This is a genomic window from Streptomyces sp. NC-S4, from assembly GCF_054353315.1.
On sequence record NZ_CM135937.1, the window covers coordinates 3049559 to 3105696 of the forward strand.

Genomic DNA, 56138 nt, shown 5'->3' on the forward strand with positions numbered 1-56138 from the left:
CCTGCTGCTGGTCAGCGCGATGCTGGTGATCCCGGTCGCGGCCGCCCAGCGCCTCACCCGCAGTTTCGCCGCCACGCTGGGCCTGGCCATGGCCATCAGCGTGACCGTCTCGCTGACCGGCACGGCGGCCACCTACTACATCAACGTGCCCTCGGGTGCGACGATCGTGCTGCTCGCGATCGGTGTCTTCATGGTGATGACCGCCCTCTCCGCCCCTCTGGCCAGGCGCCGGGCCCGCGCCGCGCTCGCGGCCGAAGAGGTCTGCACGCGCGACGATGTGAAGGTCTAGCGGGCTGGCACAATGGCCGCAGGCCTATACGAGGAGGAACCGGTGGCGACTGCGCCTGGCGAGATGAATACCGCGCCAGTACGAGGACGATCCACCCGGCAGCGGGCCGCGGTCGCGGCGGCGCTGGACGAGGTGGACGAGTTCCGCAGCGCCCAGGAGCTCCACGACATGCTCAAGCACCGTGGCGACTCCGTGGGCCTGACCACCGTCTACCGCACCCTCCAGTCCCTGGCGGACGCAGGTGAGGTCGACGTCCTGCGCACCAGCGACGGCGAGTCCGTCTACCGCCGCTGCTCCACCGGCGATCACCACCACCACCTGGTGTGCCGCAAGTGCGGCAAGGCGGTCGAGGTGGAGGGCCCGGCCGTGGAGAAGTGGGCGGAGTCCATCGCGGCCGAGCACGGCTACGTGAACGTCGCCCACACGGTGGAGATCTTCGGCACCTGCGCCGACTGCGCCGCCGCCGGCTAGACGGCCTAGACCCGCTTCAGGTTCCGGTCCAGGATCGCGCGCATGCGGTCGAGGTCGTCGGGGTGCTGGGCGCCCCGCTTCGGCAGCGTCGCCACGGCAGCCGCACGCGTGCCCCCGAACAGGACGAACAGCTCCGGCGTCTCCGTGTACTGCGGGAAGAGCGTCCAGTCCATCGTGTACGACATGGTCTCGCCCGTGGTCGCGGTGCCCTGCTCGTCGACCACGGTGCGGCACTCCCCGTAGGGCTCCGTCACGGAGTACACCCGGCGGGCCATGCCGCGCCGGATCCGGAAGACACCGACGATCGCGACGGACAGGGCCGCGACCGTCGAGAACAGGATCACGGGCGGCCGGGAGCCGCCGAGCAGGCCCAGCCCCGCGGTGGCGACGGCCGTCAGCAGCGGCAGGAGCAGCGTTTCCGCCCGGCCCGCCGGCGTCCGGCGGGCCCGGGCCCGAACCGCCCCCCTGATGTCGTCGAGCGTCAGCCGGTAGGTGAAGACGACCTGCTCCTGCTCACCCGTCGCCGCGGCCTGCCCGGCCTGCTGCATGTGCTCCCCGCCCGTGTTCATGCGGCGAGGATAACGGCAGCTCGGCCGGAGGCTCAGCCCGCCGAACCCTCCGGCTGGTTCGGGACGGCACCGCCGAAGCGGCGGTCGCGCTGGGCGTACTCCAGGCAGGCCGCCCAGAGGTTGCGGCGGTCGAAGTCCGGCCACAGCACGTCCTGGAAGACCATCTCGGCGTACGCGCTCTGCCAGAGCAGGTAGTTGGAGGTGCGCTGCTCGCCGCTGGGACGCAGGAAGAGGTCCACGTCCGGCATGTCCGGGTAGTACATGTACTTCGCGAAGGTCTTCTCGTTCACCTTCGACGGGTCCAGCCGGCCGGCGGCCACGTCGCGGGCGATGGCCTGCGCCGCGTCCGCGATCTCCGCGCGGCCGCCGTAGTTGACGCAGAAGTACAGGGTCATGGCGTCGTTGTCGACGGTCTGCTCCTGGGCGACCTGGAGCTCCTGGACGACCGACTTCCACATCTTCGGCATGCGGCCGACCCAGCGGATGCGGATGCCCAGCTCGTTCATCTCGTCGCGGCGGCGCCGGATGACATCGCGGTTGAAGTTCATCAGGAAGCGGACCTCGTCGGGCGAACGCTTCCAGTTCTCCGTCGAGAAGGCGTACAGGGAGAGGTTCTTGACGCCCATCTCCAGGCAGCCCTTGAGCACGTCGAGCACGACGCCCTCGCCGACCTTGTGCCCCTCGGTGCGCGGCAGACCGCGCTCCTTCGCCCAGCGGCCGTTGCCGTCCATGACGACGGCGACATGGTTCGGAACCAGCTCGCCGGGGATCTTCGGCGGGACCGCACCGGACGGGTGCGGCTCGGGAACCTTGTACTCCCGGCGAGAGCGTCCCAGAATCCCGCGTCGTACCATCTGCCCAGCTCCTATTTCTCGACGTAACGCAAGGAGCGTAGCCCGCGCTCCAGATGCCAGTGCAAATAGGCGGAGACCAGCCCGCTGCCCTCCCGCACGTGACGCGCCTCGCACGCGTCGGCATGCCCCCAGTCGCCCGTCAGCAGGGCGCTGAGCAGGGCGATGGCCTCCGACGAGGGTACGACGCTGCCGGGCACCCGGCAGTCCCCGCATATGACCCCGCCCGCGGCGACGGAGAAGTGCCGGTTGGGTCCGTGGATGCCGCACTTCGCGCAGTCGTCAAAGCTGGGTGCGTAGCCGTTGACGGCGAGGGAGCGCAGCAGGAAGGCGTCGAGGATCAGGTGGGGCTCGTGCTCGCCGCGCGAGAGGGTGCGCAGGGCTCCGACGAGCAGCAGGTACTGCTGCACGGCGGGCTCGCCCTCGTTCTCGGTGAACCGCTCGGCGGTCTCCAGCATCGCGGTGCCCGCGGTGTAGCGGGCGTAGTCGGTGACGATGCCGTTGCCGTACGGGGCGATGATCTCGGTCTGGGTGCAGAGCGGCAGGCTGCGGCCGATCAGTTCGCTGCCCCGGGCGAAGAACTGCACGTCGGCGTGGGAGAAAGGTTCCAGCCCGGCGCCGAATTTGGACTTCGTGCGCCGGACCCCGCGGGCGACGGCCCGCACCCGGCCGTGGCCGCGGGTCAGCAGCGTGATGATGCGGTCCGCCTCACCCAGTTTCTGGGTGCGCAGCACGATGCCGTCGTCGCGGAACAGACTCATGCGCCCATTGTCCCGTACGGCGGCACGAGCACGGGCAGCGTGTCCCCGCGGTGCACGGCAGCGGCCCCGGCCGGGCGCGGGGCCCGGCCGGGGTCACCCCTTGGGAGGGTCAGGAGGCCGGCGTCCGGGCTGCTCCGCCCTCGCCCGGCTGGGCCGGTACGGCGGCCGCGGGCTCCTCGCCCGCCGTCGGCCGGGCGGGCAGTTCGACCTCGGGGGCGTCGTGGGCGCCGTCCTTGCCCAGGCCGTTGAAGACCAGGTTGAGGACGATGGCGGCCGTGGCACCGAGCGTCACACCGCTGTTGAGGAGCGAGGACAGGTCCGGGTCCATGTGCTTGGTGAAGAAGACCGGGACGGTCGCGGGGAGCAGGGCGAAGGCGAGGGAGACGCCGACGATCAGCGCGTTCTTCTCCTCCTTCAGGTCGACCTTGGCCAGGGTCTGGATGCCGGCCAGGGCGACCATGGCGAACATGACGGTCGCGGCGCCGCCGAGGACTCCGTGCGGGACGGCGGCGACGATCGCGGCGGCCTTGGGCAGCAGGCCCAGGACGATCATGAAGACACCGGCGGCGACCACCACGAACCGGCTCTTCACCTTCGTCATCCGCACCAGGCCCACGTTCTCGGCGAAGGCCACGTACGGGAAGGAGTTGAGGACACCGCCGAGTGCGGTCGCGGCGCCGTCGGCGCGCAGGGCGCGGGCCACGGTCTCGCTGTCGACCTCCTTGCCGACGATGTCACCGACGGCGTAGGTGTCGCCGGTCGTCTCGACCATGGTGATCAGCATGACGATGAGCATCAGGACGATCGGGAACCACTCGAACTTCGGGGCTCCGAAGTGGAAGGGGGTGGTGACGCCGATCCACTCGGACTTGCTCACGTCGCCGAACTTCGCGTCGCCGAGCAGGAAGGCGACGGTGGTGCCGACGACCAGGCCGAGGAGGATCGAGATGCTGGAGAGGAACGGCTTGCCGATCTTCATCAGGATCAGGATGAAGAGCATCGTGCCGCCGGCGTAGGCGAAGTTCTTCGGGTCTCCGAAGTCGGGGCTGCCGAGGCCGCCGGCCGCGTCGTTGAGACCGACCGGGATCAGGACGATGCCCAGCACGGTGATCACGGTGCCGGTGACGACCGGCGGGAACAGCCGCATCACCGTCCGGAACGCCTTGGCCGGGAGCCAGGCGAAGGCGAAGGTGGCGATACCGGCGGTGATCACCGCGCCGTAGATGACCAGCAGGGCGGCGGTTCCGCCGCCGGCGCCGAGACCGATGGCGATCATCGGGGAGACGGCGGTGAAGGTCACGCCCTGGATCAGCGGCAGGCGCGCACCGATCCGGCCGATGCCCCAGGCCTGGATGATCGAGGCGATACCGCAGGTGAAGAGGTCCGCGTTGATCAGGTAGACCAGCTGTTCAGGGCTCAGCTTCAGCGCGTTGCCGACGATGATCGGGACGATCACCGCGCCGGCGTAGAAGGCGAGTACGTGCTGGAAGCCGTACAGCGCGAGCTTGGGGAGGGGGAGCACCTCGTCGACCGGGTGCGTGCTCTGCTCTCCGTCGGTGGAAAGCCGGGCGGCGACACGTGCCATCTCAGCCTTGCCCTTCAAGGTAGGTAAGTGAGAGGAGATCTGGTTGCCCCTGGGCGTAGTGGGTCGCTAACCCGTTGGTACGCCAGGGTTGTCGGTGCGTTCACGGTGAAGTGAATCGAAGCCGCGCTGTGTTAACGGCGCCGTCTTGTCGTGTGACCGGAATTGAACGCCTGTGGGGGGCCTCACACATATCGTCGACTTCGACAAACTGTTGACGCTCAGGCCTGCCCGATCTGTAGGTTTCTCCAGTGGTGCGGAGCCTTCGGCAGGCGTATGCGCACAGCGGTGCGAAGCCCGCCCTTCCCGCCGCGCACCCGTGAAGCACCCGCCCCGCGACGTGCGGATATGAGGTTTGCAGCCCTTCGGGCAGGCAAACTCGAAGGCATTGTTCCGGCCGTCCGACTGGTGGACAGATCGGGGACGGAGTACGCGCCCGCGCCCTTCACGCGGCGTTCACGTGTCCCGGAACGGGCCCTGCGAGGCCGGATCGTTACGTCGCGGAAGGCGCGTTTAGGACGGAACGGCCCCCTCCGGAGTCCACGGACCGGACACCAGCGGCCCTGCGCGATGAATTCGCGCAGGGCCGCCCGGGTGGGATCCGTGGAACACCCCCTCAGGGGGCGCGTACCGCCGACAGCAGTCGGGCCACCTCGTCCGTGTCGATCCGCAGCGCCGCCCCGACCGTCGCGAGCACCTCGCGCTCGGCCGGGGTGTACGGGCCGTCCGCGAGCGCGATCCGGGCCCCCTGCAGCAGGATCGATTCGCGGCCCGGGCCGGCCAGGTGCGGGGCCAGTGGCTCCAGGGCCTCGTGGAGCTCTATCGACAGCGCGGCCCCGCAGCACTCCGGGACGTCGTACAGCCCGAGCCGGCCCTCGTCCGTCGACAGCGCCGCCACGAGGGACTCCAGCTGCTCCTCGGTGCAGTCCTGGAAGCCCGCGGCCCGTACGGCGCCCGCCGCGGCCTCCAGCGCGCCGCGCGAGGCCGTCCCGCCCGCGGTGAGCACGGCCAGCGCCACGGTGTGCACGGCATCGCGCAGGAGGGCCGTGAAACGGGTCGTGGTGAGGTGGTCCAGGACGTCGGTGGCGAAGCGCGCGCGGCAGCCCTGGCACTCGATGACGGGCCCGGCCTGCCCGCGGGGCAGCAGCGGCACCCCGAGGACGGTGAACCGGCGCCGCCCGGTCCGCCTGCGGTAATTGCGGTCGCCACCGCAGGCGGGGCAGAAGAACTCCCCGTCCCCCACGGTGCTCCAGGTGGTACGGGTGCCCCAGACCGTCAGCTTCCGGCCGTCCCCACCCCGAACTGGCAGCACGTCGCACCTCCGTAACCTTCCGGCAACATCGCCGGGTGGGCGTGATGTTAGCCACATCGATGAGGATGCGTCAGTCGTGTGACAAGACAACATGTGCCGGGCCCAGGACTTGGCCGGTCTGCGTCGCCGGGGTCCCACCACCCCCTCCCCGCCGCCTCTAGGGTTCGCCGCATGAACGAGAAGTCCTGTCTGGTCACGGGCGCCGCGAGCGGGATCGGCCGGGCCACCGCCCTGCTGCTGGCCCGCTCCGGGGCCCGGGTGACCGCGGCCGACATCAACGGCCCCGGGGTCGAGGCCCTGCGTACGGAACTGGCCGACGAGGGGTGCACGATCACCGCGGTCGCCGGTGACGTCGCCGATCCGGAGGCCAACCGCGCGATGGTCGCGGCCGCCGTCGCGGCGTACGGGCGCCTGGACGTCGCCGTGGCGAACGCCGGGGTGCTCCCCCTCTCCGACGTACGGGAGACCAGTCCCGAGGACTGGGACCACGTCATGGCGGTCGACGGCCGTGGAATGTTCCTGACCTGCAAGTACGCCATCGAGGCGATGACCGCGCAGCCGCGCCCCGGCGGAGCCCTGGTCTGCGTGTCCTCGATCTCGGGCGTGGCCGGGCAGGCCCGCCAGGCCGCCTACGGACCCGCGAAGTTCGTGGCGTCGGGGCTGACGAAGCACCTCGCGGTGGAGTGGGCCGCGCACGGGATCCGGGTCAACGCGGTGGCACCGGGAACCATCCGTACGGAGCGGGTGATCGCGCTGAAGGACGAGCCGGGCGGGCCGGAGTACCTGTCGCAGATCACGGGGGCGCACCCGATGGGCCGGCTCGGGGAGCCCGAGGAGGTGGCCCGCGTCATCGCCTTCCTGGCCTCGGACGCGGCCTCCTTCGTGACGGGCGTGGTCCTGCCGGTGGACGGCGGCTACCTGGCCCGCTGAGCCCGAACCCCGCCCCTCCGGACGGGAGGGGCGGGGTTCGGACGGGGTTCACGTACGAGGGGTCAGCGGCCCGCGCGGTTGACGGCGGAGATGACCGCCTTCAGGGAGGCGCGGGTGGTGTTGGCGTCGATGCCGATGCCCCACAGGACCCGGCCGTCGATCGCGCACTCGATGTACGAGGCGGCCACGGCGGAAGCGCCCTCGCTCATGGTGTGCTCGGTGTAGTCCAGCAGGCGGGCGTCGACGCCGATGCCGGCCAGCGCGTCGAAGAAGGCCGAGATGGGACCGTTGCCGGTGCCGTCCAGGATCGTCTCCACGCCGTCCACTACCGCCTCGACGGTCAGCGTGTCCGTGCCGTCCTTGTCGGTGGCCGTCGAACCGGAGCGCAGCTGGATGCGCCCCCACGGGTTCTCGGGGTTGGGCAGGTACTCGTCGGAGAAGACGTCCCAGATCGCCTTCGGCGTGACCTCGCCGCCCTCGGCGTCGGTCTTGGCCTGGATGATCCGCGAGAACTCGATCTGCATGCGGCGCGGCAGGTCCAGCTTGTGGTCGTTCTTCAGGACGTACGCGATGCCGCCCTTGCCGGACTGCGAGTTGACCCGGATGACCGCCTCGTAGGAGCGGCCGACGTCCTTCGGGTCGATCGGCAGGTACGGAACCGCCCACTCGATGTCGTCGACGGTCTTGCCGGCGGCGGCCGCGTCGGCCTCCATCGCGTCGAAGCCCTTCTTGATGGCGTCCTGGTGGGAGCCGGAGAAGGCGGTGTAGACCAGGTCGCCCGCGTAGGGGTGGCGCGGGTGGACCTCCATCTGGTTGCAGTACTCGCTCGTGCGACGGATCTCGTCGATCTGCGAGAAGTCGATCTGCGGGTCGATGCCCTGGGAGAACAGGTTCATGCCCAGGGTGATCAGGTCGACGTTGCCGGTGCGCTCGCCCTGCCCGAACAGGCAGCCCTCGATGCGGTCGGCGCCGGCCATCAGGGCCAGCTCGGCGGCGGCGACGGCGGTGCCGCGGTCGTTGTGCGGGTGCACGGAGATGCAGATGTGCTCGCGGCGGGTCAGGTTGCGGGCCATCCACTCGAAGCGGTCCGCGTGCGTGGACGGCGTCGAACGCTCCACGGTGGCGGGCAGGTTCAGGATGATCTCGCGGCCCTCGGACGGCTGCCAGACGTCGCAGACGGCCTCGCAGACCTCCAGGGCGAAGTCCAGCTCGGTGTCGGTGAAGATCTCCGGGCTGTACTGGTAGCCGAAGGTGGTCTCGGGGCCCAGCAGCTTCTCGGCGTACTCCATGACCAGGCGGGTGCCGTCGACGGCGATCTGCTTGATCTGCTCCTTGGAGCCGCGGAAGACGACCCGGCGGAAGGTCGGGGCGGTCGCGTTGTACAGGTGCACGGTGGCGCGCTTGGCGCCGACCAGGGACTCCACGGTCCGCTCGATCAGATCCTCGCGGGCCTGGGTCAGTACGGAGATGGTGACGTCGTCCGGGATCGCGCCCTCTTCGATGATGGAGCGCACGAAGGCGAAGTCGGTCTCGCCGGAGGAGGGGAAGCCGACCTCGATCTCCTTGTAGCCCATGCGCACCAGCAGGTCGAACATCTCGCGCTTGCGGGCGGGGGTCATCGGGTCGATCAGCGACTGGTTGCCGTCGCGCAGGTCAGTGGAGAGCCAGCGGGGAGCCTTGGTGACGCGGGCGTCCGGCCAGGTGCGGTCGGGGATGTCCACCTGCTCGTACGAGCCGTACTTGTGGATCGGCATCCCGGAGGACTTCTGGGTGTGGGTCGCGTTGGTGATGGGCGTGGGGCGACCGACAAAAGGCTGCTGGCTCATGGCGTTGGGCTCCTCGCGTGTCCGCGTGTAGTTCGCTGGGACGGCCGACGGCGGTAGTGAAAACCGCAACACCAAACTCCGCGGGGAGGGGGTCGGCCTACGACTACAGACCCTCGCCGCGGCAGCTAAGGAGAAGCAGCCCGAAACGCATGATGGGCCGAGCCTAGCCGAGCCGCGCCGTGACGCGAGGACCTGTTTCAGTATGCAAGACCCGGGCGTCCGATTTGCACCAAATGTGAGCCAAGCCTCGTTCGCTCCGTCCGGGTCCGGTTGTTCCGTCAATCCAGCGTTACCGCTTTCAGACAAGCGAATGAATCATGGTCGCAGGTAGTGACACAGTCATGACCCACTGCCACATTGCCGGGCATGGATGCCTCCCACACCCACCGCCATCACCCCGTCTTCTGCACGGTCGTACCGCCGCACCTCCTCGACAAGGCCGCCCTGTCCGAGGACTCCCGCCGCGCCGACCTCGCCCAGCGCACCCTGGAGCGCGACTCCCTGCTGCGCACCCGGCGCCGGGTCACCGCCGTCCGCGGAATCGTCCCCACCCTCACCGCGCCGACCTCCGACGATCCGGACCGGACCGTCTACGACGCCCAGCACCGCACCCGGCTGCCCGGGACGAAGGTCCGCGGGGAGGGCGACCCGCTGAGCAAGGACGCCACCGTCAACCGCGCCTACGCCGGGCTCGGGGCGACGTACGACCTGTTCCTGAAGGGCTTCGGCCGGCGCTCCATCGACGACTCCGGTCTCCCCCTGGACGCGACCGTCCACTACGGCGAGGACTACAACAACGCCTTCTGGGACGGCCAGCAGATGGTCTTCGGCGACGGCGACGGCGACCTCTTCCTCGACTTCACCGTGTCGGTGGACGTCATCGGCCACGAGCTGACCCACGGGGTCACCCAGTACACGGCGAACCTGACCTACCGCGGGCAGTCGGGCGCCCTGAACGAGTCGATGTCGGACGTCTTCGGCTCGCTGATCAAGCAGTACTCGCTGGAGCAGACGGCCGAGGAGGCCGACTGGCTGATCGGGGCCGGGCTGCTCGGCCCCGACGTCACCGGGGTCGCGCTGCGCTCGATGAAGGCCCCGGGCACCGCGTACGACGACGACGAGCTCGGCAAGGACCCGCAGCCCGCCACCATGGACGACTACGTGAACACCCACAGCGACAACGGCGGCGTCCACATCAACTCGGGCATCCCCAACCACGCCTTCTACATCGTGGCGACCGAGCTGGGCGGCAAGGCCTGGGAACGGGCCGGACAGATCTGGTACGACACCCTGACCGGCGGCGACCTCACCCCCCGGGCGAACTTCGCGGACTTCGCCCGGCTCTCGACCGCGGCGGCCGTGACCCGGTACGGGGCCGGCGGCGCCGAGCACCAGGCGCTCCAGAAGGCGTGGTCGGCGGTGGGTGTCCCGCTCGCGGGGTAGAGGGCACCCATGCGCATTCAGGTGGTACGGACGGGCGGCTTCGCGGGCATCGAGCGCCGGGCCGAGGTGGACACCTCGGGCCGGCCGGACGAGAACGAGTGGCAGGCCCTGGCCCAGCTCGCGCTGCGGCCCGGGCCCCCGGGCGACCCGGCGGACCGGGTGCGCGACGGGTTCTCCTACCGCATCACGGTGGACGGGCGGACGGTGGCCTGCGCGGAGCCGAACCTTTCGGACGCCCAGCGGGCGCTGATCTCGCGCGTGCTGAAGGAGGGCGCCTGAGCGGGTGCGGAAAGGAGGTGCCCGCGCGGCGCCGCTTTGTTTGGATGGCCGGATGACCGACCACATGATCGATTCGACGCTGTCCGAGCTGGAGCGCTACTACGACACGGTGCCCCGGGTGGGCGGGGCCCGCGCGGAGGACTTCGGCCCGCTGACCCTGTTCGTCCAGGAGGGCGCGGGCTGGCCGTACTACGCGCGGCCCGCGCTCGGCGGCCCCGAGGCGACCCGGGCCGACGTGGAACGGGTCTGGCAGCGCCAGCGGGAGCTGAAGGTTCCCGAGTCCTTCGAGTGGGTGGCCGAAACCAGCCCCTCGCTCCGGGCCGCCGTGGAGGCAGCGGGACTCCATGTCCACGCGCACCCGCTGATGGTCCTGGACCCCTCGGCCGAGGCCCTTCCCCCGCACCCGGAAGTCCGGCTGCTCGAGGCCGGCGACCCGCTGCTCACCGCCGCCGTGACGGTCCCGGCCCTGGCCTTCGCGGACCCGGGAACGGCGGTCGGCGAAGCGGGCCCCGCGGAACTGGCGGCGGCGACGGCGGAACCGGCGGCCGAGGCGGGCAGGGCCCGGGTGGCCGGGAAGCTGGCGGCGGGCAGCACCGTCCTGGCCGCGGCGGTACGGGACGGCGTGGTGCTCTGCGCGGGCCAGTACAACCCGGTCGGGGACGTCGTGGAGGTGGTCGGCGTCGGCACCCTCCCGTCGGCGCGCCGCCAGGGCCTGGCCCTCGGGGTCACGGCCGCCCTGGTCGCACGGGCCCGGGAGAGCGGGGCCCGTACGGTCTTCCTGTCGGCGGGCGACGAGGACGTGGCCCGCGTCTACGCCCGCATCGGCTTCCGCCGGGTGGCCACGGCCCTGATCGCCGAGCCCGAGGTGTGACGCCCCCGCTCGGGCGGGACGGCCTGGGCGGGCCCGCGGATTCCTGACCCCTTCGGATCCCTCTTTGCCGGGTCGGCAACAAAGTTTGCCGTACGTCGCCGGGCGGGCGGAGCATCGCCCGTACCGGCACCCGTACTGGAAGAGGAAACCATGACCGAGCACGCGCACACCCACACGCACACCCACCACCACCCCGAGCCCGGGGCCGCGGCGGGCGAGGAGTTCTGGGACGGCCGGTACGGGGAGAGCCACCGCATCTGGAGCGGCGAGGCGAACGCCATGCTGGTGCACGAGGTGTCCGCCCTCGCCCCGGGCCGGGCCCTGGACCTGGGATGCGGGGAGGGCGCCGACGCGGTCTGGCTGGCCCGCCGCGGGTGGACGGTCACCGGGACCGACATCTCCGGGGTCGCCCTCGGCCGGGCGGCCGAGCACGCGGCGGAGGCCGGAGTCGGCGACCGCGTCGCCTTCGCCCGGCACGACCTGACGGAATCCTTCCCGCAGGGGGAGTTCGACCTCGTCTCCGCGTGCTTCCTGCACAACTACGGGGACTTCCCCCGCGACGCGGTCCTGCGCACGGCCGCCGCGGCCGTGGCCCCCGGCGGCACCCTGCTGGTGGTCGGCCACGCGGGCTGGGCGCCGTGGCAGGAGGACCGGGAGGAAGCGCACTTCCCCACGCCCGAGGAGGTCCTCGCCCAGCTGGAGCCGGTCACTGCGGGGTGGGAGGTGCTGCGCGCCGAGGAGACCGAGCGGGTCCAGAACCAGCCCGACGGAACGCCCGGGACCCGTACGGACAACGTGGTCCGGGTGCGCCGGCCCGCATAGCGTGACGGAACGGCGAACGGACGCGGCCCCCGTGCGGGGCGGCGTCCGTTCGTCGTCGTCGGGTGTGCGGTCCCTGCCTCAGAAACCGAGCTTGCGCAGCTGCTTGGGGTCCCGCTGCCAGTCCTTGGCGACCTTCACGTGCAGGTCGAGGAAGACCGGGGTGCCGAGCAGCGCCTCGATGTGCTTGCGCGACTTCATCCCGACCTCCTTCAGCCGGGAGCCCTTCGGGCCGATGATGATGCCCTTCTGGCTCGGCCGCTCGATGTAGACGTTGGCGTGGATGTCGAGCAGCGGACGGTCGGCCGGACGGTTCTCGCGCGGGATCATCTCCTCGACGACCACGGCGATGGAGTGCGGGAGCTCGTCCCGTACGCCCTCCAGCGCGGCCTCGCGGATCAGCTCCGCGACCATGACCATCTCGGGCTCGTCGGTGAGGTCGCCCTCCGGGTACAGCGGCGGGCTCTCCGGCAGCAGCGGCGCGATCAGGTCGGCCAGCAGCTGGACCTGGGTGTCGCCGACGGCCGAGACGGGAACGATCTCGGCCCACTCGAAGCCGAGCTCCGCGCCGAGCTGCTGCACGGCGAGGAGCTGCTCGGCCAGCTGCTTGGACTCGACCAGGTCGGTCTTGGTGATGATGGCGATCTTCGGGGTCTTCTTGATCCCCGCCAGCTCCTTGGCGATGAACTTGTCGCCGGGGCCGAGCTTCTGGTCGGCCGGCAGGCAGAAGCCGATGACGTCGACCTCGGCCCAGGTGGTCCGGACGACGTCGTTGAGGCGCTCGCCGAGCAGCGTGCGCGGCTTGTGCAGGCCGGGCGTGTCCACGAGGACGAGCTGCGCGTCGGGGCGGTGCACGATGCCGCGAACGGTGTGGCGGGTGGTCTGCGGCCGGTTGGAGGTGATCGCGACCTTGGTGCCCACGAGTGCGTTGGTGAGGGTCGACTTCCCCGCGTTGGGGCGGCCGACGAAACAGGCGAACCCCGCACGGTGCGGGGCGGTGGACTCGGGGGAACGATCGCTCATACGGGCCATTCTCCCCGATGCGGCTCCCAGCGCCGACCAGATCACCGCCACAAGGGCCGGCACGGCCGTCGGCGAGGGGTACTCGGCATGTCCGGCACGGCCCTGAGCTGTGGTTCCGTCGGCCCGGGCGCGCACCGTGACCTCGGCCCATTCCGCTCTGGGCGCGCCCTCCCAACGGGCGCCGAGCCGTACTTCCTGACCCGGCAGCAGTTCGGCGGGCAGCCCGCCGAGCTCGCGGGCGAGGAGCGAGCGGCCGAAGGCGCCGGTGGCGGTGAGGGTGGCCCGGGGGCGGAGGGTGACATTGCCGGTGTTGTGGAGCGTGTACGAGACGTCCGCGCCGGCGCCGCGACGGTGCACGGTGACCCCCCGGACGGTGAGGGCGGGGGCCGTCGGGCCGGTCACCCGCAGGTACAGCCGTGCGGCGACGGCCTGCCGTACGCCGATCCCCCGGGCGGTGTCGGCCGCGGCGGCCTGCCGCTCCTCCAGGGCCACGACGGCGCCGGGGTGGTCCCCCGGTTCCGCCCGGTCGGGGACGGTGAGGGTGAAGCGGACGGACACCGACGAGCGGGCCGCCACGGTGACCCGTTCCCGGTCGAGCCTCGCCCACGCGGCGGCGGCCAGCCGCGGCTCGTCGGGGCCGCGCAGGGCGAAGCCGCCGTCGCGGGCGGTGTTGTAGGCGTCGGCGGCGTACAGCCGGAAGGTGCGGGGCCGGTCGGTGCGGTTGGTGAGGGTGACCGCGTCGGCGACGGACTGGCCGGGCGCGGCGGCGAGGTAGAAGCAGGGCCGCTGCCCGACGGTGTTCGCGACGGGCAGCACGGACCACTGCCCGTCGTCCGCGGACTCGGCCGGCGCGGCGAGCAGGAGGACGAGCCCGGCGGCGCCGAGCAGGGCTGCCGCCGGCCCGAGCCCGGTCCGTGCACTCCCCCGGCCACCGCCGGTGGGTGCCCGCTTGCCGAGGGGAGGAATCCGGCCTCGCCGACGCTTGGGGCGCGGCGTCACGACAGGGTCAGCGTCAGGACCGCCGTGTACGCCCCCGGCGGCGTGTACGGCGGCACCTTCAGGGTGACCGCGGCGTCGATGGTGAAGGTGCCGCCGGCCGGCGCCGCGTCGGGGGTCGAGGCCAGGAGGGCCCCCTCGGGCCCGACCACGCCCGCACTGCCCGGCGTACAGACGCTCCGGCTCCCCTCGGCCGCCACGCATCTCGGGGTCCAGGACAGGGAGGCGCCCGGGATGCGGATCCCGCCCGGGCCGGTGAAGTCGGTGACCTTGCCGATCAGGGACCAGCCGGCCGGGCCGCCGCGGGCATCGGTGACGGTCACCGTCCCGATCCGGCCGGGAGCGGCGCCGCCGTCGCCGTACGGAACCGCGCCCAGGGTGATGTCCTCGCCGGTCTGGGTCATGCCCAGGACGCCCGGCTCGACGGTGGCCGTGACCTTCTGCGCGGTGGCGGTGGCGGCTGGCGGCGGAGCGGCGTCGACGACCGTGTACGCGGCCGGGCCCGAGCCCCGGCGCGCCGACCAGGCGCCGCCCTCGTAGGCGATCACCGCGGTGGTGGCCCGGTCCGTGACCGGCAGCTCGACCCGGGCCGTGCCCAGCTCGTCGGCCGTGGCGCTCACCCGGTCGGCGGTCTGCGCGGCGCCCGCCCGGCCGGCCACCGTGACGGCCGCGCCCGGCGGGAAGCCGGCGGCGGTGACCTCGACCCCGGCGCCCGGCCTGCCCTGGGCCGAGCCGAGGAAGACGGTGCGCAGGTTGGCCGTCGGCAGCGCGGTCGCGGTCAGACGGGCGGAGACGGGGGCGGTGGACGCGGCATCAGCGGTGCAGGTGGTGTCGAGGTCCAGCAGGTGGCTGGTGTGCAGGGTGTAGTCGCCCGGGGCGAGCGTGGTCTCGCCGGGCGCGGTGACGGTGAAGGTGCCCGTCATCGTGACGGCGGGGAGGACCGCGCCCGCCGGGACGGGATCGTTGCGCTTGGCCCCGACCACGGTGACCTCGCCGCTCTGGGCGCCCGCCAGCAGGACCCGGCCGGTCGGGGTCAGTGCGTCGGCGGGGAGCTCGCCGCCGACCGGGTTGACGGCGGGGGTCCGGACCACCTGGTAGGTCACGGTGACGGTGTCGCCGACCTGCGGGGCCGGGTTGTCGACGGTGATCCGCGCGGTGGTCGGCCCGTCCGCGGGCGGGAGTCCGGCCTCCTGGGGCGCCGGGCAGTGGGCCGGGAAGTCCACCTGGCCCGGGGGCGTCTCCCCCTCGGCCGCGGCGGGTGCGCCGAGCGCGCCCCCGGTCGTGGCCGCCAGTACGGCCAGGCCCACGGCCGCCGGCCATCTCCGCTTCCGCGCCCCGATTCGCACTGCCCGCCCCTTAAGGTCCCGCGCGCCCGAGCCCGGCGCAGGGGGCCATTCACGAGCGGGGGGCGGGAGAAGTCAATGCGCGGGTCCGGCAGTAACTGATGGCCCATCAGGAGATGTCAGGCTGCCCGCCCGTCCGCCGGCCTCACGGAAGGTACGGCGGTAGGCCGTCGGGCTCACCCCCAGCGCCGCCTGTACGTGCTTGCGCAGCGACTGGGCCGTACCGAAGCCGCTGTCCCGCGCCACCTGCTCCATCGGCAGCTCCGTCTGCTCCAGCAGCTGCCGGGCCCGCTCCACCCGCCGGCCGACGATCCACTGGCCGGGACTGACGCCCGACTCCTCGCGGAACCTGCGCGTGAAGGTCCGTACCGACATGGCTTCCTGCCGGGCCAGGTCGGTCAGCCGGAGCGGTTCGTGCAACCGGTCCAGCACCCAGGCACGGGCCGCCGTGGTGGTGGCGAGCTGCGGCTCGGGCATCGGGCGCGCGACGAACTGCGCCTGCCCGCCCTCCCTATGGGGCGGTACGACGGTCCGCCGGGCCACCTCGTTGGCGACGGCCGCGCCGTGGTCGCGGCGCACGATATGCAGGCACAGGTCGACCCCGGCGGCGACTCCGGCCGAGGTCAGCACGTCCCCGTCGTCGGTGTAGAGCACGTCCGGGTCGACCCGGACGGCCGGGAAGAGCTGCTGGAAGTGCTCGGCGCAGGCCCAGTGGGTGGTGGCGGGCCGCCCGTCCAGATACCCGGCGGCGGCGAGCACGTAGCCGCCCGTGCAGATGGAGACGAGCCGGGTGCCTGGCCGGATGTGGGCCAGGGCCGCCGCGAGCTCGTCGGTCAGCCGGCCCTCCTCGTACACCGGGCCCAGCTCGTACGAGGCCGGCACCACCACCGTGTCGGCGGTGGCCAGCAGTTCCGGACCGTGCTCGACGTGGATCGCGAAATCGGCGTCCGTGCGCACCGGCCCCGGGGCGAGCCCGCACGTGAGGATCTCGTACAGCGGCCGTCCGTCCGGGCCCTTGGCCCGCCCGAAGATCCGGTGCGGGATACCTAGCTCGAAGGGCAGCAGTCCGGTGAGGGCGAGGACGACGACCCGGTGCACCCTCTTCTCCGACTCCATGGCCCGATCATAGCGAAGCATGACAGTCAAGCCACTTTCACGCGGTCCCCCGGTGGCCGGAAGCTGTCGGCGTGCCCCAGACAGCCCCCGCCTCCGCCCCCGTGGACCGCCGCTCCCCCCGGCGGCCCGCCCGCGTCCACCGCGCCTGGTCCGTCGCCGCCGTCACCTTCGTGACGATCATCGGCGCGGCCGGCTTCGCCTCCCTCCCCGGACTGCTCATCGAGCCGCTGCACGCGGAGTTCGACTGGTCGCGCGGGACCATCGGCCTCGCCGTCTCCGTCAACCTCGCGCTGTACGGGCTCACCGCCCCCTTCGCAGCGGCGCTGATGGACCGCTTCGGCATCCGCCGGGTCGTGGCCCTGGCCCTGCTCGTCATCGCCTCCGGCTCGCTGGCCACGGTGTGGATGACCGCGCCCTGGCAGCTCGTGCTGTTCTGGGGCGTCCTCGTGGGCCTGGGCAGCGGCTCCATGGCCCTGGCCTTCGCGGCGACGGTGACCGGCCGCTGGTTCACCGCCCGGCGCGGCCTGGTGACCGGCATCCTGACCGCGGCCGGCGCCTCCGGCCAGCTGGTGTTCCTGCCGCTGCTGGCCTGGCTGGTCGAGCACCACGGCTGGCGCCCGGCGACGGTGACGGTCTCCCTCGCGGCCCTGGCCGTCACCCCCTTCGTATGGCTGCTGATGCGCGACCACCCGGCGGACGTGGGGCTCGCGCCGTACGGCGGCACGTACGCGCCGAAGCCGGCCCCGGTCCCGGGCGCGGCCCGGCGCGCGCTGCGGGTGCTCCTCGACGCCGCCCGGACCGGCCCCTTCTGGCTGCTGGCGGGCACCTTCGCGATCTGCGGGGCCTCGACCAACGGCCTGGTCAAGACCCACTTCGTACCCGCCGCCCACGATCACGGCATGCCGGTGACGGCGGCCGCGGGGCTGCTGGCGGTGGTCGGCGTCTTCGACGTGATCGGCACGGTGGCCTCGGGCTGGTTCACGGACCGCTTCGACTCACGGCGGCTGCTGGCCGTCTACTACGCCCTGCGCGGCATCTCGCTGGTCTTCCTGCCGATGCTGCTGGCGCCGTCGGTGCGGCCGCCGCTGCTCTTCTTCATCGTCTTCTACGGCCTGGACTGGGTCGCGACCGTCCCGCCGACGATCGCGCTGTGCCGCGAGCACTACGGGGACGACGGGGCGATCGTCTTCGGCTGGGTGCTGGCCTCGCACCAGATCGGTGCGGCTGTGGTGGCCTTCCTGGGCGGCCTGACCCGTGACCTCACCGGCTCGTACGACACGGTCTGGTACGCCTCGGGCGCGCTGTGCGCGATGGCCGCGCTGATGGCCATGACCATCCGCCGCCGCCAGGCACTCCGCACCACCCCCGCCTGACCCGACTCCACCCGGCCGGCACCATCCCCGGCCAAATCCAGCCCCGCCGGCGTTTGAGCACGGGTCCGGGCCACTTCAGCCCCGCCGGCGTCTGAGGCGCGGGTCCGGGCCACTTCAGCCCCGCCGGCGTCTGAGGCGCGGGTCCGGGCCACTTCAGCCCCGCCGGCGTCTGAGGCGCGGGTCCGGGCCACTTCAGCCCCGCCGGCGTTTGAGGCGCGGGTCCGGGCCACTTCAGCCCCGCCGGCGTTTGAGGCGCGGGTCCGGGCGGAGCCCGGTGCCCGGCGGAGCCGGGTTTCCTGGGGCGCTGCCCCAGACCCCGCGCCTCAAACGCCGGCGAGGCTGGATTGGCCCGGCGAAGCTGCGACGGGCCGGCGGGCCAGGGTTGGATGGCGCCCCGCCGGGAGGCTAGGGGCCGGCCGGGGTCGTCGACCGCAGGGTGCCGTCCGGGGCCGCCAGCAGGACCGGGGTGTCCGGGCCACCGAGGTCGCGGACGGCCGCGCGGTCGGCCTCGGCCGGAGCCTCGGCCGCGCTCACGACGGCGGCGGCCTCCAGCGACCGGGCCCCGCTCGCCACCGCCATCGCGACCGCGGTCTGCAGCGCGCTCAGCTTCAGGGAGTCGAGCTCCACCGTCCCGGCGACGTACGTGCGGCCCGTCTCGTCCCGCACCGCCGCCCCCTCGGGCACCCCGTTACGGGCCCGGGCGCTGCGCGCCAGCGTGATGATCTTGCTGTCCTCGGGGTCGATCCCGGTGCTGTCGGTCATGGGCGAAAGCATAGGGAGCCGCCCCGCCCGGCCGCGCAACGACCCCGCCCCCGGCCCCGATCAGGGCCGGTCGAGCCTCAGCCGCTCCGCCCTCGGCAGCCCCGCCACCACCAGGTCGTACGAGTCCTCGACCAGCTCGCGCAGCATCGCGTCGGGGACCCCGCCCACCGTCACCGTGTTCCAGTGCCGCTTGTTCATGTGGTAGCCCGGCACGATCGCCTCGTGCTCCTCGCGCAGCCGCACCGCCAGCTCCGGTTCGCACTTGAGGTTGATCTTGAGCGGCTCCGCGTCCAGCGCCGACAGCGCGAACACCTTGCCGAGCACCTTGAACACCGAGGTCTCCGGGGTGAAGGGGAACTCCTCCACCGCCGCGTTGAAACCCAGGCAGAACGCGCGCAGTTGCTCCGGGGTCATTCCCCCTCCTCCTCCGCGACCTCCGTCGCGGCCACCGGCTCCACCAGAACCGTCACGATCTTGTTCCGCCGCCCCGCCGGGGATTCGGCGGTCAGCCGCAGCGGACGCCCGTCCGGCAGCTCCACCACCGCGGAGGCGCCCGCGATCGGCACCCGTCCCAGCGCCTTCGCCAGCAGTCCGCCGACCGTCTCCACGTCCTCGTCGTCGAAGGCCTCGACCTTGAACAGCTCACCGAGGTCGGTGATGTCGAGGCGCGCGGTGACCCGGTAGCGGTCCTCGCCGAGGTCCTCGACCGGCGGGAGTTCCCGGTCGTACTCGTCGGTGATCTCGCCGACGATCTCTTCGAGGATGTCCTCGATGGTGACGATGCCGGCCGTGCCGCCGTACTCGTCGATGACGACGGCGACGTGGTTGCGCACCTGCTGCATCTCGCGCAGCAGGTCGCCGGCGTTCTTGGTGTCCGGTACGAAGACGGCCGGCCGCATCGCGGTCGAGACCAGGTCGGCCTCGGCCTCCCGGCTGATGTGCGTCTTGCGGACCAGGTCCTTCAGATAGACGATCCCGACTATGTCGTCCTCGTTCTCCCCGGTCACCGGGATGCGGGAGAAGCCGGACCGCAGCGCGAGCGTGGTCGCCTGACGGACCGTCTTGTACCGCTCGATGCAGACGAGGTCGGTGCGCGGCACCATCACCTCGCGCACCAGCGTGTCACCGAGCTCGAAGACCTGGTGCACCATGCGGCGCTCGTCGTCCTCGATCAGCGATTCCTTCTCCGCGAGGTCCACCATCGCGCGCAGCTCTGCCTCGGAGGCGAAGGGCCCCTTGCGGAAGCCCTTCCCGGGCGTGAGCGCGTTGCCGATGAGGATCAGCAGCTGCGGGATCGGCCCCATGATCCGGGCCAGCGGTACGAGGACGTACGCGGCCGCGGTGGCCGTGTTCAGCGGGTGCTGGCGGCCGATCGTGCGCGGGGAGACGCCCACCGCGACGAAGGAGACGAGGACCATGACGGCGATGGCCACGAGCAGCGCGGTCCAGTTCTCGCCGAACTCGTCGAGGCAGACGTAGGTGACGAGCACCCCGGCCGCCATCTCGCAGGTGACGCGGACGAGCAGGGCGACGTTGAGGTAGCGGGTGGGGTCGCCGGCGACCTGGGCGAGCTTCTCGCTCCCGCGCCGGCCCTCCCGTACGGCCTGCTCGGCCCGGAAGCTGGAGATGCGGGCGATGCCGGACTCGGCGCAGGCCGCGAACCAGGCCACCACGACCAGCAGCACCGCGCCGGTGATCAGCTGAGGGGCGTTCACGAGACGGTCGGAGCCGGGGACGGACCGGTGATGCCGCGCTCGCCGCGCCAGCCGTCGACGATGGCCGCCTGAAGGCCGAACATCTCCGCCTTCTCGTCCGGCTCCTCGTGGTCGTAGCCGAGCAGGTGCAGCACTCCGTGGACGGTCAGGAGCTGGAGCTCCTCGTCCATGGAGTGCTGCGTCGGTGCTTCCTCGCCCTGCTTCTTCGCGACCTCGGGGCAGAGCACGATGTCGCCGAGGAGCCCCTGCGGGGGCTCCTCGTCGTCCTTGGCCGGCGGACGGAGCTCGTCCATCGGGAAGGACATGACGTCGGTCGGACCGGGCAGGTCCATCCACTGGATGTGGAGCTGCTCCATGGCGTCCTCGTCGATGACGATGACGGAGAGCTCGGAGAGCGGGTGGATCCGCATCCGGGTGAGCGCGTAGCGGGCGATGTCGAGGATCGCCTGCTCGTCGACCTCGGTGCCGGACTCGTTGTTGACGTCGATCGACATGGTGCGCTGGGTTCTACTTCCGCTGGTGGCCGTTCGCGGCCTGCTGGCCGTCGTCGTACTTCTCGTACGCGTCGACGATACGGCCGACCAGCTTGTGCCGGACGACATCCTCGGACGTGAGCCGCGAGAAGTGGATGTCGGGCACCCCTTCCAGGATCTTCTGGACCTCCCGCAGACCGCTCTTGGCGCCACCCGGCAGGTCGATCTGGGTGATGTCACCGGTGACGACGATCTTCGAGTCGAAGCCGAGCCTGGTCAGGAACATCTTCATCTGCTCGGCGGTGGTGTTCTGCGCCTCGTCGAGGACGACGAACGCCTCGTTCAAGGTGCGACCGCGCATGTACGCCAGGGGCGCCACCTCGATCGTGCCCGCCGCCATCAGCCGCGGGATCGAGTCGGGGTCGATCATGTCGTGCAGTGCGTCGTAGAGCGGGCGCAGGTACGGGTCGATCTTGTCGAAGAGGGTGCCCGGCAGGAAACCGAGCCGCTCCCCCGCCTCGACGGCGGGCCGGGTCAGGATGATCCGGCTGACCTGCTTGGACTGCAGGGCCTGGACGGCCTTGGCCATGGCCAGGTAGGTCTTGCCGGTACCGGCGGGGCCGATGCCGAAGACGATCGTGTTCTTGTCGATCGCGTCGACGTACCGCTTCTGGTTGAGGGTCTTGGGTCGGATGGTGCGGCCGCGGCTGGAGAGGATGTTCTGGGTGAGCACCTCCGCGGGCGTCTCGGCAGGCCCGTCGCCATTGCCGTTGCCGCTCGCCTTGAGCATGGCGATCGAGCGTTCCACTGCGTCCTCCGTCATCGGCTGCCCGGTGCGGAGCACCAGCATCATCTCGTCGAAAAGCCTCTGGATCAGGGCGACTTCCGCCGCTGCACCGATCGCGCTGACCTGATTGCCCCGAACATGGATGTCGGCCTTGGGGAAGGCCTTCTCGATCACGCGCAACAGGGCGTCACCCGAGCCGAGCACGGTCACCATCGGGTGCGTGGCCGGAACGGTGAAGTGGGCTCGCGCCTGCCCCGGCGCGGGGATGTGGGCTGTCGGTGTCTGAGTCATGGGCCGGCACTGTGGCCTGCGCATACCTCCCGCTGAGGGGCCGCGCCGATCGACGACCTCCGGAATACCAAGCGTACGTCTCCGCCGCGGCTTCCCCGAGAGGTTTTATCGCCCGATCGCGCCACTACACCGAGTGCCGGAAGCCGATCGTCGGGACGGCCCTGCGCCGGGCCGCCGGAGTGCCGCCCCGCGGGATCAGGTCGTCCAGGAAGCCGTACCGGCCGCGCAGCTCCTGCGGGGCGTCCCGCCACCAGTGGGCCACTTCCGGCCAGCCGGGCGCGGACAGGGAGCCGCCGAACTCCTGCACCGACAGGGCCGCCGTCAGGCCGGCGAAGGCCAGCCGGTCCGCGAGCGGCCAGCCCGCCAGGGTGCCGGTCACGAAGCCCGCCACGTAGACGTCGCCGGCGCCCGTCGGGTCCAGCTCGTCCACCGTGATCCCGGGGACGTGCGCGGTCTCCCCGGTGCGGCCGTCCACCGCGTACGAGCCCTCCGCGCCCATCGTCACCACCGCGATCGGCACCCTCTCCGCCAGGGCCCGGGCCGCGGCTCTCGGACAGTCGGTGCGGGTGTAGCGCATGGCCTCGCCCGCGTTGGGCAGGAAGGCCTCGCAGTGGTCCAGATCGGCCAGGGCCCCCAGGTCCCACCGGCCGCTCTCGTCCCATCCCACGTCCGCGAAGATGCGCGAGCCGCGCCGGGCGGCCTCGCCGATCCACTCCTCGCCGCGGCCGGGTCCCAGCGCGGCCACGGCCGCGCGGGCCCGTGGCGGGCACTGCGGGAAGGGCCCGGGGCCGGCCGGCGGCGGGGCCTCGTGGCCGTGCGAGACCATCGTGCGCTCGCCCTCGTAGGCCATCGAGACGGTGACGGGGCTGTGCCAGCCGGGGATGGTGTGCGACATGGACAGGTCGATGCCCTCGCCCTGTTCCAGGGCGTCCCAGCAGTACTCGCCGTAGTGGTCGTCCCCGAAGGCGGCGGCCAGCGAGGTGCGCAGGCCGAGCCGGGCGAGGGCGGTGGCCATGTTGGCGACACCGCCGGGGCTGGAGCCCATGCCGCGCGCCCAGGACTCCGTACCGCGCACCGGGGCCGAGTCGAGGCCGGTGAAGATGATGTCGAGGAAGACCGTTCCGGTCAGGAAGACGTCACAGCCGGGTTCCTGGGGGTCGCGCAGCGGACCGAGCGGGTCCACTGCTGCTGCGCGGATTTCGTAGTCCCGACCGGTCACGGCGATCTCCCCGTTGTCCCTCGACGGCCCGTTTCTGCATGACGTTTTCCAGTGGAAAGCTGCCAACCCTGCCCACACCGGGCGGGGCCAAAACCCAGTGTGGCTCAGATCACCCTGGGACGGCTCTTCGTCACTCGGACCACTCGGACCGCTCGGCGGACCCGGTCCCGGCCGAGGCCGGGACCGGCCCGCCGTCAGCCCCGCTTGGGCAGGGGCACCCGCACCAGGTCCGCGGCCACGGTGAGCTCGCCTTCGAAACCGGCCGCGCGGGCCTGGCGCTCGAACTCGGCCGGGTCGGTGTAGCGCTGCGAGAAGTGCGTCAGCACGAGGTGCCGTACGCCCGCGTCCCGCGCCACCCGCGCCGCCTGGCCGGCGGTCAGGTGCCCGTGGTCGGTGGCCAGCCGTTCGTCCTCGTCGAGGAAGGTCGACTCGATGACCAGCATGTCGCAGCCCTCGGCCAGCGCCTCCACGCCCGGGCAGAGCCGGGTGTCCATGACGAACGCGAACCGCTGCCCGGGCCGGGGCTCGCTGACCTCGTCCAGGGTGACCTCCCCGAGCCGCCCCTCGCGCTGGATCCGGCCCACGTCCGGCCCCTTGATCCCGTGCCGCGCGAGCAGCTCGGGCACCATGCGGCGGCCGTCGGGTTCGGTGATCCGGTAGCCGAAGGACTCGACCGGGTGCGAGAGCAGCCGGGCCTCCAGGACGTACGAGGACCCCTGCGCGAGCACGCCGTCCGCCGCCACCGGCTCCTCGCGGAGCGGGACGGTCTCGCGGTAGGCCGTGGCGTAGCGCAGCCGGTCGAAGAACTTCTGCCCCGAGGCCGGGTAGTGCGCGGTGACGGGGTGCGGGACCTGGTCGAGGTTGATCCGCTGGATCACCCCGGCCAGGCCGAGGCTGTGGTCACCGTGGAAGTGGGTGATGCAGATCCGGTTGATGTCGTGCGCGGCCACCCCGGCGCGCAGCATCTGGCGCTGGGTGCCCTCGCCCGGGTCGAACAGGATGCCCTCGCCGTCCCAGCGCAGCAGGTAGCCGTTGTGGTTGCGGTGGCGGGTGGGCACCTGGCTGGCCGTGCCCAGCACCACGAACTCTCGTACGGACACGTGCTATCCGGGGGGCCACTGGAGGCCGCGGCCGCCGAGGACGTGCGCGTGGGCGTGGAAGACGGTCTGCCCGGCGCCGGAGCCGGTGTTGAACACGACCCGGTAGCCGTGTTCGACGATCTTCTCGTCGAGGGCGACCTGGCCGGCCTCGCGCAGTATGTCGGCGGCTACACCCGGCTCGGCCGCCACGAGGGAGGCCGCGTCGGCGTAGTGCACCTTCGGAATGACGAGCACGTGCGTGGGCGCCTGCGGGTTGATGTCCCGGAAGGCGACCGTGGTCTCGGTCTCCCGTACCACGGTCGCGGGGATCTGCCCCGCGACGATCTTGCAGAACAGGCAGTCGGCCTGCGGTTCCCCGGCCATTGCTTCGCCTCCCGTGACGTTGATCGGTCCGGGCATCGTATCCAGCCGGACGCCCGCCGCGGGCGGGCATTTCGGCCGGACGGGCCGGAGCCCCCGGGCCGGACGGGCCGATCGGTCCCGGCACGGCCGGCCCGGGAGCCGGAGCGCCCCGTCAGGACCGGCCGGACGTCAGGAGCGCCCCGTCAGGACCGGCGGACCCGTCAGGACCAGCGGCCCGTGCGGGCCAGCAGCACCGCCGTGGCCGCCGTCCCTGCCGTGGAGGTCCGCAGGACGGAGCGGCCCAGGCGGTAGGGGTGGGCACCCGCTGCGGCGAAGACGGCCAGTTCCTCCGGGGAGACACCGCCCTCCGGGCCGACCACCAGCACGACGGAGCCGGCCTTCGGGAGCTCGGCCGTGGCGAGCGCCCCGGAGGGGGTGTCGCGGTCCTCGTGGAGCACCATCGCCAGGTCGGCGCCGGCCAGCAGCGCCGCCACCTGCTTGGTGGACATGGCCTCGGCCACCTCCGGGAAGCGCACCCGGCGGGACTGCTTGCCCGCCTCCCGGGCCGTGGCCCGCCACTTGGCCAGGGACTTGGCCCCGCGGTCGCCGCGCCACTGCGTGATGCAGCGCGAGGCCTGCCAGGGCACGATCGCGTCCACGCCGGTCTCGGTCATCGTCTCGACGGCCAGCTCGCCGCGGTCCCCCTTGGGCAGGGCCTGGACCACCGTGATCCGGACCTCCGGCTCCGGCTCCTCCGCGACGGTGTGCAGGTCCGTGACGACCAGCCGGTCCTTGCCCTCGGCGGCCTTGACCACGCCCTCCGCCCAGTGGCCGCGCCCGTCCGTGAGGACCACGTCCTCGCCCGGGTTCAGCCGTTTCACGGAGACCGCGTGGCGGCCCTCCGGGCCGTCCAGGACGAACTCCGGCCCCGCGGGGACCTCTTCCACCACGAACACCGGGGCGGTCATGACGCACTCCTCATCTGCATTGCATTCAACGTGCTCTGTGCCTGGGCCAGTTCGGCCGCCAGCACCTCCACCAGCTCCCCCGCCGGCAGCGGTCGCGCCAGCCGGTGCCCCTGGCCCGCCCACAGGGCCATACCCTGCGGGTCCCCGGCCGCGGCGGCGGCCTTGCGCAGCCCCGAGGTCAGGTGGTGGACCTGCGGGTAGGCGGCCGGGGCGTACGGCCCGTGCTCGCGCACGAAGCGGTTCACCAGCCCCCGCGCCGGCCGCCCGGAGAAGGCCCGGGTCAGCTCGGTGCGGACGAACAGCGGGTCCGTCAGGGCCTTCTTGTGGACCGGGTCCGCCCCCGATTCCGGGCAGGCCAGGAAGGCCGTCCCGAGCTGCGCCGACTCCGCGCCCGCCGCCAGCAGGGCCGCGATCTGCGCGCCCCGCATGACCCCGCCCGCCGCGATGATCGGGAGCGCCACCGCCTCCCGTACCTGCGCCACCAGCGCGAGGAGGCCCACGGCCGCCGTGCCGTCGATCTGCGGGTCGTCCCGGTGGGTGCCCTGGTGGCCGCCGGCCTCGGTGCCCTGGACGCAGACGGCGTCCGCCCCGGCGTGCTGGGCGCTGCGGGCCTCCTCGGCGGAGGTCACCGTGACGACGGTGTACGTACCGGCCTTGCGCAGGGCCGCGAGGGCCGCGAAGGCGGGACAGCCGAAGGTGAACGAGACCACCGGGACCGGGTCTTCGAGGAGGATGGCGAGCTTGGCGTCGTAGCCGTCGTCGCTGGTGCCGATGATGTCCTCCTCGGCGAGCGAGATCTCGTACCAGCTCGCCTCGCCGGCCAGCTGGCCCCGGTAGGCCTCCACGGCGGCCGGATCGACGTAACCGGTCTGCGGCATGAAGAGGTTGACGCCGAACCGGCGCCGGGTCAGCGCGCGCACCTGCTTGATCTCCTCGTACATCCCTTCGGCGGTCTTGTAGCCGCCGGCCAGGAAGCCCAGCCCGCCCGCCTCGCACACGGCGGCGGCGAGCACGGGACAGGAGGCGCCGCCCGCCATGGGAGCCTGCACGATCGGGTACGGGGAGAGACCGTTCGGTGCCGAGGACATGGACTGCATCGTGCCACGTCCGGCGCATGGGGCCGAACCGTGGCATTCGCCTGGCATAGTCCGCTTCCCGGTCGGCGTCCGGCCGTCGCCGGGCCCACGCGACGAGCCCGGCCCGGGAATCCCCAGGCCGGGCTCGTGACGGTGGATCGCGGTCGGTCAGCGACCGTTGAAAGCGTCCTTCAGGCGGCTGAAGAGACCCTGCTGACCCGGCGCGAACTGACCCATGGGCCGCTCCTCGCCGCGCAGCTTCGCCAGCTGGCGGAGCAGGTCCTCCTGCTGGGCGTCGAGCTTGCCCGGGGTGGTGACCTCGACGTGCACGATCAGGTCGCCGCGTCCGCCACCGCGCAGGTGGGTGACGCCGCGCCCGTGCAGCGGGATCGCCTGTCCGGACCCGGTGCCGGGCCGGATGTCGATCTCCTCCAGCCCGTCCAGCGTCTCCAGCGGGCACTTGGTGCCCAGCGCGGCCGCCGTCATCGGGATGGTGACCGTGCAGTGCAGGTCGTCCCCGCGCCGCTGGAAGGTCGGGTGCGCCAGCTCGTGGATCTCCACGTACAGGTCGCCGGCGGGGCCGCCGCCGGGGCCGACCTCGCCCTCGCCCGCGAGCTGGATCCGGGTGCCGTTCTCGACACCCGCCGGGATCTTGACCGTGAGGCTGCGGCGGGAGCGGACCCGGCCGTCGCCCGCGCACTCGTGGCACGGGGTCGGGACCACGGTGCCGAAGCCCTGGCACTGCGGGCAGGGGCGCGAGGTCATGACCTGGCCCAGGAAGGACCGGGTGACCTGCGAGACCTCACCGCGGCCGCGGCACATGTCGCAGGTCTGCGCCGAGGTGCCGGGAGCGGCGCCCTCGCCGGAGCAGGTGTTGCAGACGACGGCCGTGTCGACCTGGATGTCCTTGGTCGTCCCGAAGGCCGCCTCGTCCAGCTCCAGGTCCAGGCGGATCATCGCGTCCTGGCCGCGCCGGGTGCGCGAGCGCGGGCCGCGCTGCGAGGCCTGGCCGAAGAAGGCGTCCATGATGTCGGAGAAGTTGCCGAAGCCACCCGCTCCGAAGCCGCCCGCTCCGCCGCCACCGCCCGAGGAGGACAGCGGGTCGCCACCGAGGTCGTAGACCTGCTTCTTCTGCGGGTCCGACAGCACCTCGTAGGCCGCGTTGATCTCCTTGAAGCGCTCCTGCGTCTTCGGATCCGGATTCACGTCCGGGTGGAGTTCACGCGCGAGGCGCCGGAAGGCCTTCTTGATCTCGTCCTGCGATGCGTCGCGGCGCACGCCGAGAACGGCGTAGTAGTCCGTGGCCACTTACGACTCCGCCAGGATCTGTCCGACGTAACGTGCCACTGCGCGTACCGCTCCCATCGTTCCGGGGTAGTCCATGCGGGTCGGTCCGACCACGCCGAGTTTGGCGACTGTTTCGCCGCCCGAACCGTAACCGACCGAGACGACCGACGTGGAGTTCAGTCCCTCGTAGGCGTTCTCGTGCCCGATCCGTACGGCCATTCCCGACTCGTTGGCCTCGCCCAGCAGCTTGAGGAGCACGACCTGCTCCTCGAGTGCTTCGAGCACCGGCCTGATCGTCAGGGGAAAATCGTGTCCGAAGCGGGTGAGATTGGCGGTACCGCCGATCATCAGCCGCTCTTCGGCTTCCTCGACCAGGGTTTCGAGGAGTGTCGCGAGCACGGTGGAGACCGTGCCGCGGTCCTCGGCCTCGAAGGATTCGGGGAGGTCCTGGACGAGCGGGGGCACATCGGTGAAGCGGCGCCCGACGACCCGGCTGTTGAGCCGGGCCCGCAGGTCCGCCAGCGAGGTCTCCCCGAAGGGGCTCGGGCAGTCGATGAGCCGCTGCTCGACCCGCCCGGTGTCCGTGATCAGTACGAGCATCAGGCGCGCGGGAGCGAGCGAGAGCAGCTCCACGTGCCGGACGGTCGACCGGGTCAGGCTCGGGTACTGGACGACGGCGACCTGCCGGGTGAGCTGCGCGAGCAGCCGCACCGTGCGGCCGACCACGTCGTCGAGGTCGACGGCGCCGTCGAGGAAGTTCTGGATGGCCCGGCGCTCGGGCGACGACAGCGGCTTGACCCCCGCCAGCTTGTCGACGAAGAGCCGGTAGCCCTTGTCGGTGGGGATCCGGCCGGCGCTGGTGTGGGGCTGGGCGATGTAGCCCTCCTCCTCCAGCACGGCCATGTCGTTGCGCACGGTGGCGGGCGAGACGCCGAGCCGGTGCCGCTCCGTGAGCGCCTTGGAGCCGACCGGCTCCTCCGTCCCGACGTAGTCCTGGACGATGGCGCGCAGCACTTCGAGTCTGCGTTCGCTGAGCATCGCGCACACCTCCAGCTGTGGTCCGTTGCCGTGTTCTGCCGTGTTCGTTGGCACTCTGATCGTTCGAGTGCCAGAGAGCCCCCGCTCAGTGTACGGCCGGGCGGTAAGCCCCTGGCAAGGGAGGCCCGCCAGGGTAGCGTCGCCGCATGGACGTGCGTTGGGAAGAGACGGGCTGGGAACGGCTGACCGGACGGGTCGGCCGGCGGCGGCTGCCGGTGTGGGACTGCACCGTGGGGCTGGTGGTGGGCGAGGATTCGGTCCTCCTGATCGACCCCGGGTCGTCCCTGCGCGAGGGCGCGCAGGTGCGGGCCGAGGCGGAGCGGCTGACGGGCCGGCACGTGACCCATATCGCATTCACGCACGGCCATTTCGATCATGTCCTGGGCGGAGCCGCCTTCCCGGGGGCCGAGGTGTTCGGGGCGGTCGGGCTGGACTCGCTGCTGGTGGCGGAGCGCGAGGAGCTGCGCGAGGACGCGGTCCGGCAGGGGCTCGCGGAGGCGGAGGCGGCCGAGGCGGTGGACCGGATGGTGCTGCCCCGGCATTCGGTGTCGGGCGAGTGGACGCTGGAACTGGGCGGCGTACAGGTGCTGCTGGCCAATGTGGGGCCCGGGCACACCGGGCACGACCTGGCCGTCTTCGTGCCGGGCGAGCGCGAGGTGGTCTTCTGCGGGGACCTGGTCGAGGAGTCGGGCGAGCCCATGGCGGGCCCGGACGCCATTCCCGGGCAGTGGCCCGCCGCCCTGGACCGGCTGCTGTCGCTGGGCGGGGACGACGCACTGTACGTACCGGGTCACGGAGCGGTGGTCGGGGCGGACTTCGTCCGTGCGCAACGCGCCACACTGGCGGCCCGTTTCGGCGTGTCGGAGGCGTGACGCGGGCGGCTCTCCTACTGTCGGCCGGATGCGCGAGTACTCCCCCGACCTGACCCCGCAGTGGAAGCGACCCAAGGCCGTGCCGGAGGTGGCGGCGGATCCCGATCTGGTGGTCGAGGTGGCCGGTACGGACTTCTGCGGTGCGGTGGTGGCCTGCGAGGCGGGCACGGTGACCCTGGAGGACCGCTTCGGCAAGCGGCGGGTGTTCCCGATGGAGCCGCGCGCCTTCCTGCTGGACGGCGAGGCGGTCACCCTGGTCCGCCCCGCGCGCAGGCCCGCCGGGCCGCTCCGGACGGCCTCGGGCTCGCTGGCGGTGCCCGGGGCGCGGGCGCGGGTGGCGCGGGCGGGCCGGATCTACGTCGAGGGCCGGCACGACGCGGAGCTGGTGGAGCGGGTCTGGGGTGACGACCTGCGGATCGAGGGCGTGGTGGTGGAGTACCTGGAGGGCATCGACGACCTCCCGGCCGTCGTCGCCGACTTCGCACCGGCCCCGGACGCCCGCCTGGGCGTCCTGGTGGACCACCTCGTCCCGGGCTCGAAGGAGTCCCGCATCGCGGCGGCGGTGACCTCGCCGGACGTCCTGGTCGTGGGCCATCCGTACGTGGACGTCTGGCAGGCGGTGAAGCCGTCCGCCCTGGGCATCCCCGCGTGGCCGGTGGTCCCGCCCGGCCAGGACTGGAAGACGGGCATCTGCCGGGCCCTGGGCTGGCCGCAGAACACGGGCGCCGCCTGGCAGCACATCCTGTCCCGCGTGACGTCCTACAAGGACCTGGAGCCGACCCTCCTGGGCCGGGTGGAGGAGCTGATCGACTTCGTCACGGTCGGTGGTACCGCTTGAACTTCGGGAGGGTGCCGAATTCGCCGGTGTCCAGTTTGATGCCCAGGACGTCCAGAGGGACGGGCTCGCCGAACTTCACCCTTCGTTCGACCGTGTAGTCGGCGTCCTCGCCTGCCCTGGCCGGTTCGGTCAGGAGCAGGCACTCCGCCTCGAACGGATCGATGATCAGATACGCGGGGACCCGTCCGGCCGCGTACATCGAGCGCTTGATCCCGTAGTCGGCGTTCGCGCTGTTCTTGGAGACGACCTCGACCAGCAAGGTGACGGCCGGGGCGGGCACCAGCCTGCCCGGACCGTCGAAAGCACCGTGCTCGACGACCACGAGATCCGGCTGCGGCTCGGAGGACTCCCCGGGGATCGCGATGCCCTGCGTCTGCACCGGATACCACCCGGCGAGCGGAATCTGCTTCTGCACATGCAGGACGATCAGGTTGTGGACCCAATCGGGCCCGGCCATCATCACGATGTCCCCCCTGAGGAGCTCCGCCTTGAAGCCTTCGGGGACCTCCAGGTCCTCGAAAGCTCGGACGGCATCCGTGATCAGCCGGTCATCCACAGCGGTCATCTCCGTGGTCCTCCGCGTCCTGCCGCCCGTCGCTTACGGCGGCAGCGTACGAACAGGATAGACAGGCACGTCCTGGTCTCGCCCGGATTCACTCCACCGGGTGGCTCAGTCCACCAGGTCCCGGACCACCGCGTCGGCGAGCAGCCGCCCCCGCAGGGTCAGCACGGCCCTCCCCGCCTCGTAGGGCGCGGCGTCCAGCAGTCCGTCCGCCAGCGCCTTGCGGGAGGCGGCCAGCCCGGCCGGGGCGAGCAGCGACAGCGGGACCCCGTCCACGAGGCGCAGCTCCAGCAGGATCCGCTCCACCCGCCGGTCCTCGTCGGAGAGGAGCTCGCGTCCCGCGCCCGGGGAGCGGCCCTCCGCCAGCGCCGCGGCGTAGGCGCCCGGGTGCTTGACGTTCCACCACCGCACCCCGCCCACGTGCGAGTGCGCGCCCGGTCCCGCGCCCCACCAGTCGGCGCCGCGCCAGTACAGCTCGTTGTGCAGGCAGCGCCCGGCCTCCGAGGTGGCCCAGTTCGAGACCTCGTACCAGGAGTACCCGGCCTCGGCCATGACCGAGTCCGCGATCAGGTACCGGTCGGCGTGGACGTCGTCGTCCGTCATCGGGACCTCGCCGCGGCGGATCCGGCGCGCCAGCTGCGTACCCTCCTCGACGATCAGCGCGTAGGCGCTGATGTGGTCCGGCCCGGCGCCCAGCGCCGCCGCGAGGGTCGCCCGCCAGTCCTCGTCCGACTCACCGGGCGTGCCGTAGATCAGGTCGAGGTTGACGTGCTCGAAGCCCGCGGCCCGCGCCTCCGCGACGCACGCCTCGGGGCGCCCCGGGGTGTGGGTGCGGTCGAGCACCTTCAGGACGTGCTGCTTGGCGCTCTGCATGCCGAAGGAGACCCGGTTGAAGCCCCCCGCGCGCAGCTCGGCCAGGTACTCCGGGTTCACGGACTCCGGGTTGGCCTCGGTGGTGATCTCGGCGTCCTCGGCCAGGCCGAACTCGTCCCGGATCGCCGCGAGCATCCGTACGAGGTCCCCGGCGGGCAGCAGCGTGGGGGTGCCGCCGCCGACGAAGACGGTACGGACCTGCCGCGGGTCGTCCCCGAGCACCTCGCGCGCCAGCCTGACCTCGTCGATCAGGGTGTCGGCGTAGTTCTCCCGGGACGCGAGCACACCGCCGGTGCCCCGCAGCTCGGTGGCCGTGTAGGTGTTGAAGTCGCAGTAGCCGCAGCGCGTGGCGCAGTACGGGACGTGCAGGTAGAACCCGAGCGGCCGCTCCCCCGCGCCCACCAGGGCGTGCGACGGCAGCGCGCCGTCTTCGGGCATGGGGTCACCGTCGGGCAGTGCGGAAGGCATGCCCCCATCATCCCGCACCCCGCCCATGGTCAGCCCCGCCCGGCGCCGCTCGCGTCCGGTCCCGGCGGCGGCACGACCGGCCCCGTCGGCGTTCGGAGCGCGGGGTCCGGGGCGGAGCCCCGGGACACGGCCGGCGGCCGATACCCGGGGCCGCCCGGGAAAGGTGGGGTCCGCGGGGCGGTCCACCGCCCCGCCCCGCTCGGCCCGCGGCAGGCGTCAGGCCTCGCGCGACCCCTCGTACATCTCCTCGATCAGGTGCTTGAACTCACGCTCGACGACCGGTCGCTTCAGCTTCAGGCTGGGCGTGAGGTCGCCGTGCTCGACGTCGAGGTCGCGCGGCAGGATCCGGAACTTCTTGATCGTCTGCCAGCGCTGCAGGCCCTCGTTCAGGGTCTGCACGTACGTCTCCATCAGACGGTTGGTCTCGGGCGCCGCCAGGACCTGTCCGTACGTCTTGCCCTCCAGCCCGTTCTCGGCCGCCCAGGTCAGGATCGACGGTTCGTCGAGGGCGATCAGCGCCGAGCAGAAGTTCCGGTCGGCGCCGTGCACGACGATCGTCGACACGTACGGGCAGATCGCCTTGAACTGGCCCTCGATCTCCGCCGGGGCGACGTACTTGCCGCCCGAGGTCTTGATCAGGTCCTTCTTGCGGTCGGTGATGCGCAGGTAGCCGTCGGCCGACAGCTCGCCGATGTCGCCCGTGTGCAGCCAGCCGTCGGACTCCAGGACCTCGGCGGTCTTGTCCGGCTGGCGGTGGTAGCCCTGCATGATGCCGGGGCCGCGCAGCAGGACCTCGCCGTCGTCGGCGATGCGGACCTCGGTGCCGGGGAGCGGCTTGCCGACGGTGCCGGTGCGGTAGGCCTCGCCCGGGTTCACGAAGGAGGCCGCGCTGGACTCGGTGAGGCCGTAGCCCTCCAGGATGTGGACGCCCGCGCCGGAGAAGAAGAAGCCGATCTCGGGGGCCAGGGCGGAGGCGCCGGAGACGGCGGCGCGCAGCTTCCCGCCGAAGGCCTCGCGGAGCTTGGAGTAGACGAGCGCGTCGGCGATCTTGTGCTTGGTGGTGAGGCCGAAGGGGGCGGTCGCCCGGCCGGTGCGGCGGAAGTTGTCCTGAGTGACCTTCGCGTACTCGCGGGCGACGCCGACCGACCACTGGAAGATCTTGTACTTGGCTCCGCCGCCGGCCCGGGCCTTGGCGGCCACGCCGTTGTAGACCTTCTCGAAGATGCGCGGTACGGCGGCCATGTAGGTCGGCTGCACGACCGGCAGGTTCTCGATGATCTTGTCGATCCGGCCGTCTACGGCGGTCACGTGCCCGGCCTCGATCTGCCCGGAGGTCAGCACCTTGCCGAAGACGTGGGCCAGCGGCAGCCACAGGTACTGGACGTCCTCCTTGCCGATCAGCCCGGTGGCGACCATGGCCTTGGCCAGGTACGACCAGTTGTCGTGCAGCAGCCGCACGCCCTTGGGGCGGCCGGTGGTGCCGGAGGTGTAGATGAGGGTGGCGAGCTGGTCGGAGGTGATCGCCGCGATCCGCTCGCCGACCGCATCGGGGTGCTTGGCGAGGTACTCCTTGCCGCGCGCCTCCAGGTCGGCGAGGGAGAGCACCCAGCCCTCGGGGTCGCCCTCGGCGGCAACCGCGTCGGCGGCGTCCAGCACCACGACGTGGGCGAGGTCCGGCAGGTCGGCGCGGCGCTCGCGCGCCTTCGCCAGCTGTGCCGCGTCCTCGGCGATGAGCACCCGGCTCTCGGAGTCCGCGAGGATGAACGCCGACTCGTCCGCGTTGGTGCTGGGGTAGATCGTGGTGACCGCGCCGCCCGCGCACATCACGCCGAGGTCGGAGAGGATCCATTCGACCCGGGTGTTGGAGGCGAGCGCGACGCGTTGTTCCGTTTCCAGGCCGAGGGAGATCAGCCCGGCGGCGATGGCGAACACCCGCTCGGCCGCCTGGCCCCAGCTGAGTGATTTCCAGTCGTCGGCGCCGCCCGGGCCGCCGGCCGCCGGTACCGGATACCGGTAGGCCTCGTCGTTGGGCGTCGCTGCGACGCGCTCAAGGAAGAGCACCGCCACGGTGGGCGGGCGGTTCTCGAGATAGGTCTGTGTGTCGCTCACGACATCCTCCGGACCGTTCCACGCGGCAGTGCGTGGGCGTGGGGCGCTGGGGGCGCTTGGGACTGGCGGGTTTGCAGCCGGTGGCTTTTTAAACTGGCGAGTAACCGTCGAGCAGTGATCAGACTAGAGCGCGACCGGCGCGTTCGTAAGGGCCCGCGAGCGGCCGCTTCATAACGAAACAGGCCCCCGCACCTGAGTGCGGGGGCCTGTTCGTGTCGGGTGACGGCGGGGCTGCTACTTCTTCTTGCCGCCGGACTCGTCGCTGGAGAGGACGGCGATGAAGGCCTCCTGCGGGACCTCCACGGAGCCGACCATCTTCATCCGCTTCTTGCCTTCCTTCTGCTTCTCCAGCAGCTTCCGCTTACGGGAGATGTCACCGCCGTAGCACTTGGCGAGGACGTCCTTGCGGATGGCGCGGATGGTCTCGCGGGCGATGACGCGGGAGCCGATCGCGGCCTGGATCGGCACCTCGAAGGCCTGCCGCGGGATGAGCTCGCGCAGCTTGGCGACCAGGCGCACACCGTAGGCGTAGGCGGCGTCCTTGTGGCAGACGGCGGAGAAGGCGTCGACCTTGTCGCCGTGCAGCAGGATGTCGACCTTGACCAGGCTGGAGGCCTGCTCGCCGGTGGGCTCGTAGTCGAGGGAGGCGTAACCGCGCGTCTTGGACTTCAGCTGGTCGAAGAAGTCGAACACGATCTCCGCGAGGGGGAGCGTGTAGCGGATCTCGACGCGGTCCTCGGAGAGGTAGTCCATGCCGAGCAGGGTGCCGCGGCGGGTCTGGCAGAGCTCCATGATCGCGCCGATGAACTCGGTGGGCGCGAGCACGGTGGCCCGCACGACCGGCTCGAAGACGTCCTTGATCTTGCCCTCGGGGAACTCGCTCGGGTTGGTGACGGTGACTTCCTTGCCGTCCTCCAGCACCACCCGGTAGACCACGTTGGGCGCGGTGGCGATCAGGTCGAGGCCGAACTCGCGCTCCAGGCGCTCGCGGACCACGTCCAGGTGGAGCAGGCCGAGGAAGCCGACGCGGAAGCCGAAGCCGAGCGCCGCCGAGGTCTCGGGCTCGTAGACGAGCGCGGCGTCGTTGAGCTGGAGCTTGTCCAGGGCCTCGCGCAGCTCCGGGTAGTCCGAGCCGTCGAGCGGGTACAGGCCCGAGAAGACCATCGGCTTCGGGTCCTTGTAGCCGCCCAGGGCCTCGGTCGCGCCGTTGTTCAGGCTGGTGATGGTGTCACCGACCTTGGACTGACGGACGTCCTTCACGCCGGTGATGATGTAGCCCACCTCGCCGACGCCGATGCCGTCGGCCGGGGTCATCTCCGGGGAGGAGACACCGATCTCCAGCAGCTCGTGCGTGGCGCCGGTGGACATCATCCGGATCCGCTCGCGCTTGTTGAGCTGGCCGTCGACCACACGGACGTAGGTGACGACGCCGCGGTACGAGTCGTAGACGGAGTCGAAGATCATCGCGCGGGCCGGGGCGTCCTTGACGCCGACCGGGGCCGGAACGGTGGCGACGACCTTGTCCAGCAGCGCGTCGACGCCCAGACCGGTCTTCGCCGAGACGCGCAGCACGTCCTCGGGCTGGCAGCCGACCAGGTTCGCGAGCTCCTCGGCGAACTTCTCCGGCTGCGCGGCCGGCAGGTCGATCTTGTTCAGGACGGGGACGATCGCGAGGTCGTTCTCCATCGCCAGGTACAGGTTGGCGAGGGTCTGCGCCTCGATGCCCTGGGCGGCGTCCACCAGGAGGACGGTGCCCTCGCACGCGGCGAGGGAGCGCGAGACCTCGTAGGTGAAGTCGACGTGCCCGGGGGTGTCGATCATGTTGAGGATGTGGGTGCTGCCCTGTCCCTCGCCCGTGGTGGGCGCCCAGGGCAGCCGGACCGCCTGGGACTTGATCGTGATGCCGCGCTCACGCTCGATGTCCATGCGGTCGAGGTACTGGGCGCGCATCTGCCGCTGGTCGACCACACCGGTGAGCTGGAGCATCCGGTCGGCGAGGGTCGACTTGCCGTGGTCGATGTGCGCGATGATGCAGAAGTTGCGGATCAGCGCCGGGTCGGTACGGCTCGGCTCGGGCACGTGGCTGGGGATCGCGGGCACGCAGTGTCCTGATTCTCGGTCGCAGTCGGAAGCGTTTGCGGAGCGTCGGTCGGAGCGAAAGTCCGGCTCCCGTCGCTGTCGGCGGCGCGATGTCGGATCTATACGCAGACTCCCATGGTCCCATGGACGGGGCAGTGCGCTCGGTTTGGGCCGCCCGCTGCGCGCCTGGTAGCCTGGGCAGCTGTGTCTCGTATGCCCTCTCAGCAGTCGAGGCACAATCCGAAGATCAAACTCTGAACCTGAAAAGGCTCTTTCGTGGCGAACATCAAGTCCCAGATCAAGCGGAACAAGACCAACGAGAAGGCTCGCCTTCGCAACAAGTCGGTCAAGTCCGAGCTGCGCACCTTCATCCGCAAGGCCAACGAGGCCATCCTCGCCGGCGACGCGGAGAAGGCCACCGCTGCGGCCCGCCTGGCTTCCAAGAAGCTGGACAAGGCCGTCTCGAAGGGTGTCATCCACAAGAACGCCGCCGCCAACAAGAAGTCGGCGCTGGCCTCCAAGGTTGCCGCCATCTGAGTTCCGCACTCGATGTGATCGCCGGGAAGGACCCAGTGGGCCCTCTCTCCCGCTCCTGACCGGCACCCCGCTCCGCACACGAAGCGTTCGCCACGCGGGTGCGGTGCAACCAGAAGTAACCGAAGGCCCCGGCCTCCGCCCTTCCCCAGGGCGGTGGCCGGGGCCTTCGTGCTGTCCGGCGAGGCCCACCGGGCTCGGCCGTGGAAGTCCTGCGGCGGTACGCGCCGCGGCGGCGGCAGCGGCAGCAGCGGGCGCCGGTCGCCTTCGCGGGCCAGGACCCGGCGGGCCGGGGTGCGCACCCCGTTCCAGGCGGGCTCCGGGATCAGCGACCCGGCCGACGGACCGGCACGGCCTCCGGTGCGAGCGTCCCCCGCTCGGCCATCGCCTCGGTCAGGTGCAGGACGGACCCGACGTCCTCGGCGACGGCGAAGCTCCTCACCCCGTGCCCGCCGGCCCGGGCCGGCTGATCCGGGGCATCGGCGGCGAGGACGCCCGGCAATTACTCGACCCGCCGCTCCCTTGCTCGGCAGTGCTCACGCGGGACGTGCGCTAACGGCGCTGGGGGCGGGCCGCGCGGGCCACCGCGACGACGGCCTTCTCCAGGGCGTACTCGGGATCGTCGCCGCCGCCCTTGACCCCGGCGTCGGCGGCGGCCACGGCACGCAGGGCGTCCGAGACCCCGTCCGCGGACCAGCCGCGCATCTGCTGGCGGACCCGGTCGATCTTCCACGGGGGCATGCCCAGGTCCCGGGCGAGGTCGCCGGGGCGGGCTCCGCGCGGGGCGGAGGCGAGCTTGCCGATCGCGCGGACCGCCTGGGCGAGGGCACTGGTGATCAGGACCGGCGCCACCCCGGTGGACAGGGACCAGCGCAGGGCCTCCAGGGCCTCGGCCGCCCGCCCCTCGACCGCCCGGTCGGCGACCGTGAAGCTGGAGGCCTCGGCCCGGCCGGTGTAGTAGCGGGCGACGACGGCCTCGTCGATGGTGCCCTCGACGTCGGCGCACAGCTGCGCGGCGGCACTCGCCAGCTCCCGCAGGTCGCTGCCGATCGCGTCCACCAGGTTCTGGCAGGCCTCCGGCGTCGCCGACCGGCCGAGCGTGCGGAATTCGCCCCGTACGAACGACAGCCGGTCCGCGGCCTTCGTCATCTTCGGGCAGGCGATCTCCCGCGCGCCCGCCTTGCGGGCCGCGTCCAGCAGGCCCTTGCCCTTGGCCCCGCCCGCGTGGAGGAGGACGAGGACGATCTCCTCGTAGGGCGCGGCGAGGTAGGCCTTGACCTCCTTGACCGAGTCGGCGGAGAGGTCCTGCGCGTTGCGCACGACCAGCACCTTGCGCTCGGAGAAGAGCGAGGGGCTCGTCAGCTCGGCGAGCGTGCCGGGCTGGAGCTGCTCGGAGGCGAGGTCGCGGACGTCCGTGTCGGCGTCGGCGGCGCGGGCGGCCGCCACCACCTCGCGCACGGCGCGGTCGAGCAGCAGCTCCTCCTGCCCCACCGCGAGGGTGAGCGGGGCAAGCGGATCGTCGGTGGAGTTCTTCCTGGTGGCCATCGGCTCCAGCATCCCACGCCGCACTGACAGCCCCCCGCCCCGCGTGCCCGAGAATGGTCGCGTGAATGTGCGACATGTACTCGTCCTGCCCGACCGCGACGCCGCCGAGGAGGTGGCCCAGGAGGCCGTCGACCGCTTCGGCCTCCCGGAGGAACCGCAGTTGGTCCGCGACGCCCTGGCCGGCGAGGACGACGCCGAGGACGCCCAGTGGCTGGTGATCGTCGAGGACCCGCGCGAACGGCTCGACACCACCTCGCTGGACGACCTCGCCGCCGAGTACGAGGGCTGGCTGGAAGCCCCGTAGGGGGCGTGCGCCTCAGGCCTTGCGCACGGCCTGGATGTCCAGCGTCACTTCCACGCTCGACCCGATGGCCGCGATCCCGTGCGCCAGCATCGACTGCCAGTTCAGGGTGAAGTCCTCGCGGTGCAGCTCGGTGGTGGCCCGGCAGGCCGCCCGGAGCTCGCCCTCCAGGCCCGTGCCCAGGCCCAGGTACTGGGTGTCCAGGGTCACGGACCGGCTCACTCCGTGGAGGGTCAGTGCCCCCGCGACGGTCCAGCCGCTGCCGCTGCGGTGGATGAAGCGCTCGCTGTAGAACTCCACCGTGGGATGGCGGACCGCGTCCAGGAAGTCCCCCGACCTCAGGTGGTCGTCCCGCAGCCGCACCCCGGTGTCGATGCTCGCCGCGTCGATGATCACGTGCATGGAGGAGTCCTCCATGCGCTCGGCTATCCGTACCGCCCCGGCGAACGTGGTGAACCGGCCGCGGATCCGGGCCAGGCCGATGTGGCGGGCCGTGAAGCCGATCGACGAGTGCGTCGGGTCGAGCTCCCAGTGCCCGGGCTGCGGCAGCAGCGGCGGCTCCACCGTGTCGAGGATGATCTCCGCGGTGCCGGGCTGCCCCGGGTCCCCGACGATCGTCACCCCGTGGAAGGGCGCGTACCCCTCCGCGGTCACGGAGAGCCGGTACTCGCCCTCCGGAACAGCCACGGCGAAGCCACCGTACGGGTCCGTCTCGCCGCTGACGATGCGGCGGCCGATCGGGTCGGTCACCTCGAACGTGGCCTGCCGGACCGGTCGGTGGACCGTGTCGAGGACCCGGCAGCTGAGCAGACGCGCCGTCGGTGGCAGCGTCAGTGTCGCGGATGTGGATGGGCTGGAGCTTCCGGCCGTCTCCATCCCCCGCCGGCGACCGAACATGGCTGATGCACCCCCGTGCTGTGTGGACTTGGACCGTTCTGGCGAAGACGCATTCGATCATGCTGTCGGGTTGTGGGCAAACAGAGTGGTCGCGCCCGGTATGGCCGCGCCGATTCCGCCTCCGGTTGGCCGGAAATGAACGTAGTCGAACTCCGCTTCCGGCGACGGCGATCGAGCCGTCCGTGTCGGTGCGCAGCACCGTCGCACCCAACTCCCGCAGCCGGGCGAGCGTGCGCGGCGCCGGGTGTCCGTAGCGGTTGCCCGTACCGACGGGAACAAGCGCGAGCCGTGGCCGGATCCGGTCGTACAGCTCCGGATCCTGGTGCGCGGAACCGTGATGGGCGACCTTGAGCACGTCCACCGGGCCGAGTTCCGGATGGGCCCTCAAGAGGGCCTGCTGCGCCGGAGGTTCGAGGTCGCCGAGCAGGAGCAGGGTCAGCCCCGCACCGCGCACCAGCAGGGCGACGCTCGCGTCGTTGGGCCCCTCGGGCGGCGGTCCGGCCGGCGGCGGCCAGAGCACCTGCCACTCGAACGCCCCGGCCCGGCGCCGCTCCCCCTGCACCGCCCGCACGATCGGCACACCGGCGGCCGCCGCGGTCCGCCGGACGAACGCGGCCTGCCCCGGGGGTTCTTCGAACGCGGTGGCCTGGATCACTCCCACCGACCGTCCCCGCAGCACGCCCGACAGGCCTCCCACGTGGTCGGCGTGAAAGTGCGTCAGCAGGAGCAGCGGCACCCGGTGCACGCCCAGGGCGCGCAGACACTCGTCCACCGGTCCTGGCTCCGGGCCGACGTCCACCACCAGGGCCTCTCCCGGGCCTACGGAGAGCACGGCGGCGTCCCCCTGCCCCACGGCGCACTGGACGTAGCTCCAGTCGGGCGGTGGCCAGCCGGAGAGCGTACGGGTGAGCTGCGGCGGCCGCAGTACCGCCAGGAGCAGCAGCACCGCCAGGGCGGAACAGAGCCACCCGCGCCCGCGGAACCGGGCACCGGCGACCACGGCGACGGCCACGGTGGCGGCGGCCAGCAGAACGCCGCCGGTGAGCCCGCCCGGCCACGGCAGCTCCGCGCCCGGGAACCGGGCCCCGGCCCGGGCCACGCCCGCGATCCACCCCGTCGGCACCCCCGCGCAGCGGGCGAGCAGCTCCGCGGCGGGCATCCACACCGGAGCCGCCGCGAGCGCGGCGAAGCCGAGCACGGTCGCGGGACCGGCCGCCAGCTCGGCCAGCAGGTTGCACGGCACCGCCACCAGACTGACCCGGGCGGCGAGCACGGCCACGACGGGCGCACACACCGCCTGCGCGGCAGCCGCCGCCCCCAGCGCCTCGGCGAGCCGCGGCCCGGCCCCACGCCGCCGCAGGGCGTCGCTCCACCGGGGGGCGAGGGTGAGCAGCGCCCCGGTGGCCAGCACGGAGAGCAGGAAGCCGTGGCTGCGGGCCAGCCACGGGTCGTACAGCACCAGCAGCAGCACGGCCGCAGCCAGGGCCGGGATCAATGACCTGCGCCGTCCGGTGGCGATGGCCAGCAGGGTGACCGCCCCGCAGGCGGCGGCCCGCAGCACGCTCGGCTCCGGCCGGCACACCACCACGAAGGCCAGGGTCAGGGCCGCCCCGCACAGGGCGGTCACCCGCAGCGAGAGGCCGAGCCGGGGCGCCAGCCCGCGCCGTTCGGCCCGCTGCGCCCGGGCCGGCGGCCCGATGAGCAGGAACAGCACCACGGTCAGATTGGACCCGGAGACGGCCAGCAGGTGCAGCAGGTCGGTGGCCCGGAAGGCCTCGTGCAGATCGGGCGGCACCCTGGAGGTGTCCCCGACGACCAGCCCCGGCAGCAGGGCCCGGGCATCCGGTGCGAGCCCCTCGGTGGCCTCGCGCAGCCCGGCTCGCAGCCGCCCCGCGATCCGCTGGACGGCGTCCGGGCCGCCGGTCACCCCGGGCGGGGTGTCACCGGCCGGGCGGAGCAGCGCCACGGCCCGCTCCCCGCCGCGCGCCGGGGACAGCCGGGCGACCGCCGCCACCCGGGTGGAAGGCTGCAGCCGGGCCCATCCCGGGTGCCCGGCCAGCACCCGCACCGGGGTCTCGACCCGGGTGCTCGACCCGTCGGGCCCGGTCACCCGGTTCACGACCGCGTCCAGCATCACCACCGGCGGCCCGCTCGCGCTCCGGGCGGCCTTCGGGTCGGAACCGACCGTGAACTCCGCGTGGACGCGGGTGTGCTCCTGTGCCAGCCCGGCCACCGGCCCGGCCCGCGCCTCGGCCCGCTGGAGTCCCGCCACGCCCGCGCCGGCGGCCCCGCACAGCAGGGCCGCCGCCGCGACCGGCGCGAGCCGCCACAGCCGCCCCGGACGCCGGCACGCACCCAGCATCAACAGGCCCGCGCAGGCCATCGCCAGGCCCACCCCGAGGGCGGTCCGGTGGACGGGCATGTCCAGGGCGACGGCGGCCGCCGCCCAGGCGGCCACGGCGGGGACCGCGAGGCGCAGGTCCGGCGAGGCCTGTCCCGCCGGGCGGTTCACGGCCGCACCAGCGCGCGCAGGTCGGCGAATCGCCGCTCACCGATGCCGTCGACCTGGCGGAGCTCCTCCACGGAGCGGAAGCCGCCGCGGGCGGTACGGAAGTCGACGATGTGCTGCGCCAGTACCGGCCCGACCCCCGGCAGGCCGTCGAGCTGGGCGACCGTGGCCGAACCCAGACTCAGCGGGCCGGGGCCGGGGCCGGGACCAGGGCCGGAGCCGGGGACCGGGCCGGGGACGCCGCCCGCCCCGGAGGCCGGTGGCGGCTGCGCCGGGACGCCGACGACCACCTGCTCGCCGTCCACCAGCACCCGGGCCCGGTTCAGCCCGGTCGTGTCGGTGCCGGGACGCACTCCCCCGGCGGCGGCCAGCGCGTCCTCCACCCGTGAACCGGCGGGCAGCCGCCGCACCCCGGGATCCCGGACCTTGCCGCTGACGTCGACGACGATCCGCGCGGACCCGGCGGCCCCACCGGCCCCCGCTCCCGCGGCCGGAGCCCCCGCCGGTGCGGCGGCCGCCGGAACGGCTCCCGGGGCGACCACCGCGGGCACGGTCACCGCCCGCGGCCGGGCCGACCAGTACTGCTGTCCGGCGAAGCCGACGGCGGCGAGGAGCACCACCCCGATGGCGGCCACCGCACGCGGCCGCACCTCGCAGCATTCGCGCAGCCACAGCGGCAGCCGCTCCCGCACGGCCGGCCTCGGCACAGCCCCTGAGGGCGGCCCGGACGCCGCGTCGGGCGCTGCCTGGGCATCCACCCCGTCCGGAGCCCCGGACGGCGCCTGGAGGGCCCGGGGCGGCGGGGCCGGGGCGTACGGCGGACTGCTCCCGCCCAGCAACGCCTCGGCCCGTCGGCGCACCGCGCCCGGCTCCGGATGCGGAACCCGCCCGCCGCGCCGCGCCGTACGACGGTGCCGGAGCCGGCCGTCGGAAAGTCGGCCGTCGGAGCGACCGGGGCGGCCCGGGGCGGCGGTGGCGCCCGACGGATACGAAGCACGCGTTCGAAGATTCATGCCACGACCGTAGAGGCCGATCCCGCCCCCGGTTCGGATCACTCAATTCCGGTGGAAAAAAGCTCCGTTGTGGAAAACCGCGCCACCCGTCCGGGTGGTCAGCGGGGCGAGACGACCGCCGCCAGCAGCCCGGGGCCCGTGTGCGCCCCGATCACCGCACCGACCTCGCTGACGTGCAGCTCGACCAGCCCGGGGATGCGCTCACGCAGCCGCTCGGCGAGCTTCTCGGCCCGCTCGGGAGCCGCCAGGTGGTGCACCGCCACGTCCACCTCGGCGGACCCGGCGCGCTCGACGGCCAGCTCTTCCAGGCGGGCGATGGCCTTGGACGACGTACGGACCTTCTCCAGCATCTCGATCCGCCCGCCGTCCAGCGTCAGCAGGGGCTTCACCGCCAGGGCCGAGCCGAGCAGGGCCTGCGCGGCCCCGATCCGGCCGCCGCGGCGGAGGTAGTCGAGGGTGTCGACGTAGAAGTACGCGGCCATGTCCGCGGCGCGCTTCTCGGCGGCCGCCACGGCCTCGTCCACGGATCCGCCCGCCTCGGCCACCTCGGCGGCGGCGAGCGCGCAGAAACCGAGGGCCATCGCGACCATGCCCGTGTCCAGGACGCGGACCGGCACGGGCGCGGTCCTGGCGGCGACCACGGCCGCGTCGTAGGTGCCGGAGAACTCGGCGGACAGGTGCAGGCTGACGATGCCGGTCGCCCCGGCGTCCGCCGCCGCCCGGTAGGCCCGGACGAACTCCTCCGTGCCGGGGCGCGAGGTGGTGACCGAGCGGCGCTTCTGCAGGGCCTGGGCCAGGCTGCGCGCCGAGATCTCGGTGCCTTCTTCGAGTGCCTCGCCGCCGAGCACCACGGTGAGCGGAACGGCGGTGATTCCGTGCCGTGCCATGGCCGGTCGGGGCAGGTAGGCCGTGGAATCGGTGACGATGGCGACATGGCGGGACATGAGCCGGAGGTTACCGCCCGTGGGGGCATGACGGCAGCCCGGCCCACGACGCGACGTCGCCGGGCACAACCGGAACGGCGGCGGGCCCGCGGTGCGAGCCCCCGGAGCGCCTCGCCCGGGCCGCCTCCCGCGGACCTTGCCGGCCGAGCCCGCGGCGTCCGGTGCCGTGGGGCCTCCCAGGCCCACCAGGGCCGAGGGGAAGCATGGCAGGGCGCGGGCGCACCCGTGTACCGGACGTGCTCGGGCGCCCCGGCAACGCGGCCGGGTACGGCACCGGAGAACGCGGGCCCGGCCGACAGGATCCGAAAGCGGGGCCCAGTGCTGTGACCGGCAAGGTTTGCCGGTCACAGCACTAGGTGGTGCTCTCCGGGCGGCGCGTCTTCTGCCAGGGGTACTGCGGCGCCGGAGCGGCCGGGTTCAGGGCCTGCGGCTGGTCCGCGCCCCGCGCCGGGCTCGCCGCCGCCGCAGGCTGCCCCGGAGCGTTCCCCGAAGCCTGAGCCGGCCCCGACGCGGCCCCGTTCGCCTGCGCCGCGTCCCACGCCGCGGCCGCCGCGGCGAGGTCGTCCACCGGCTCCCGCTGCCAGTCCCGCAGCGCGTCGGACTCGACCTCGATCTGTGCCGACAGCGTGGACAGGTCGTCCTGCGCGAAGCGCTGGGCCCGGTCCCGCGCGGCCCACCGCAGCGAGTCCGCGGCCTGCTTGATCTTGCCCGTGCGTTCCCGCAGGTCCGGCAGCCGCTCAGCGATCCGCCCGCGGTCCGGGTCCTGCTCCAGCCGCTTCAGCTCGTCGTCGAGCTCGCGCCCGTGCGTGCTCAGCCGCTCGAACAGCGCGATCGACTCGTGCAGCGAGGCGTCCACCCTGACCCCGTCCTGCAGCGCCTGCTCCGTGGCGCGCATCGAGGTCCGCAGGTCGAGCCGCAGCTGCGCCAGCGCCCCCGTGACGCCGACCTGGCCGAAGCTCTTGGCGCGCAGGGTGGTGTCCTCCACGGTCCGCCGCGCCTGGGTGATGGTCCGGTCCACACCGCGCTTGGTCGCCTGCACCACCTTGACGGTCGCGTACACGCCCAACCCGAGGAAGGCGAAAAGCACCATCAGCGCGAAGATGATCAACGCGGCCTCCATGAGCATCCCTTCCCCAGTACCCCGACGGCTCTTTTCCGTCCCCTCCACGGTAAACGCCACGGGCAGGCCAGGGGTTCCAATCGAACCCCCAACCTGCCCGTACGGGATCCCCCCTATGCGGGGGTGCGCCCTCAGATGACGATGTTCACCAGCTTCGGCGCGCGGACGATCACCTTGCGGATCTCCGCGCCGCCCAGCGCCGCCACGACACCCTCATCGGTCACGGCCAGCTGCTCCAGCTCCGCCTCGGAGATCGTCGGCGGCACCTCCAGCCGCGCCTTGACCTTGCCCTTGACCTGCACCACGCACGTCACGCTCTCGTCCACGACGTACGCCGGGTCCGCCACCGGGAAGTCCTGGTGGACGACCGACTCGCTGTGACCCAGGCGGTGCCACAGCTCCTCCGCGATGTGCGGGGCCAGCGGGGCGACCAGCAGCACCAGGGCCTCGGCGACCGAGCGCTCCAGCGGGCGGCCGGCCTTCGTCAGGGCGTTGTTCAGCTCGGTGATCTTCGCGATGGCGGTGTTGAAGCGCAGCCCGGTCAGGTCCGAGCCGGCGCCGTCGATCGCCTTGTGCAGCGCGCGCAGGGTCGCCTCGTCCGGCTCACCGTCCACGACGGTCACGGCGCCGGTCTCCTCGTCCACGATGTTGCGCCACAGGCGCTGCAGCAGCCGGTACTGGCCCACCACGGCCCGGGTGTCCCACGGACGGGAGACGTCCAGCGGGCCCATCGCCATCTCGTACAGGCGCAGCGTGTCCGCGCCGTACTCCTCGCAGATCTCGTCCGGCGTGACGGCGTTCTTCAGGGACTTGCCCATCTTGCCGTGCTCACGCTTGACCGGCTGGTCCTGGTAGAAGTAGCCGCCGTCGCGCTCCTCGACCTCGGCCGCGGGGACGTAGACACCGCGCGCGTCGGTGTACGCGTACGCCTGGATCATGCCCTGGTTGAAGAGCTTGTGGAACGGCTCCGCCGAGGAGACGTGGCCCAGGTCGAACAGCACCTTCGACCAGAAGCGGGCGTACAGCAGGTGCAGCACCGCGTGCTCGGCGCCGCCCACGTACAGGTCGACACCGCCGTGCGGCGCGCCCTCGCGGGGGCCCATCCAGTACTGCTCGATCTCAGGGTCCACCAGGGCCGAGGCGTTGTTCGGGTCCAGGTAGCGCAGCTCGTACCAGCAGGAACCGGCCCAGTTGGGCATGGTGTTGGTCTCGCGGCGGAAGGAGCGGACGCCGCGGCCGTCGCCCAGGTCCAGCTCCACGTTCACCCACTCGCCGTTGCGCGACAGCGGGGTCTCCGGCTTGGACGTGGCGTCGTCCGGCTCGAAGGTGCGCGGGGAGTAGTCCTCGACCTCCGGCAGTTCCAGGGGCAGCATCGACTCGGGCAGCGGGTGCGCGACGCCGTCCTCGTCGTAGACGATCGGGAAGGGCTCGCCCCAGTAGCGCTGACGGCTGAACAGCCAGTCGCGCAGCCGGAAGTTGACCGTGCCCTCGCCGATGCCGCGCCCTGCCAGCCAGTCGGTGATGGCGGCCTTGGCCTCCACGACGCCCAGGCCGTCCAGGGCGATGCCCTCGCCCGTGGAGTTGACCAGCTTCGCGTCGTAGGAGACGAAGGCGTCGTCCCACTCGGCCGGGTCGGTGCCGCGCCCGTCCGACGGCTCCACGACGCAGCGCATCGGCAGCTCGAAGGCACGCGCGAACTCGAAGTCGCGGCTGTCGTGCGCCGGGACGGCCATGATCGCGCCGGTGCCGTAGCCCATCAGCACGTAGTCGGCGATGAAGACCGGGACCTTGTCGCCGCTGACCGGGTTGATCGCGTACTCGCCGGTGAAGACACCGGTCTTGTCCTTGGCCTCGGCCTGCCGCTCGACGTCCGACTTCGAGGCGGCCTGCTTGCGGTAGGCGCTGACGGCCTCGGCCGGCGTGGCGTGCCCGCCGGTCCACACCTCGTGGGTGCCCTCGGGCCAGGCGGCCGGGATGAACTTCTCCACCAGCGGGTGCTCGGGCGCCAGCACCATGTAGGTGGCGCCGAAGAGGGTGTCCGGACGGGTGGTGAAGACGGTGATGGCCTCGTCGCCCAGCGCGAAGTCGACGCGCGCGCCCTCGCTGCGGCCGATCCAGTTCCGCTGCTGCAGCTTGATGGCCTCGGGCCAGTCCAGCGCGTCCAGGTCGTCGATCAGCCGGTCGGCGTAGGCGGTGATCCGCATGTTCCACTGGCTCAGCCGGGACTTGAAGACGGGGAAGTTGCCGCGCTCGGACCGGCCGTCGGCGGTGACCTCCTCGTTGGCCAGTACGGTGCCCAGCCCGGGGCACCAGTTCACCGGCGCGTCCGAGGAGTACGCCAGCCGGTGCTCGTTCAGTACGTCGGCCCGCTCGGCCGCGGTCAGAGCGGCCCAGGCGCGGCCGCCGGGGACCTCACGGGAGCCGTCCTCGAAGGCGGCGACCAGCTCGGTGATCGGCCGGGCCTTCTTCGCGTCGGCGTCGTACCAGGAGTTGTAGATCTGCAGGAAGATCCACTGGGTCCACTTGTAGTAGTCCGGGTCGATCGTGGCGAACGACCGGCGCTTGTCGTGGCCCAGGCCCAGCCGGCGCAGCTGGACCTTCATGTTCTCGATGTTGGCCTCGGTCGAGACGCGCGGGTGCGTGCCGGTCTGCACGGCGTACTGCTCCGCCGGCAGGCCGAAGGCGTCGAAGCCCAGGGTGTGCAGGACGTTGTGGCCGGTCATCCGCTGGTGGCGGGCGAAGACGTCGGTGGCGATGTACCCGAGCGGGTGTCCGACGTGCAGGCCCGCACCGGAGGGGTACGGGAACATGTCCATGATGAACTTCTTGGGCCGTGCGACCACCGCGGGGTCCCCGGCCAGGTCACCGGTCGGGTTCGGGGCCTCGTACGTGCCCTGCGCGTCCCAGACGTCCTGCCAGCGTGCCTCGATGTCGGCGGCCATGGCAGCCGTGTAGCGGTGCGCCTCGGCCGCCTCGGGGGCCGGGGTGTTCGTCTCGCTCATGATTTCTGAAGCTCCATCGATCGTCTTCGCCGTCTCTGCCTGCCCAAACGAAAAAACCCCTCGCACAGGAGGGGACGCCGCGCCGATGCCGACCTCTCGTGGGTCGGCGCTGATCAGCGCGGCTCGGTAAGCAGAAGGCGTACGGCACGCATGGCGTCAGGGTACCGCAGCGGCCCCTGCCGACGCTCGGCCGTTCCGCCCGTCGACACGGTGACACGGCGACACAACGAGAAGCGGGCCACCCGATCCGGGTGGCCCGCTTCTTCACTGTGGAGCTAAGGAGAATTGAACTCCTGACCTCCTGCATGCCATGCAGGCGCTCTACCAACTGAGCTATAGCCCCTTGTTGTGCTTGCCGCTTCGGTTTCCCTTGCCGGTTCCCCCTGGCGACATCCCAAACATTACACGGTCATGGCCCTGGTCCAAAAATCGGTTTCCACCAACCAGAGGCCATGTCCGATTTGAGCCAACTTGTCACGCCCGCGCGAACTGGTAGAACCGCTTGAGCGTGCAGTGCTCGTCGAGCAGCCGCCCGTAGATCGGCTCCCCTTCCAGCTCGCGGTACGTCTCGATCGGGTCGCCTTTTATGATCAGCGCCCGAGCGCATTCCTCGCACCAGTACTGGTAGTCGGGGTTGACCGGGTCCATGTCCCGCACGATCGGCGTGCCGTTGTTGCACCAGTCGCACCGGCGCCGGTGTGCACCCATCCGTCAGCGACTCCCTCCCGCGTCGGGCCGTCGTCTCCCCCTCCGGCGGTCACGATTCTGCCATGCCGGTGCGGGAGAGGTCAGCAAACGCAAAGGGTACAAAAGCAAGGATCCCGCCCCCTGTTGGGGACGGGATCCTGATTGTGGAGCTAAGGAGAATTGAACTCCTGACCTCCTGCATGCCATGCAGGCGCTCTACCAACTGAGCTATAGCCCCGCTCTCCGCCGCGCTCCCCCCGTCTCCGGTGTTCTGCGCTGCGAACAAGAAGAACTCTAGCCTGTGACCAGCCGGAAAGTGAAATCCGGGTGGCGGCCCCGCCGGGGAGCGGCAGAAAGCCGCTCAGTCGTCGTCGCCGAGCACCGGTTCCGGCAGCGTGCCGGCGTTGTGCTCCAGCAGGCGCCAGCCGCGCGCGCCCTCGCCGAGGACGGACCAGCAGCAGTTGGAGAGCCCGCCGAGGCCCTCCCAGTCGTACGCGTTCAGGCCGAGCAGGCGCCCGATGGTCGTACGGATGGTGCCGCCGTGGCTGACCACGACGAGGGTGCCGGACCGCGGCAGCCGTTCGACGTGCTCCAGCACCACCGGCGCGGCGCGGTCGGCGACCTCGGTCTCCAGCTCACCGCCGCCGCGGCGGACCGGTTCGCCGCGCTTCCACGCCGCGTACTGCTCGCCGTACTTCTCGAGGATCTCGTCGTGCGTGAGGCCCTGCCACTCGCCGGCGTACGTCTCGCGCAGCGCCGCGTCGTGCGCCACCGCCAGCCCCGTGAGGGCCGCCAGCTCGGCAGCCGTGGCGGAGGCGCGCCGCAGGTCGGAGGCCACGATGGCATCCGGCTTCAGCGAGGCGAGCAACCGCGCGGAGCGGCGCGCCTGCGCCACACCCGCCTCGGTCAGCTCGATGTCCGTGGAGCCCTGGAAGCGGCGCTCCAGGTTCCACGAGGTCTGGCCGTGCCGCCAGAGAACGATCTTCCTGCCGGACTTGCCCGAGGTGGTCGCGCTCAGAACAGATCACCGTCCAGTTCGTCGTCGCCCGCCGCCTCGCGCAGCTTGGCGTGCTCCTCGGCCTTGCCGATGGTGAGCTTGGCGTCCTCGGGGAGCTCGATCTCGGGGCAGTCCTTCCACAGGCGCTCCAGCGCGTAGAAGACACGCTCCTCGCTGTGCTGGACGTGGACGACGATGTCGACGTAGTCGAGCAGGATCCAGCGGGCGTCGCGGTCGCCCTCGCGGCGCACCGGCTTGGCGCCGAGCTCCTTGAGGAGGCGCTCCTCGATCTCGTCGACGATCGACTTGACCTGGCGGTCGTTGGGCGCCGAGGCGAGCAGGAAGGCGTCGGTGATCGACAGCACGTCGCTGACGTCGTACGCGATGATGTCGTGCGCGAGCCGGTCGGCCGCGGCCTGGGCGGCGGCGGTGATGAGCTCGATGGAGCGGTCCGTGGCGGTCACTGGCCATGCTTTCGGGTTGGCGGGCAGATCCTTACAAGGGTCTCATGTACCGCCGACACCGCCCGCGCGCAGCGTCGCGCGCGGGCGAATGCCTCCCTCCGGGCCGCTCCGGAGCCCGGTCAGGACGCCTTGTAGTCCTTGCCCAGGATCACCACGATCTCCGCGTTCACCGTGTTCTCGGCCTTCTTCACGACCGTCTCGGGCAGACCCAGCGTCTTGGACACCTCGATCGCGCGGTCCCGCTGCGCGTCGTCCTGGTAGGTGATCTGCGAGGTGGCCGCCGTCTTGTCGGCCTTGCCGCCGTCGACGAAGGTGTAGCCGCCGTTCATCAGCGTCGCCTTCGCCGCGACCTGCATCTTCTCGTCGCCGGTGGCGTCCTTGAGGCCGACGCGCGGGGCGGCACCGGGCTGCGCGGCGGCGCCGGAGCCGCCCAGCACCTCCTTGACCACCGTCTTGTTCGTGTCGTCCGTGAGCGTGCCGTCCGCCTTCACCGTGAGGACGTCCGTGCGGTACTCGCCCACCTTGGCGTGCGCGCCGAGCCGGGACAGCAGGGCCCCGAGGGTCTGCGCGTTCAGGGCCGGATCGAGGATCTGGCCGATGCTCTCGACGGTCACGGCCGCCGCCTTCGGGTCGCTCGGAACCTTGCGCAGCACCGCCTGGAGCACCTTGCCCACGCGTTCCAGCTGCTTGGCCTCCGGTTCGCCCTGCCCGCGGTACGTGGCGTAGGCGACGGCCATCGAGCCGCTCAGGCTCTGCTTCTGGCCCTGGGCGACGGCCGGGGTCTTGGCCGCGTCGTCGGCCGGGACCGCGGTGTCGGTGTCGACCTCGATGCCGCCGACCAGCTCGACCAGGTTCTCCAGGAAGGGGGTGTCCAGGCGCCAGGTGCCGCCGATGTGGGTGCCGAGCACGGAGTCGAGGGCCTCGCGGGTACCGAGTGCGCCGTCCTCCACCGACTTGCCGAGCCCCGTGGGAGTCCCCTCCTGGCCGGTGACGGCCAGGTTGTTCGGGAGCAGGACGGTGGCGCCCTTCTTGGTGGTGACGTTGTCGACGAGCAGCGCCGAGGAGGTGCCGCCCTTCTTGGTGTTGTGCAGGTGGACGACGATGATGTCGCGCTTCTGCGCGGCCGCGTCGGCGGTCGCCCCGGTCTTCTTCTCGCCGGGGCCGTCGAGGAAGGGCAGCTTGCCCGCGTACCAGAGGTAGCCGAGTCCGCCGACGACGAACAGGGCGAGGACGACGATCAGCGCCACCACCCGGTTGCGGCCGCGGCGGCGGGCCTCCTCGCGGCGTTCCGTGCGGCTCTCGGTGAATTTGAGCCAGTCGATGACGTCCTCGGAGTCCTCGTCCGGCTGGTCGATGAAGGCGAACATCTCGGTGCGGTAGTCCCGGTCCGCCTCCGGGCCGCCCTCGGGCCGGCGCGGCTCGGGGACCTGGGCGGACGCCCGCTCCTCCGGGTCGGGGCGCCGCTCGGCGGCCGGGGGCTCGGGCGCCTGCTGCTGCGGGATCCACTGCTGGGCCTGCTGCTGGGTCTGCTGCTGGGCCTGGTGCGGGGTCTGCTGCTGGGCCTGGCCGCTCTGCTGCCCGTCGTACCCGTAGGCGGGCGCCTGGGTGTACTCCTGCTGCCCGTACTCCTGGGCCGCCGGCTGCTGCTGGTAGTACTGCTGCGGCTGCTGCTGGTCGTAGCCCTGGTAGTCGTAGCCGTAGCTCTGCTGCTCGTACTGGTGGGCGGGCTGCGCGGGCACCTGGCCGTACACCGGCCGCCCGTACGCGTCGTAGCCGACGAGCTGCTGGTCCTGGGCGGCATACGGGTCGTACGGATCCTGTCGGTCGTTCACCGCGGGGCCCCTCTCTCCGGAAGCTCAGGCTCCCCGGTACAGCTCACGCTTGTCGATGTAGCGCACGACGCCGTCCGGCACCAAATACCAGACAGGATCCCCCTGGGCCACCCTCGCACGGCAGTCGGTGGACGAGATCGCGAGCGCGGGCACCTCCACCAGGGAGACACCGCCCTCCGGGAGCCCGTCGTCGGTGAGCACGTGGCCCGGCCGGGTGACTCCGATGAAGTGGGAGAGCGAGAAGAGCTCTTCGGCGTTGCGCCAGGTCAGGATCTGTGCGAGCGCGTCGGCTCCGGTGATGAAGAACAGGTCGGCGTCGTCGTTCTGCGCCTTCAGGTCCCGCAGGGTGTCGATGGTGTACGTCGGCCCGCCGCGGTCGATGTCGATGCGGCTCACCGAGAACTGCGGGTTCGAGGCCGTGGCGATGACCGTCATCAGATAGCGGTCCTCGGCCGGCGAGACGGCGCGCTGCGACTTCTGCCACGGCTCGCCGGTCGGCACGAACATCACCTCATCGAGGTGGAAAAGGGCGGCCACCTCGCTGGCGGCCACCAGGTGTCCGTGATGGATCGGGTCGAATGTCCCGCCCATCACGCCGAGCCGGCGCTTGACCGGACCGGTAGGCATCTCCTGCTCTCCCATGAGCGCAGAGCCTACTGGCCCGGGGGACGCGTCGTTCTCGTCGGGTGAGGCGGGTGCGGCCGGTTCAGCGGTCGCGGTTCAGGCGCGTGGTGACCCAGAGCATCAGCATCAGGATGACGAAGGCACCGCCGCCGGTCAGGTACGGGTTCAGGCTGTCGTGGTTGCCGCCGTGCTGCTCGGCCCCCTCCGAAGCGAGGACGACCAGGTTGTGGGCGGTGGTGGAGAGGCTCATCAGGCAGATACCTATCGAGTCGGGGAGCGGGCGGAGACTTCGCTCACATCGTATGCGGGGGCCTGGGGCACGCTCACGCCGACTCAGGCGTTGGAGAGGATAGACGCAGGGACGTGCAGGTCCATCCAGGGGAGGGCGCTATGACGGAAACAGGGTTCGAGAAGGTACCGGCGCGGGACCGCAGGCGGTTCCCGGGCATCTCGTCGCGGGCCTACGAGCATCCCGCGGACCGCTCCGCGCTGGTGGCGCTGCGCAAGCTGAGCGGCTTCGACACGGTGTTCAAGGCGCTGAGCGGGCTGCTGCCGGAGCGGAGCCTGCGGCTGATGTTCCTGTCGGAGTCGGTGCGGGTCGGCGAGACGCAGTTCCCGCACCTGTACGCGATGCTGCGCGACGCCTGCTACATCCTGGACCTGGAGAAGGTCCCGCAGATGTACGTGCAGCAGGACCCGAAGCCCAACGCCATGTGCATCGGGCTGGACGAGCCGATCATCGTGGTGACCACGGGCCTCGTCGAGCTGCTCGACGAGGAGGAGATGCGTGCGGTGGTGGGCCACGAGGTGGGCCACGCCCTGTCGGGGCACGCCGTCTACCGCACGATCCTGCTGTTCCTGACCGGCCTGGCGCTGAAGGTCGCGTGGATCCCGCTGGGCAATGTGGCGATCATGACGATCGTGACCGCGCTGCGGGAGTGGTTCCGCAAGTCGGAGCTCTCGGCCGACCGGGCCGGGCTGCTGGTGGGGCAGGACGTGCAGGCCTCGATGCGGGGTCTGATGAAGATCGCCGGCGGCAACCACCTCCACGAGATGAACGTGGACGCCTTCCTGGCCCAGGCCGAGGAGTACGAGTCGAGCGGCGATCTGCGCGACTCCGTACTGAAGATCCTGAATCTGCTGCCCCGCACGCACCCCTTCACGACGGTGCGGGCGGCCGAGCTGAAGAAGTGGTCGGAGAGCCGCGACCACCAGCGGATCATGGACGGCCACTACCCGCGGCGGGACGAGGACAAGGACACCTCGGTGACCGACTCCTTCCGCCAGTCCGCCGCGCACTACGCCGATGCGGTGCGCACCAGCAAGGACCCGCTGTTCAGGTTCGTCGGTGACCTCGCGGGCGGGGCGGCCGACGTGGGTGGCAAGCTCCGCGACAAGTTCACGGGCGCCGGGGCCGGCACCGCCCCGCAGGACAAGGCAGGGCCTACGGAGCAGGGCTGACGGGAGCGGCCCGCGGGGGCGAGGGCGGCGCCGCGGACGGGGTCACGCCCTGGGTCGCGGGCGCGGCCAGGACGCCGCACAGGCCGGCCGTGCGCCGCGGTTGGCCGCTGGCGTACGGGTCGCTCGCGGCCGGACCCACCGTGGTCGGGCCCGCTCCGGCCAGGAGCGGGCGGAAGGCCCCGGCCGGGTCCGCGGAGCAGTCCTGCGGCCCGGCCATGACATAGGCCGAGGCCAGTTCCAGCCGCCGGGCCGTCAGGTCCTCACGGTCGAAGCGCAGCCGAAGCTCGCGCCGGACGGTGAAGAGCGAGGCGCCGTCGGCGGCGGCCGGGGATCCCGTGGCGGGCCGCACGGCGTACACGAAGGTGTGGTCGGTGGTGACCTCCAGCATGTCCGGAGCCACCTCCTCGAAGGCGAGCGTTCCGCTCACCCGGACCCTGGTGTCGGCCACGACGGCGGTGGACGGGTCGAAGCGGACCAGCCAGCCGGTGGCCGCGTGGCGGCCGTCGCCGGAGGGCGAGGTCATGCTGCGGTCGAACTGCGCCAGCTGGTCGGGGTCGAGCAGGACGCGCACCGGGCGGGAGGCCGATCCGGCGAGGATGTCGGGGTCGAGCGAGGACTGCACCAGGTAGTCCTTGGCGATGGACAGCGCGGCGACGACCTGGGCGTCGGTGAAGTGGTGTGTGCGGCGCACGGCGGGCAGGGTGATGCCGGCCGCTCCGACCCGGTAGTCGGCGGCGGGGCTCTTCGCGTACAGCTCGGCGGGGCGCCCGCCGGGCACGTCGGTGGTCGGTGCGAGTGGGACCACGGTGCTGCCGAGCGCCTGGGCGGGTCCCCCGGAGGGGGGCACGTAAGGGTTGCGCAGCCCCATGTAGACGGCGAAGGCGAAGGCCGTGGCGATGAGCAGCACGAGCAGCATGCCCTGCCGTGCGCCCCGGCCGGGGGTGCCGGTCCCGGACGCGGAGCCGCCGCCGGACCAGATGGACCTGCTGCGCACCGCACGGGCGTGTTCGCCCATGCGTTCCTGGGCGGAGTACTCCTGGAGCCGGGCGGCCCGGACGAAGTCCTCGTCGAACACCACGGACCGGTACTCGTCCGACCGGAAGTCGTCGGACCGGAAGTCGTCGTCGCCCCCGCCCATGCCCTCGGGGGTGCTGTTGGGTGGATCTCCTGGCACGGCCATCGCTTCTCCCCGCTGTCCCCGCTTCAGAGAAGCCCCCGGCTCCGGCGTACGCGAGTGGGGTCGTACCTTCAGGGTTGGCGGACGGAGGGGTACATAAACGCGCCGACGCCGGTGACTTCACCCCTGGGGGTGCTGGCGGGGGCCGGAGCGGGGTCCGCCTCGCCCGAGGCACTGCGGTAGACGGCGCTGAAGGCCAGCGCGACCATTCCGAGGCCCATCACGAAGGCGAGCACCCAGGCGACGGGACGCAGCCACGGCGCGCGGCCGCGGTAGGGGCGCAGACTGCCGCCGTAGACCCCGTACGGGCCGTCCGGG

Annotated in this window: 52 protein-coding genes, 2 tRNA genes and 1 pseudogene (2 of these 55 running past the window's edge); 13 read left to right on the forward strand and 42 right to left on the reverse strand. The window is 72.1% G+C overall.

The features are described 5' to 3' along the window. Nucleotides 1-289, forward strand: the 3' end of a protein-coding gene (locus ACXNSR_RS13340; protein ID WP_458642269.1) for a metal ABC transporter permease. 575 nt of this gene lie to the left of the window's left edge; only the last 289 of its 864 coding nucleotides appear in the window; the start codon falls outside the window, past its left edge; its stop codon occupies nt 287-289. A 42-nt stretch (nt 290-331) separates the two neighbouring features. Further along, nucleotides 332-760, forward strand: coding sequence for a Fur family transcriptional regulator (locus tag ACXNSR_RS13345; RefSeq protein ID WP_078626133.1), 429 nt, complete (start codon nt 332-334; stop codon nt 758-760). A 5-nt stretch (nt 761-765) separates the two neighbouring features. Here the strand turns inward: ACXNSR_RS13345 and ACXNSR_RS13350 are convergent, their stop codons facing one another. The 5 genes from ACXNSR_RS13350 to ACXNSR_RS13370 all read right to left on the reverse strand — a co-directional run bounded on the left by ACXNSR_RS13350 (nt 766) and on the right by ACXNSR_RS13370 (nt 5835). Continuing rightward, on the reverse strand, nt 766-1329 hold the full coding sequence (locus ACXNSR_RS13350) for a YcxB family protein (protein WP_458642270.1): 564 nt from the start codon (nt 1327-1329) through the stop codon (nt 766-768). 32 nt (nt 1330-1361) lie between these two features. Then, nucleotides 1362-2183 (reverse strand): isoprenyl transferase, encoded by an 822-nt coding sequence (locus ACXNSR_RS13355; protein ID WP_458642271.1) that lies wholly within the window; start codon nt 2181-2183, stop codon nt 1362-1364. An 11-nt stretch (nt 2184-2194) separates the two neighbouring features. Next, the gene (gene recO / locus ACXNSR_RS13360; RefSeq protein ID WP_362049623.1) at nt 2195-2941 is read right to left on the reverse strand and encodes a DNA repair protein RecO; all 747 of its coding nucleotides are present in this window, start codon (nt 2939-2941) and stop codon (nt 2195-2197) included. A gap of 109 nt (nt 2942-3050) precedes the next feature. Then, nucleotides 3051-4526 carry a nucleobase:cation symporter-2 family protein gene (locus ACXNSR_RS13365; RefSeq protein ID WP_458642272.1) on the reverse strand — a complete coding sequence of 492 codons (1476 nt, stop codon included), beginning with the start codon at nt 4524-4526 and terminating at the stop codon, nt 3051-3053. A gap of 613 nt (nt 4527-5139) precedes the next feature. Beyond that, a complete protein-coding gene (locus ACXNSR_RS13370) occupies nt 5140-5835 on the reverse strand; it encodes a TerB family tellurite resistance protein (RefSeq protein WP_458642273.1) in 696 nt (231 codons plus the stop codon). Nucleotides 5836-6006: 171 nt separating this feature from the next. Between ACXNSR_RS13370 and ACXNSR_RS13375 the strand changes: the two genes are divergently transcribed. Next, entirely contained in the window at nt 6007-6765 is a 759-nt protein-coding gene (locus ACXNSR_RS13375) for an SDR family NAD(P)-dependent oxidoreductase (RefSeq protein WP_458642274.1), read from the forward strand. 62 nt (nt 6766-6827) lie between these two features. Here the strand turns inward: ACXNSR_RS13375 and leuA are convergent, their stop codons facing one another. Further along, complete coding sequence (gene leuA / locus ACXNSR_RS13380; RefSeq protein WP_458642275.1) at nt 6828-8591, reverse strand: 2-isopropylmalate synthase; 1764 nt, start codon at nt 8589-8591, stop codon at nt 6828-6830. A gap of 366 nt (nt 8592-8957) precedes the next feature. Between leuA and ACXNSR_RS13385 the strand changes: the two genes are divergently transcribed. The 4 genes from ACXNSR_RS13385 to ACXNSR_RS13400 all read left to right on the forward strand — a co-directional run bounded on the left by ACXNSR_RS13385 (nt 8958) and on the right by ACXNSR_RS13400 (nt 12006). Beyond that, on the forward strand, nt 8958-10034 hold the full coding sequence (locus tag ACXNSR_RS13385; RefSeq protein ID WP_458642276.1) for a M4 family metallopeptidase: 1077 nt from the start codon (nt 8958-8960) through the stop codon (nt 10032-10034). 9 nt (nt 10035-10043) lie between these two features. Beyond that, nucleotides 10044-10313 (forward strand): protealysin inhibitor emfourin, encoded by a 270-nt coding sequence (locus ACXNSR_RS13390; RefSeq protein WP_458642277.1) that lies wholly within the window; start codon nt 10044-10046, stop codon nt 10311-10313. A 52-nt stretch (nt 10314-10365) separates the two neighbouring features. Continuing rightward, the gene (locus ACXNSR_RS13395) at nt 10366-11184 is read left to right on the forward strand and encodes a GNAT family N-acetyltransferase (RefSeq protein ID WP_458642278.1); all 819 of its coding nucleotides are present in this window, start codon (nt 10366-10368) and stop codon (nt 11182-11184) included. A 150-nt stretch (nt 11185-11334) separates the two neighbouring features. Then, nucleotides 11335-12006 (forward strand): SAM-dependent methyltransferase, encoded by a 672-nt coding sequence (locus tag ACXNSR_RS13400; protein WP_458642279.1) that lies wholly within the window; start codon nt 11335-11337, stop codon nt 12004-12006. A gap of 78 nt (nt 12007-12084) precedes the next feature. Here ACXNSR_RS13400 and era read toward each other — a convergent pair whose 3' ends face one another. The 3 genes from era to ACXNSR_RS13415 form a co-directional block, all read right to left on the reverse strand. After that, nucleotides 12085-13035 carry a GTPase Era gene (era, locus tag ACXNSR_RS13405; RefSeq protein WP_458643295.1) on the reverse strand — a complete coding sequence of 317 codons (951 nt, stop codon included), beginning with the start codon at nt 13033-13035 and terminating at the stop codon, nt 12085-12087. A gap of 986 nt (nt 13036-14021) precedes the next feature. Beyond that, complete coding sequence (locus ACXNSR_RS13410; protein ID WP_458643296.1) at nt 14022-15323, reverse strand: WxL domain-containing protein; 1302 nt, start codon at nt 15321-15323, stop codon at nt 14022-14024. Between the two features lie 117 nt (nt 15324-15440). Next, a complete protein-coding gene (locus ACXNSR_RS13415; protein WP_458642280.1) occupies nt 15441-16481 on the reverse strand; it encodes a GlxA family transcriptional regulator in 1041 nt (346 codons plus the stop codon). Between the two features lie 71 nt (nt 16482-16552). Here ACXNSR_RS13415 and ACXNSR_RS13420 point away from each other — a divergent pair, with 71 nt between their 5' ends. Further along, a complete protein-coding gene (locus tag ACXNSR_RS13420) occupies nt 16553-17854 on the forward strand; it encodes an MFS transporter (protein WP_458642281.1) in 1302 nt (433 codons plus the stop codon). A 405-nt stretch (nt 17855-18259) separates the two neighbouring features. Here the strand turns inward: ACXNSR_RS13420 and ACXNSR_RS13425 are convergent, their stop codons facing one another. The 12 genes from ACXNSR_RS13425 to hrcA all read right to left on the reverse strand — a co-directional run bounded on the left by ACXNSR_RS13425 (nt 18260) and on the right by hrcA (nt 28912). Further along, nucleotides 18260-18616, reverse strand: a complete 357-nt coding sequence (locus ACXNSR_RS13425; RefSeq protein WP_458642282.1) for a cytidine deaminase — start codon at nt 18614-18616, stop codon at nt 18260-18262. 60 nt (nt 18617-18676) lie between these two features. Then, nucleotides 18677-19030 carry an MmcQ/YjbR family DNA-binding protein gene (locus ACXNSR_RS13430; RefSeq protein ID WP_458642283.1) on the reverse strand — a complete coding sequence of 118 codons (354 nt, stop codon included), beginning with the start codon at nt 19028-19030 and terminating at the stop codon, nt 18677-18679. Next, a complete protein-coding gene (locus tag ACXNSR_RS13435) occupies nt 19027-20331 on the reverse strand; it encodes a hemolysin family protein (RefSeq protein WP_458642284.1) in 1305 nt (434 codons plus the stop codon). The genes ACXNSR_RS13430 and ACXNSR_RS13435 overlap by 4 nt, the downstream gene beginning before the upstream one ends. Then, complete coding sequence (ybeY, locus tag ACXNSR_RS13440) at nt 20328-20825, reverse strand: rRNA maturation RNase YbeY (RefSeq protein ID WP_458642285.1); 498 nt, start codon at nt 20823-20825, stop codon at nt 20328-20330. Before ybeY ends, ACXNSR_RS13435 begins: the two co-directional genes overlap by 4 nt. Nucleotides 20826-20838: 13 nt before the next feature. Continuing rightward, nucleotides 20839-21882, reverse strand: coding sequence for a PhoH family protein (locus tag ACXNSR_RS13445; protein WP_458642286.1), 1044 nt, complete (start codon nt 21880-21882; stop codon nt 20839-20841). A 124-nt stretch (nt 21883-22006) separates the two neighbouring features. Next, nucleotides 22007-23101 (reverse strand): carbohydrate kinase family protein, encoded by a 1095-nt coding sequence (locus tag ACXNSR_RS13450; protein ID WP_458642287.1) that lies wholly within the window; start codon nt 23099-23101, stop codon nt 22007-22009. A gap of 194 nt (nt 23102-23295) precedes the next feature. Next, entirely contained in the window at nt 23296-24201 is a 906-nt protein-coding gene (locus ACXNSR_RS13455) for a ribonuclease Z (RefSeq protein ID WP_458642288.1), read from the reverse strand. Between the two features lie 3 nt (nt 24202-24204). Then, a complete protein-coding gene (locus tag ACXNSR_RS13460; protein WP_329102160.1) occupies nt 24205-24564 on the reverse strand; it encodes a histidine triad nucleotide-binding protein in 360 nt (119 codons plus the stop codon). A 200-nt stretch (nt 24565-24764) separates the two neighbouring features. After that, nucleotides 24765-25511, reverse strand: a complete 747-nt coding sequence (locus ACXNSR_RS13465) for a 16S rRNA (uracil(1498)-N(3))-methyltransferase (protein WP_458642289.1) — start codon at nt 25509-25511, stop codon at nt 24765-24767. Next, complete coding sequence (locus tag ACXNSR_RS13470) at nt 25508-26599, reverse strand: nitronate monooxygenase (protein ID WP_458642290.1); 1092 nt, start codon at nt 26597-26599, stop codon at nt 25508-25510. Before ACXNSR_RS13470 ends, ACXNSR_RS13465 begins: the two co-directional genes overlap by 4 nt. Before the next feature lie 156 nt (nt 26600-26755). Then, a complete protein-coding gene (dnaJ, locus tag ACXNSR_RS13475) occupies nt 26756-27895 on the reverse strand; it encodes a molecular chaperone DnaJ (protein WP_030010180.1) in 1140 nt (379 codons plus the stop codon). Beyond that, a complete protein-coding gene (hrcA, locus tag ACXNSR_RS13480) occupies nt 27896-28912 on the reverse strand; it encodes a heat-inducible transcriptional repressor HrcA (protein ID WP_189736873.1) in 1017 nt (338 codons plus the stop codon). 146 nt (nt 28913-29058) lie between these two features. Here hrcA and ACXNSR_RS13485 point away from each other — a divergent pair, with 146 nt between their 5' ends. Together ACXNSR_RS13485 and ACXNSR_RS13490 are read left to right on the forward strand one after the other, a co-directional pair. Further along, complete coding sequence (locus ACXNSR_RS13485; RefSeq protein ID WP_458642291.1) at nt 29059-29784, forward strand: MBL fold metallo-hydrolase; 726 nt, start codon at nt 29059-29061, stop codon at nt 29782-29784. A 28-nt stretch (nt 29785-29812) separates the two neighbouring features. Continuing rightward, nucleotides 29813-30622 (forward strand): DUF3097 domain-containing protein, encoded by an 810-nt coding sequence (locus ACXNSR_RS13490; RefSeq protein WP_458642292.1) that lies wholly within the window; start codon nt 29813-29815, stop codon nt 30620-30622. Here the strand turns inward: ACXNSR_RS13490 and ACXNSR_RS13495 are convergent. The 4 genes from ACXNSR_RS13495 to lepA form a co-directional block, all read right to left on the reverse strand. After that, entirely contained in the window at nt 30600-31187 is a 588-nt protein-coding gene (locus ACXNSR_RS13495) for a Uma2 family endonuclease (protein ID WP_458642293.1), read from the reverse strand. The genes ACXNSR_RS13490 and ACXNSR_RS13495 overlap by 23 nt on opposite strands. A gap of 105 nt (nt 31188-31292) precedes the next feature. Further along, nucleotides 31293-32525: a radical SAM family heme chaperone HemW gene (gene hemW / locus ACXNSR_RS13500; RefSeq protein WP_458642294.1), complete on the reverse strand. Its 1233-nt coding sequence runs from the start codon at nt 32523-32525 to the stop codon at nt 31293-31295. A gap of 216 nt (nt 32526-32741) precedes the next feature. Further along, entirely contained in the window at nt 32742-34634 is a 1893-nt protein-coding gene (locus ACXNSR_RS13505; protein WP_458642295.1) for an AMP-dependent synthetase/ligase, read from the reverse strand. Between the two features lie 234 nt (nt 34635-34868). After that, nucleotides 34869-36734, reverse strand: a complete 1866-nt coding sequence (gene lepA / locus ACXNSR_RS13510; RefSeq protein WP_458642296.1) for a translation elongation factor 4 — start codon at nt 36732-36734, stop codon at nt 34869-34871. Between the two features lie 255 nt (nt 36735-36989). Here lepA and rpsT point away from each other — a divergent pair, with 255 nt between their 5' ends. Then, nucleotides 36990-37250, forward strand: coding sequence for a 30S ribosomal protein S20 (gene rpsT / locus ACXNSR_RS13515; RefSeq protein WP_030030523.1), 261 nt, complete (start codon nt 36990-36992; stop codon nt 37248-37250). 549 nt (nt 37251-37799) lie between these two features. On the opposite strand, the gene holA is transcribed toward rpsT, so the two are convergent. After that, entirely contained in the window at nt 37800-38792 is a 993-nt protein-coding gene (gene holA, locus ACXNSR_RS13520) for a DNA polymerase III subunit delta (RefSeq protein WP_458642297.1), read from the reverse strand. Between the two features lie 61 nt (nt 38793-38853). Here holA and ACXNSR_RS13525 point away from each other — a divergent pair, with 61 nt between their 5' ends. After that, nucleotides 38854-39096: a hypothetical protein gene (locus ACXNSR_RS13525; protein WP_266596562.1), complete on the forward strand. Its 243-nt coding sequence runs from the start codon at nt 38854-38856 to the stop codon at nt 39094-39096. Between the two features lie 12 nt (nt 39097-39108). On the opposite strand, the gene ACXNSR_RS13530 is transcribed toward ACXNSR_RS13525, so the two are convergent. The 14 genes and pseudogenes from ACXNSR_RS13530 to ACXNSR_RS13595 form a co-directional block, all read right to left on the reverse strand. Beyond that, the gene (locus tag ACXNSR_RS13530; RefSeq protein WP_458642298.1) at nt 39109-39990 is read right to left on the reverse strand and encodes a YceI family protein; all 882 of its coding nucleotides are present in this window, start codon (nt 39988-39990) and stop codon (nt 39109-39111) included. Nucleotides 39991-40126: 136 nt separating this feature from the next. Then, nucleotides 40127-42352, reverse strand: a pseudogene (locus tag ACXNSR_RS13535) (ComEC/Rec2 family competence protein); the annotation flags it as partial. 146 nt (nt 42353-42498) lie between these two features. After that, nucleotides 42499-43512, reverse strand: coding sequence for a helix-hairpin-helix domain-containing protein (locus ACXNSR_RS13540; protein WP_458642299.1), 1014 nt, complete (start codon nt 43510-43512; stop codon nt 42499-42501). A gap of 98 nt (nt 43513-43610) precedes the next feature. After that, nucleotides 43611-44456 (reverse strand): DegV family protein, encoded by an 846-nt coding sequence (locus tag ACXNSR_RS13545; protein ID WP_458642300.1) that lies wholly within the window; start codon nt 44454-44456, stop codon nt 43611-43613. Nucleotides 44457-44808: 352 nt separating this feature from the next. Then, entirely contained in the window at nt 44809-45576 is a 768-nt protein-coding gene (locus tag ACXNSR_RS13550; RefSeq protein ID WP_458642301.1) for a hypothetical protein, read from the reverse strand. A 131-nt stretch (nt 45577-45707) separates the two neighbouring features. Beyond that, nucleotides 45708-48578, reverse strand: coding sequence for a leucine--tRNA ligase (gene leuS, locus ACXNSR_RS13555; RefSeq protein ID WP_458642302.1), 2871 nt, complete (start codon nt 48576-48578; stop codon nt 45708-45710). A 270-nt stretch (nt 48579-48848) separates the two neighbouring features. After that, a tRNA-Ala gene (locus ACXNSR_RS13560) sits at nt 48849-48921 on the reverse strand. Nucleotides 48922-49052: 131 nt separating this feature from the next. Further along, on the reverse strand, nt 49053-49286 hold the full coding sequence (locus ACXNSR_RS13565; RefSeq protein WP_008738908.1) for a hypothetical protein: 234 nt from the start codon (nt 49284-49286) through the stop codon (nt 49053-49055). A 144-nt stretch (nt 49287-49430) separates the two neighbouring features. Continuing rightward, nucleotides 49431-49503 (reverse strand) — tRNA-Ala (locus tag ACXNSR_RS13570). 123 nt (nt 49504-49626) lie between these two features. Next, entirely contained in the window at nt 49627-50283 is a 657-nt protein-coding gene (locus tag ACXNSR_RS13575; RefSeq protein ID WP_458643297.1) for a histidine phosphatase family protein, read from the reverse strand. Then, entirely contained in the window at nt 50280-50726 is a 447-nt protein-coding gene (gene rsfS / locus ACXNSR_RS13580) for a ribosome silencing factor (RefSeq protein WP_030008628.1), read from the reverse strand. The genes ACXNSR_RS13575 and rsfS overlap by 4 nt, the downstream gene beginning before the upstream one ends. 119 nt (nt 50727-50845) lie before the next feature. Beyond that, the gene (locus ACXNSR_RS13585) at nt 50846-52558 is read right to left on the reverse strand and encodes an LCP family protein (protein WP_458642303.1); all 1713 of its coding nucleotides are present in this window, start codon (nt 52556-52558) and stop codon (nt 50846-50848) included. 24 nt (nt 52559-52582) lie between these two features. Then, on the reverse strand, nt 52583-53200 hold the full coding sequence (gene nadD, locus ACXNSR_RS13590) for a nicotinate-nucleotide adenylyltransferase (protein WP_030008626.1): 618 nt from the start codon (nt 53198-53200) through the stop codon (nt 52583-52585). A 64-nt stretch (nt 53201-53264) separates the two neighbouring features. Beyond that, nucleotides 53265-53432, reverse strand: coding sequence for a hypothetical protein (locus tag ACXNSR_RS13595; RefSeq protein WP_033224011.1), 168 nt, complete (start codon nt 53430-53432; stop codon nt 53265-53267). A gap of 140 nt (nt 53433-53572) precedes the next feature. On the opposite strand from ACXNSR_RS13595, the gene ACXNSR_RS13600 reads away from it, so the two are divergent. Beyond that, nucleotides 53573-54643, forward strand: coding sequence for a M48 family metallopeptidase (locus tag ACXNSR_RS13600; protein ID WP_458642304.1), 1071 nt, complete (start codon nt 53573-53575; stop codon nt 54641-54643). On the opposite strand, the gene ACXNSR_RS13605 is transcribed toward ACXNSR_RS13600, so the two are convergent. Beyond that, nucleotides 54627-55823: an SCO2583 family membrane protein gene (locus ACXNSR_RS13605; RefSeq protein ID WP_458642305.1), complete on the reverse strand. Its 1197-nt coding sequence runs from the start codon at nt 55821-55823 to the stop codon at nt 54627-54629. The genes ACXNSR_RS13600 and ACXNSR_RS13605 overlap by 17 nt on opposite strands. Nucleotides 55824-55891: 68 nt before the next feature. Then, nucleotides 55892-56138, reverse strand: partial view of an SCO2584 family spore wall biosynthesis protein gene (locus tag ACXNSR_RS13610; protein WP_458642306.1) — the 3' portion only. 305 nt of this gene lie beyond the right edge of the window; only the last 247 of its 552 coding nucleotides appear in the window; its start codon lies off the right edge, out of view; its stop codon occupies nt 55892-55894.

What these genes read in the sequence shown, in the direction of transcription:
- ACXNSR_RS13390 (WP_458642277.1), top strand. Translation starts at nt 10,044, where the DNA reads ATGCGCATTCAGGTGGTACGGACGGGCGGCTTCGCGGGCATCGAGCGC.
- ACXNSR_RS13565 (WP_008738908.1), bottom strand. Translation starts at nt 49,286, where the DNA reads ATGGGTGCACACCGGCGCCGGTGCGACTGGTGCAACAACGGCACGCCG.
- ACXNSR_RS13385 (WP_458642276.1), top strand. Translation starts at nt 8,958, where the DNA reads ATGGATGCCTCCCACACCCACCGCCATCACCCCGTCTTCTGCACGGTC.
- ybeY (WP_458642285.1), bottom strand. Translation starts at nt 20,825, where the DNA reads ATGTCGATCGACGTCAACAACGAGTCCGGCACCGAGGTCGACGAGCAG.
- ACXNSR_RS13465 (WP_458642289.1), bottom strand. Translation starts at nt 25,511, where the DNA reads ATGACCGCCCCGGTGTTCGTGGTGGAAGAGGTCCCCGCGGGGCCGGAG.
- ACXNSR_RS13495 (WP_458642293.1), bottom strand. Translation starts at nt 31,187, where the DNA reads ATGACCGCTGTGGATGACCGGCTGATCACGGATGCCGTCCGAGCTTTC.
- era (WP_458643295.1), bottom strand. Translation starts at nt 13,035, where the DNA reads ATGGCCCGTATGAGCGATCGTTCCCCCGAGTCCACCGCCCCGCACCGT.
- ACXNSR_RS13445 (WP_458642286.1), bottom strand. Translation starts at nt 21,882, where the DNA reads ATGACTCAGACACCGACAGCCCACATCCCCGCGCCGGGGCAGGCGCGA.
- ACXNSR_RS13355 (WP_458642271.1), bottom strand. Translation starts at nt 2,183, where the DNA reads ATGGTACGACGCGGGATTCTGGGACGCTCTCGCCGGGAGTACAAGGTT.
- nadD (WP_030008626.1), bottom strand. Translation starts at nt 53,200, where the DNA reads ATGGGAGAGCAGGAGATGCCTACCGGTCCGGTCAAGCGCCGGCTCGGC.
- ACXNSR_RS13530 (WP_458642298.1), bottom strand. Translation starts at nt 39,990, where the DNA reads ATGTTCGGTCGCCGGCGGGGGATGGAGACGGCCGGAAGCTCCAGCCCA.
- ACXNSR_RS13460 (WP_329102160.1), bottom strand. Translation starts at nt 24,564, where the DNA reads ATGGCCGGGGAACCGCAGGCCGACTGCCTGTTCTGCAAGATCGTCGCG.
- ACXNSR_RS13425 (WP_458642282.1), bottom strand. Translation starts at nt 18,616, where the DNA reads ATGACCGACAGCACCGGGATCGACCCCGAGGACAGCAAGATCATCACG.
- ACXNSR_RS13485 (WP_458642291.1), top strand. Translation starts at nt 29,059, where the DNA reads ATGGACGTGCGTTGGGAAGAGACGGGCTGGGAACGGCTGACCGGACGG.
- leuS (WP_458642302.1), bottom strand. Translation starts at nt 48,578, where the DNA reads ATGAGCGAGACGAACACCCCGGCCCCCGAGGCGGCCGAGGCGCACCGC.
- ACXNSR_RS13400 (WP_458642279.1), top strand. Translation starts at nt 11,335, where the DNA reads ATGACCGAGCACGCGCACACCCACACGCACACCCACCACCACCCCGAG.
- ACXNSR_RS13550 (WP_458642301.1), bottom strand. Translation starts at nt 45,576, where the DNA reads ATGGAGGCCGCGTTGATCATCTTCGCGCTGATGGTGCTTTTCGCCTTC.
- ACXNSR_RS13375 (WP_458642274.1), top strand. Translation starts at nt 6,007, where the DNA reads ATGAACGAGAAGTCCTGTCTGGTCACGGGCGCCGCGAGCGGGATCGGC.
- ACXNSR_RS13540 (WP_458642299.1), bottom strand. Translation starts at nt 43,512, where the DNA reads ATGAATCTTCGAACGCGTGCTTCGTATCCGTCGGGCGCCACCGCCGCC.
- holA (WP_458642297.1), bottom strand. Translation starts at nt 38,792, where the DNA reads ATGGCCACCAGGAAGAACTCCACCGACGATCCGCTTGCCCCGCTCACC.
- ACXNSR_RS13350 (WP_458642270.1), bottom strand. Translation starts at nt 1,329, where the DNA reads ATGAACACGGGCGGGGAGCACATGCAGCAGGCCGGGCAGGCCGCGGCG.
- ACXNSR_RS13595 (WP_033224011.1), bottom strand. Translation starts at nt 53,432, where the DNA reads ATGAGCCTCTCCACCACCGCCCACAACCTGGTCGTCCTCGCTTCGGAG.
- ACXNSR_RS13600 (WP_458642304.1), top strand. Translation starts at nt 53,573, where the DNA reads ATGACGGAAACAGGGTTCGAGAAGGTACCGGCGCGGGACCGCAGGCGG.
- hemW (WP_458642294.1), bottom strand. Translation starts at nt 32,525, where the DNA reads ATGCCTTCCGCACTGCCCGACGGTGACCCCATGCCCGAAGACGGCGCG.
- ACXNSR_RS13395 (WP_458642278.1), top strand. Translation starts at nt 10,366, where the DNA reads ATGACCGACCACATGATCGATTCGACGCTGTCCGAGCTGGAGCGCTAC.
- leuA (WP_458642275.1), bottom strand. Translation starts at nt 8,591, where the DNA reads ATGAGCCAGCAGCCTTTTGTCGGTCGCCCCACGCCCATCACCAACGCG.
- ACXNSR_RS13490 (WP_458642292.1), top strand. Translation starts at nt 29,813, where the DNA reads ATGCGCGAGTACTCCCCCGACCTGACCCCGCAGTGGAAGCGACCCAAG.
- ACXNSR_RS13605 (WP_458642305.1), bottom strand. Translation starts at nt 55,823, where the DNA reads ATGGCCGTGCCAGGAGATCCACCCAACAGCACCCCCGAGGGCATGGGC.
- recO (WP_362049623.1), bottom strand. Translation starts at nt 2,941, where the DNA reads ATGAGTCTGTTCCGCGACGACGGCATCGTGCTGCGCACCCAGAAACTG.
- hrcA (WP_189736873.1), bottom strand. Translation starts at nt 28,912, where the DNA reads ATGCTCAGCGAACGCAGACTCGAAGTGCTGCGCGCCATCGTCCAGGAC.
- ACXNSR_RS13430 (WP_458642283.1), bottom strand. Translation starts at nt 19,030, where the DNA reads ATGACCCCGGAGCAACTGCGCGCGTTCTGCCTGGGTTTCAACGCGGCG.
- ACXNSR_RS13365 (WP_458642272.1), bottom strand. Translation starts at nt 4,526, where the DNA reads ATGGCACGTGTCGCCGCCCGGCTTTCCACCGACGGAGAGCAGAGCACG.
- ACXNSR_RS13545 (WP_458642300.1), bottom strand. Translation starts at nt 44,456, where the DNA reads ATGTCCCGCCATGTCGCCATCGTCACCGATTCCACGGCCTACCTGCCC.
- ACXNSR_RS13470 (WP_458642290.1), bottom strand. Translation starts at nt 26,599, where the DNA reads ATGTCCTCGGCACCGAACGGTCTCTCCCCGTACCCGATCGTGCAGGCT.
- ACXNSR_RS13415 (WP_458642280.1), bottom strand. Translation starts at nt 16,481, where the DNA reads ATGGAGTCGGAGAAGAGGGTGCACCGGGTCGTCGTCCTCGCCCTCACC.